The organism is Rhizobium sp. LjRoot254, from assembly GCF_964254105.1.
Taxonomy (GTDB): Bacteria; Pseudomonadota; Alphaproteobacteria; order Rhizobiales; family Rhizobiaceae; genus Rhizobium_E.
This window is the reverse complement of the sequence record NZ_CAXUSM020000001.1, coordinates 4899911-4945000: the sequence shown is the minus strand read 5'-3', so window position 1 is coordinate 4945000 and position 45090 is coordinate 4899911. Positions and strand designations below refer to the sequence as shown.

Annotated in this window: 38 protein-coding genes, 1 tRNA gene and 2 rRNA genes (2 of these 41 only partly in view); 26 read left to right on the top strand and 15 right to left on the bottom strand. The window is 60.7% G+C overall.

All coding sequences use genetic code 11. The features are described from left to right. The 3 genes from ACSQ26_RS24390 to ACSQ26_RS24380 form a co-directional block, all read left to right on the top strand. A 23S ribosomal RNA gene (locus tag ACSQ26_RS24390) occupies positions 1-2220 on the top strand; it begins 579 nt to the left of the window's first position. 255 nt (positions 2221-2475) lie between these two features. Continuing rightward, a 5S ribosomal RNA gene (rrf, locus tag ACSQ26_RS24385) occupies positions 2476-2590 on the top strand. 158 nt (positions 2591-2748) lie between these two features. After that, positions 2749-2825 (top strand) — tRNA-Met (locus tag ACSQ26_RS24380). Positions 2826-3108: 283 nt separating this feature from the next. On the opposite strand, the gene ACSQ26_RS24375 is transcribed toward ACSQ26_RS24380, so the two are convergent. Next, complete coding sequence (locus ACSQ26_RS24375; RefSeq protein ID WP_436013522.1) at positions 3109-3414, bottom strand: hypothetical protein; 306 nt, start codon at positions 3412-3414, stop codon at positions 3109-3111. A 361-nt stretch (positions 3415-3775) separates the two neighbouring features. Between ACSQ26_RS24375 and ACSQ26_RS24370 the strand changes: the two genes are divergently transcribed. From ACSQ26_RS24370 to ACSQ26_RS24320, 11 genes are all read left to right on the top strand, one after another. After that, the gene (locus tag ACSQ26_RS24370; RefSeq protein WP_436013520.1) at positions 3776-4072 is read left to right on the top strand and encodes a non-heme iron oxygenase ferredoxin subunit; all 297 of its coding nucleotides are present in this window, start codon (positions 3776-3778) and stop codon (positions 4070-4072) included. Between the two features lie 85 nt (positions 4073-4157). Continuing rightward, positions 4158-5453, top strand: a complete 1296-nt coding sequence (locus tag ACSQ26_RS24365; protein ID WP_436013518.1) for a sugar ABC transporter substrate-binding protein — start codon at positions 4158-4160, stop codon at positions 5451-5453. A gap of 84 nt (positions 5454-5537) precedes the next feature. Continuing rightward, positions 5538-6527, top strand: coding sequence for an ABC transporter permease (locus ACSQ26_RS24360; RefSeq protein WP_436013516.1), 990 nt, complete (start codon positions 5538-5540; stop codon positions 6525-6527). Further along, positions 6524-7540, top strand: a complete 1017-nt coding sequence (locus ACSQ26_RS24355) for an ABC transporter permease (protein ID WP_436013514.1) — start codon at positions 6524-6526, stop codon at positions 7538-7540. Before ACSQ26_RS24360 ends, ACSQ26_RS24355 begins: the two co-directional genes overlap by 4 nt. 32 nt (positions 7541-7572) lie before the next feature. Further along, positions 7573-9123: a xylulokinase gene (locus tag ACSQ26_RS24350; RefSeq protein WP_436013512.1), complete on the top strand. Its 1551-nt coding sequence runs from the start codon at positions 7573-7575 to the stop codon at positions 9121-9123. Between the two features lie 7 nt (positions 9124-9130). After that, entirely contained in the window at positions 9131-10624 is a 1494-nt protein-coding gene (locus ACSQ26_RS24345) for a sugar ABC transporter ATP-binding protein (protein WP_436013510.1), read from the top strand. 164 nt (positions 10625-10788) lie between these two features. Beyond that, the gene (locus tag ACSQ26_RS24340) at positions 10789-11778 is read left to right on the top strand and encodes a fatty acid desaturase (RefSeq protein WP_436013508.1); all 990 of its coding nucleotides are present in this window, start codon (positions 10789-10791) and stop codon (positions 11776-11778) included. Beyond that, a complete protein-coding gene (locus tag ACSQ26_RS24335) occupies positions 11775-13001 on the top strand; it encodes an NAD(P)/FAD-dependent oxidoreductase (RefSeq protein ID WP_436013506.1) in 1227 nt (408 codons plus the stop codon). Before ACSQ26_RS24340 ends, ACSQ26_RS24335 begins: the two co-directional genes overlap by 4 nt. Positions 13002-13016: 15 nt before the next feature. Beyond that, a complete protein-coding gene (locus tag ACSQ26_RS24330) occupies positions 13017-14123 on the top strand; it encodes a zinc-binding dehydrogenase (protein ID WP_436015449.1) in 1107 nt (368 codons plus the stop codon). 10 nt (positions 14124-14133) lie between these two features. Beyond that, positions 14134-14991 carry an alpha/beta hydrolase gene (locus ACSQ26_RS24325; protein ID WP_436013504.1) on the top strand — a complete coding sequence of 286 codons (858 nt, stop codon included), beginning with the start codon at positions 14134-14136 and terminating at the stop codon, positions 14989-14991. Continuing rightward, complete coding sequence (locus ACSQ26_RS24320; RefSeq protein WP_436013502.1) at positions 14970-15902, top strand: LysR substrate-binding domain-containing protein; 933 nt, start codon at positions 14970-14972, stop codon at positions 15900-15902. The genes ACSQ26_RS24325 and ACSQ26_RS24320 overlap by 22 nt, the downstream gene beginning before the upstream one ends. Before the next feature lie 324 nt (positions 15903-16226). Here ACSQ26_RS24320 and ACSQ26_RS24315 read toward each other — a convergent pair whose 3' ends face one another. Beyond that, entirely contained in the window at positions 16227-17279 is a 1053-nt protein-coding gene (locus ACSQ26_RS24315; RefSeq protein WP_436015447.1) for a calcium:proton antiporter, read from the bottom strand. Between the two features lie 319 nt (positions 17280-17598). After that, positions 17599-17748: a hypothetical protein gene (locus ACSQ26_RS24310; RefSeq protein ID WP_239369110.1), complete on the bottom strand. Its 150-nt coding sequence runs from the start codon at positions 17746-17748 to the stop codon at positions 17599-17601. Positions 17749-17909: 161 nt separating this feature from the next. On the opposite strand from ACSQ26_RS24310, the gene ACSQ26_RS24305 reads away from it, so the two are divergent. The 3 genes from ACSQ26_RS24305 to ACSQ26_RS24295 all read left to right on the top strand — a co-directional run bounded on the left by ACSQ26_RS24305 (position 17910) and on the right by ACSQ26_RS24295 (position 18811). Continuing rightward, positions 17910-18218, top strand: coding sequence for a hypothetical protein (locus tag ACSQ26_RS24305; RefSeq protein ID WP_436013500.1), 309 nt, complete (start codon positions 17910-17912; stop codon positions 18216-18218). Between the two features lie 160 nt (positions 18219-18378). Then, the gene (locus ACSQ26_RS24300) at positions 18379-18600 is read left to right on the top strand and encodes a hypothetical protein (protein WP_436013498.1); all 222 of its coding nucleotides are present in this window, start codon (positions 18379-18381) and stop codon (positions 18598-18600) included. Between the two features lie 55 nt (positions 18601-18655). Continuing rightward, positions 18656-18811 (top strand): hypothetical protein, encoded by a 156-nt coding sequence (locus tag ACSQ26_RS24295; protein WP_436013496.1) that lies wholly within the window; start codon positions 18656-18658, stop codon positions 18809-18811. Between the two features lie 48 nt (positions 18812-18859). Here ACSQ26_RS24295 and ACSQ26_RS24290 read toward each other — a convergent pair whose 3' ends face one another. The 6 genes from ACSQ26_RS24290 to ACSQ26_RS24265 form a co-directional block, all read right to left on the bottom strand. Beyond that, a complete protein-coding gene (locus ACSQ26_RS24290; RefSeq protein ID WP_436013494.1) occupies positions 18860-20836 on the bottom strand; it encodes a protein-L-isoaspartate(D-aspartate) O-methyltransferase in 1977 nt (658 codons plus the stop codon). A 21-nt stretch (positions 20837-20857) separates the two neighbouring features. After that, complete coding sequence (locus ACSQ26_RS24285; RefSeq protein WP_436013492.1) at positions 20858-21163, bottom strand: hypothetical protein; 306 nt, start codon at positions 21161-21163, stop codon at positions 20858-20860. A 132-nt stretch (positions 21164-21295) separates the two neighbouring features. Continuing rightward, a complete protein-coding gene (locus ACSQ26_RS24280; protein ID WP_436013490.1) occupies positions 21296-21616 on the bottom strand; it encodes a plasmid stabilization protein in 321 nt (106 codons plus the stop codon). Between the two features lie 137 nt (positions 21617-21753). Continuing rightward, complete coding sequence (locus tag ACSQ26_RS24275; RefSeq protein WP_436013488.1) at positions 21754-22896, bottom strand: GNAT family N-acetyltransferase; 1143 nt, start codon at positions 22894-22896, stop codon at positions 21754-21756. Next, positions 22893-23888, bottom strand: a complete 996-nt coding sequence (locus tag ACSQ26_RS24270; protein WP_436013486.1) for a sterol desaturase family protein — start codon at positions 23886-23888, stop codon at positions 22893-22895. Before ACSQ26_RS24270 ends, ACSQ26_RS24275 begins: the two co-directional genes overlap by 4 nt. Before the next feature lie 211 nt (positions 23889-24099). Next, entirely contained in the window at positions 24100-26001 is a 1902-nt protein-coding gene (locus tag ACSQ26_RS24265) for a heparinase II/III family protein (protein ID WP_436013484.1), read from the bottom strand. A 128-nt stretch (positions 26002-26129) separates the two neighbouring features. Between ACSQ26_RS24265 and ACSQ26_RS24260 the strand changes: the two genes are divergently transcribed. Then, on the top strand, positions 26130-27374 hold the full coding sequence (locus tag ACSQ26_RS24260) for a glycoside hydrolase family 5 protein (protein WP_436013482.1): 1245 nt from the start codon (positions 26130-26132) through the stop codon (positions 27372-27374). A gap of 17 nt (positions 27375-27391) precedes the next feature. On the opposite strand, the gene ACSQ26_RS24255 is transcribed toward ACSQ26_RS24260, so the two are convergent. Further along, entirely contained in the window at positions 27392-28495 is a 1104-nt protein-coding gene (locus ACSQ26_RS24255; RefSeq protein ID WP_436013480.1) for a glycosyltransferase family 4 protein, read from the bottom strand. Between the two features lie 158 nt (positions 28496-28653). Here ACSQ26_RS24255 and ACSQ26_RS24250 point away from each other — a divergent pair, with 158 nt between their 5' ends. After that, a complete protein-coding gene (locus ACSQ26_RS24250; RefSeq protein WP_436013478.1) occupies positions 28654-30090 on the top strand; it encodes a lipopolysaccharide biosynthesis protein in 1437 nt (478 codons plus the stop codon). Positions 30091-30098: 8 nt separating this feature from the next. Here the strand turns inward: ACSQ26_RS24250 and ACSQ26_RS24245 are convergent, their stop codons facing one another. The 3 genes from ACSQ26_RS24245 to wecB are packed head-to-tail and all read right to left on the bottom strand — an operon-like array spanning position 30099 to position 33368. Next, the gene (locus ACSQ26_RS24245; protein WP_436013476.1) at positions 30099-30890 is read right to left on the bottom strand and encodes a WecB/TagA/CpsF family glycosyltransferase; all 792 of its coding nucleotides are present in this window, start codon (positions 30888-30890) and stop codon (positions 30099-30101) included. Continuing rightward, positions 30887-32221, bottom strand: coding sequence for a UDP-N-acetyl-D-mannosamine dehydrogenase (wecC, locus tag ACSQ26_RS24240; RefSeq protein ID WP_436013474.1), 1335 nt, complete (start codon positions 32219-32221; stop codon positions 30887-30889). Before wecC ends, ACSQ26_RS24245 begins: the two co-directional genes overlap by 4 nt. Beyond that, the gene (gene wecB / locus ACSQ26_RS24235) at positions 32214-33368 is read right to left on the bottom strand and encodes a non-hydrolyzing UDP-N-acetylglucosamine 2-epimerase (protein ID WP_436013472.1); all 1155 of its coding nucleotides are present in this window, start codon (positions 33366-33368) and stop codon (positions 32214-32216) included. The genes wecC and wecB overlap by 8 nt, the downstream gene beginning before the upstream one ends. A 492-nt stretch (positions 33369-33860) precedes the next feature. Here wecB and ACSQ26_RS24230 point away from each other — a divergent pair, with 492 nt between their 5' ends. Continuing rightward, on the top strand, positions 33861-34991 hold the full coding sequence (locus tag ACSQ26_RS24230) for a glucosamine inositolphosphorylceramide transferase family protein (protein ID WP_436013470.1): 1131 nt from the start codon (positions 33861-33863) through the stop codon (positions 34989-34991). 4 nt (positions 34992-34995) lie between these two features. Here ACSQ26_RS24230 and ACSQ26_RS24225 read toward each other — a convergent pair whose 3' ends face one another. After that, positions 34996-36192, bottom strand: a complete 1197-nt coding sequence (locus tag ACSQ26_RS24225; RefSeq protein ID WP_436013468.1) for a VpsF family polysaccharide biosynthesis protein — start codon at positions 36190-36192, stop codon at positions 34996-34998. Between the two features lie 605 nt (positions 36193-36797). On the opposite strand from ACSQ26_RS24225, the gene ACSQ26_RS24220 reads away from it, so the two are divergent. Then, positions 36798-38324 (top strand): GumC family protein, encoded by a 1527-nt coding sequence (locus ACSQ26_RS24220; protein ID WP_436013466.1) that lies wholly within the window; start codon positions 36798-36800, stop codon positions 38322-38324. Between the two features lie 4 nt (positions 38325-38328). Further along, a complete protein-coding gene (locus ACSQ26_RS24215; RefSeq protein WP_436013464.1) occupies positions 38329-39456 on the top strand; it encodes a glycosyltransferase in 1128 nt (375 codons plus the stop codon). Here ACSQ26_RS24215 and ACSQ26_RS24210 read toward each other — a convergent pair. After that, positions 39439-40413 carry a GlxA family transcriptional regulator gene (locus ACSQ26_RS24210; protein ID WP_436013462.1) on the bottom strand — a complete coding sequence of 325 codons (975 nt, stop codon included), beginning with the start codon at positions 40411-40413 and terminating at the stop codon, positions 39439-39441. The genes ACSQ26_RS24215 and ACSQ26_RS24210 overlap by 18 nt on opposite strands. Before the next feature lie 89 nt (positions 40414-40502). Here ACSQ26_RS24210 and ACSQ26_RS24205 point away from each other — a divergent pair, with 89 nt between their 5' ends. The 4 genes in view from ACSQ26_RS24205 to ACSQ26_RS24190 are tightly spaced (at most 27 nt apart) and all read left to right on the top strand, a layout consistent with a single transcriptional unit that may run on beyond the window. Then, complete coding sequence (locus ACSQ26_RS24205) at positions 40503-41753, top strand: sarcosine oxidase subunit beta family protein (protein ID WP_436013460.1); 1251 nt, start codon at positions 40503-40505, stop codon at positions 41751-41753. A 27-nt stretch (positions 41754-41780) separates the two neighbouring features. Beyond that, the gene (locus ACSQ26_RS24200; protein WP_436013458.1) at positions 41781-42059 is read left to right on the top strand and encodes a sarcosine oxidase subunit delta; all 279 of its coding nucleotides are present in this window, start codon (positions 41781-41783) and stop codon (positions 42057-42059) included. Continuing rightward, positions 42056-45019, top strand: a complete 2964-nt coding sequence (locus tag ACSQ26_RS24195; RefSeq protein WP_436013456.1) for a sarcosine oxidase subunit alpha — start codon at positions 42056-42058, stop codon at positions 45017-45019. Before ACSQ26_RS24200 ends, ACSQ26_RS24195 begins: the two co-directional genes overlap by 4 nt. Beyond that, a protein-coding gene (locus tag ACSQ26_RS24190) for a sarcosine oxidase subunit gamma (protein WP_436013454.1) crosses the window boundary here: on the top strand, positions 45012-45090 show its 5' end (the start). 449 nt of this gene lie beyond the right edge of the window; 79 of the gene's 528 nt are visible here — the first part of the coding sequence; its start codon is at positions 45012-45014; the stop codon falls past the right edge of the window. The genes ACSQ26_RS24195 and ACSQ26_RS24190 overlap by 8 nt, the downstream gene beginning before the upstream one ends.

Genomic DNA, 45090 nt, shown 5'->3' with positions numbered 1-45090 from the left:
CCCGCAAGGGTGACTGCGTACCTTTTGTATAATGGGTCAACGACTTAGTGTAACAAGCAAGCTTAAGCCGGTAGGTGTAGGCGCAGCGAAAGCGAGTGTTAATAGCGCGATTGAGTTTGTTGCATTAGACCCGAAACCAGGTGATCTAGCCATGAGCAGGTTGAAGGTTGGGTAACACCAACTGGAGGACCGAACCCGCATCTGTTGCAATAGATTGGGATGACTTGTGGTTAGGGGTGAAAGGCCAATCAAACCTGGAGATAGCTGGTTCTCCGCGAAATCTATTTAGGTAGAGCGTCGATCGAATACCCCCGGGGGTAGAGCACTGGATGGGCTATGGGGACTCACCGTCTTACTGATCCTAACCAAACTCCGAATACCGGGGAGTACTAATCGGCAGACACACGGCGGGTGCTAACGTCCGTCGTGAAAAGGGCAACAACCCTAACCTCCAGCTAAGGTCCCCAAGTCATGGCTAAGTGGGAAAGGATGTGAGACTCCCAAAACAACCAGGATGTTGGCTTAGAAGCAGCCATCATTTAAAGAAAGCGTAACAGCTCACTGGTCTAATTAAGGGGTTTTGCGCCGAAAATGTAACGGGGCTAAAGCCATGCACCGAAGCTGAGGATGTGCACGCAAGTGTACGTGGTAGCGGAGCGTTCCGTAAGCCTGTGAAGGAGGACCCGTGAGGGCCTCTGGAGGTATCGGAAGTGCGAATGTTGACATGAGTAACGATAAAGGGAGTGAGAGACTCCCTCGCCGAAAGACCAAGGGTTCCTGCTTAAAGTTAATCTGAGCAGGGTTAGCCGGCCCCTAAGGCGAGGCAGAAATGCGTAGTCGATGGGAACCACGTTAATATTCGTGGGCCTGGTGGTAGTGACGGATTGCGTAACTTGTTCAGTCTTATTGGATTGATTGGGCAGGGAAGCGGTTCCAGGAAATAGCTCCACCGTATAGACCGTACCCGAAACCGACACAGGTGGTCAGGTAGAGTATACCAAGGCGCTTGAGAGAACTATGTTGAAGGAACTCGGCAAATTGCACGCGTAACTTCGGAAGAAGCGTGACCCTATTGTACGCAAGTGCAGTAGGGTGGCACAGACCAGGGGGTAGCGACTGTTTATCAAAAACACAGGGCTCTGCGAAGTAGCAATACGACGTATAGGGTCTGACGCCTGCCCGGTGCTGGAAGGTTAAGAGGAGAGGTGCAAGCTTTGAATCGAAGCCCCAGTAAACGGCGGCCGTAACTATAACGGTCCTAAGGTAGCGAAATTCCTTGTCGGGTAAGTTCCGACCTGCACGAATGGCGTAACGACTTCCCCGCTGTCTCCAACATAGACTCAGTGAAATTGAATTCCCCGTGAAGATGCGGGGTTCCTGCGGTCAGACGGAAAGACCCCGTGCACCTTTACTATAGCTTTACACTGGCATTCGCCAAGGCATGTGTAGGATAGGTGGTAGGCTTTGAAGCGAGGGCGCCAGCTCTCGTGGAGCCATCCTTGAAATACCACCCTTATCTTCGTGGATGTCTAACCGCGGTCCGTCATCCGGGTCCGGGACAGTGTATGGTGGGTAGTTTGACTGGGGCGGTCGCCTCCGAAAGAGTAACGGAGGCGCGCGATGGTGGGCTCAGAACGGTCGGAAATCGTTCGTCGAGTGCAATGGCATAAGCCCGCCTGACTGCGAGACTGACAAGTCGAGCAGAGACGAAAGTCGGTCATAGTGATCCGGTGGTCCCGCGTGGAAGGGCCATCGCTCAACGGATAAAAGGTACGCCGGGGATAACAGGCTGATGACCCCCAAGAGTCCATATCGACGGGGTTGTTTGGCACCTCGATGTCGACTCATCGCATCCTGGGGCTGGAGCAGGTCCCAAGGGTATGGCTGTTCGCCATTTAAAGCGGTACGTGAGTTGGGTTCAGAACGTCGTGAGACAGTTCGGTCCCTATCTGCCGTGGGTGTAGGAATATTGACAGGATCTGTCCCTAGTACGAGAGGACCGGGATGGACGTATCTCTGGTGGATCTGTTGTCCTGCCAAGGGCATAGCAGAGTAGCTATATACGGAATGGATAACCGCTGAAGGCATCTAAGCGGGAAACCAACCTGAAAACGAGTGTTCCCTGAGAGCCGTGGAAGACGACCACGTTGATAGGACGGGTGTGGAAGCATGGCAACATGTGAAGCTTACCGTTACTAATAGCTCGATAGACTTCATCGTTCTCATTGCTTGTGCTCATCACGCGGCGAAGGCAAAGCCTTCGTCCGCTATGAGACAAGCAATGGATTCTCTTGTCCTGACGCACGAAAGAGTGCTCCGGACGGGCTCCGCCGAAAAGTCGGCGACGGCCTATCGGCCTGTATGGGTAATCCCATCCGGGCCTGAGAGAGTTCAATGTGAAAACACTGCATTCATTCAAATAAAAACGAGGCATCGCCTCACCAGCTTCTCATGATTAGCTTTGCGCTTTGCCGACCTGGTGGTTCTGGCGGGGTGGCCGCACCCGTTCCCATTCCGAACACGGCCGTGAAACGCCCCAGCGCCGATGGTACTTTGTCTTAAGGCACGGGAGAGTAGGTCGCTGCCAGGTCTGCAAAACGCAAATCTAATCAGTCTCAACAAGGCGACGTCTTCGTCGTCCGAAAAACGATCACATCCGGCAACGACCGGACACAACGGGCCGCCCTCAAAGCGGCCCATTGTCGTTGTACAATACACAAATAACCGGACCCGATGTCCGAAGACTTACGCGGGGTGGAGCAGCCCGGTAGCTCGTCAGGCTCATAACCTGAAGGCCGCAGGTTCAAATCCTGCCCCCGCAACCAAATCAAAGCCCGTCAGCAGAAATGCGGCGGGCTTTTTTGTTGCCGGCAGCCCGGTAGCTCGTCAGGCTCATAACCTGAAGGGTGAGCGGTCGTTCGAACGTAGTGAGACAAAACAGTCCAGTGGACTGTTTTGAGACCCGAACGGTTCAAATCCTGCCCCCGCAACCAAATCAAAAGCCCGTCAGCAGAAATGCGGCGGGCTTTTTGCGTTGGCTAAATGGGCACGGACTTGATGCACTCGCCAGCTTCGGCAAGAAGACATCATGCCCTCTCCGGGAGGCTCTCAAATCCCGGACCCGTCGAGCTCCGGGGCGTCTTTGCCCTCCCAGGGCGAGGGAAATGAGGTGCGAGACAGGTTGGCTGAAGGCATCGGCATCCAGCACTTCAATTCCGGCTCCGCATATTCGACAATGCGACCCGGCGAGGAATCAGAGGAGCGCCATCCTTCTCCGCCGAACTGATCACCATTCGACCAATAGGCGAGATCGACTTCCGCTGGCCCCTGCTCGGACTGGCGGATCGTTACAAGGATGCGATTGCCGTCTTTCGGTGCGCTTGACATATGTCGCCAGAGTTCTGGTTCGTCCATTATTTCCTCCTGTCCGCCCGCAGCTCGGAGTGTCGCCTTGCGAATAAGAACGGTCAACCCAAACTTTGCAAAGTAAGGTCATCCCACCAGCCGATTTGAACGACGGGGCCCGAAGTAAGGCTCCCATCACCTCCAAAAAGTCGCGATGTCCGACCGGAGGGGACGGTTCGCAGGTGCCATGGGATTGTGCGTGACATTTCGAGGCGAACCAGGCGCGCCAATGACCCTATCTAAAGAATGAATTTGAGCACCCGGGAGGCATAACTAAGATCAGAACGAACCTGATCAGCAATGAAACAAACAAAACTGAAAGAATATCATGGGTGAGGAGAGCTCCAACGTAACCGCGTCGGAATGGGTCATGGCAGTGGAGGCCGGGGTGCTCGCATCGGAGGATGCGATGCGGTTCAATCACAATGGACAGTGCATTGCCGTCTATAATCTGTCCGGAAAGTTTTTTGCAACTGCCGGAATCTGTACGCACGAGCATGCTTTCATGTCCGAGGGATATATCGACGGCGAGACCATCGAATGTCCGCTGCATCAGGGGCTGTTCAACATTCGCACGGGTGCTGCGCTTTCGCCGCCCGTCACGAAGAATCTGAAGACTTTCAAGACCAAGGTCGAGAATGGGCAGGTGTACGTGCTGGTCGAGTGACCGGGTGGGTACGGAGGAATGCTGGCGCGCCCGGAGGAGCGGCGCGATCAGATGGGACAATATCGTCCAGTTTAGGGAGGAAACCATGTTGAGAATTACACGGCGCGCCGTCATCGGCGGCGCAATGAGCCTCGTTGCCTTTGCGGTTGCCCAGGGCTGTCTGACCGTTCAGGCACATGCCGAGGGCGTTCATGACGTGCTGAATGGCCTGATCGCATCCTATTCGAAGAGTGCGCAGGCGGGCATCTCCAACAAAAGTGTCGGCGAACTGTTCGAAAAAGACGGATTCCGCGACTACCTCGATGCCTATCCGGTCGGCGGACTGGCCGAGGGCTTCGTATGGAAGCCGGGCATGGGCGCGACATTCACCGGCCCTTACAGCAAGCTCGAGATCAAGGCACCGTTCACCGACTACATTCCGTTGCCCGAAGGGGCGGTGCTCGATCCCAAGAAGACCTACAAGATCGGCTTCGTCTTCCATGGCTTCAACCATCCATGGCTGATCAGCCTCGCCGATACCGCCGCTTGGGAGGCTGCCCGCCATCCGAACATCCAGATCGAGGTCATCGACGCCGAGTTCGACGACAACAAGATGGGACAGGTCATCGATACCTGGGTCGCCAAGCAATATGACGGCATCGTGCTCTGGCCGTCGCGCGAAGCGCCGATGGGCCCGCCGGTCGATCGCGCGATCGACGCCGGTATTCCGGTCGTCAGCGTCGACCGCCGCACCTCGTCGGAGAAGATCAGTTCCGAAGTCCTCGGCAATTTCTACGCCAATGGACTGCAGGAAGGCCTCTATCTCAAGGAAGTGATGAAGGAGGGCAATATCGTCCTCAACCGCAAGGATCTCGGCAGCACCGCCGACTCGATCCGCACCGGCGCCTTCCTCGAAGCGATCGGCAATGTCGATGGCTTCAACATCCAGGGCAACTATCACACCAACAGCCAGCGCACGCTTGCCTTCCAATCGACCGCAGATGCGCTCCAAGCCTATAGCGATATCGCCGTGAGCTTCAATACAGGCGGCGAGGAAGCGATGGGCGCGCTCGATGCCATCCGCGAGGCGAAGCGCCTGAACTCCGCGCCGGGCGGCAAGAAGATCGTGATCCTCGCCAACGACGACGCGAAGGAAGTCCTGAAGGAGATCACCGACGGCAATATCGACATGGTATCGCCCTACACGCCGTTGATCGGCGACATCGGCATCCGCGCGGTCATCAAGCATATCGGTGCCAAGGAAGGTCTCAACGAGGCTCCGCCAAAACTCATCATGACGCCGAACCTGCCGATGATCACCAAGACCAAGATGACCATCGAAGGCGTCGAGACCATGACGCCGGATGAGTGGCCCTATGCCTACGGGCCGGCTGTCAACTAAAGGGACAAACCTCCCAAGACGTGCGCCGCGGCCCGTTCTCCGGCTGCGGCGCTAGACCATAAGTTATTCCGGCGGACCCGTCATATGACCATCATCGAAGAGAAGCCTTCGTTCAAAACAGCCGGGTGGCAGGCGCAGGTGCGATTCCTGCCCGAGATCGGCGATCTCAGCCGTGTCGCGGTGCTGATCGCGCTGGTCGCCGTGGGTCAGGTTCTCTATCCCGGCTTCCTGTCGTCGGAGAACCTTCGCGTCATCTTCACCGCGGTGGCCGGAATAGGCATCCTCGCCTTCGGCATGACGATGGTCGTCATAACCGGCGAAATCGACCTCTCCGTGGCCGGAGTCGCTGTGCTCTCAACCGTTATCGGCGGGCTGCTGCTGCCTACCGGATCGCCGGTGCTGATCCTCGGAGCAACCTTGCTCTGCGGGCTCTGTCTTGGGATCGCCAATGGTGTGCTCGTCGCGAAGGTTGGCATTTCCTCGCTGATCTCGACGCTCGCGATGCTGGGCATTGCCGGCGCGCTCGCCAACATCTTCTCCGCCGGTCAGGCGACCTATCCGGAAAAGATCGCGGAATATATGTGGTTCGGACGCGGCGCCCTTCTCGGTGTGCCGGTGCCGATCGTCCTGCTGGCGGTGCTGGCGCTCATCTGCGTCTTCATCACGAGAAGTTCGACCTTCGGGCGCAAGCTCTACGCCACGGGCGGCAATGCGCGCGCCGCACTTTTGTCCGGCATCAGGATCGACCGCGTGAAGATCGCTGTCTTCGCATTCTGCGGCCTCTGCGCCGCACTCACCGGCCTCATCGAGAGCGCCCGGCTCGGCTATATCAATCCCGCCGCCTTTCCCGGCCTCGAACTCAAGGTGCTGGCGGTGACGGTGCTTGGCGGTGCCGCACTTGCCGGCGGCACCGGCTCGGTGTTCGGCACGCTCACCGCAACCCTCATCATCGGAGTGATCAACAACCTGCTGAACCAGATGGGCGTCAGCTTCTACATGCAGCAGGTGGTTACCGCGCTCGTCATTCTCGTCGTCGTCATGCCGGGCATGAAGAACCGGAGGTTCGTGAAATGATCATCGCCGAAACCACGCCCGTGCCGGCCGTTCGACCGCCCTGGGTCGGAAACGTCGCCAAAGAACCGATCCTTTGGATCATCCTGGCAATCCTGATTGTCGGAGCGGCAACGTCGCCTCACTATCTCTCGGCGCTCAACATCCAGAATCTGCTGCGCAACGCAGCCCTCGTCGGATTGCTCGCCAGCGGCATGACAATAGTTCTGATCACCGGCAGGATCGACCTGTCGGTGGCCGCCAACATGGTCTTCTCGATCATCATCGGCGTCGTCATCACCGCCTGGATCGGCCGCGAACTGGGCCTGAGGTGGATTGTCAAGGGCAACACATTCGCGGGCTCGCCGCTGCTGTTCATCGCCATCTCGCTGCTGACGGGAATTGCCGTCGGCGCCATCAACGGGATCGGTGTCGCCTATTTCAAGGTGGCGTCCTTCATCATGACGCTGGTGTCGCTGACAGCTTTGCGCGGCCTGAGCTATCTCGCCACCAACGGCGCGCCTTTCTATCTCAAGGGTGCACTCTTCAACTGGCTGAGCGACGCGCTCTGGCTCGGCATACCGGTCAGCTTCGTGCTGCTCCTGGTCCTCGTCCTGTTCGCACAGAGTTTTCTTTCCCGAACCGTAGCGGGCAACCGGCTCTACGCGATCGGCGGCAACGAGACCGCGACGCTCTATTCCGGCATCAAGACCAACAGGTATATCGTCGCGGCATTCGCGCTGAGCGGGCTGTTCGCGACGATGGGGGGATTGGTTTTTACCGCCCGGCTCAAATCGGTCGAGGCGGCGCTGGCGCAGGGCTATGAGCTGACGGCCATCGCCATCGCGGTCATCGGAGGCGTGGCGCTTGCGGGAGGGACCGGATCTCTGTGGCGTGTGCTTCTGGCGGCGGTAGCCTTCTCGGCGGGGCTGAACCTGCTCGCCATGTGGGGCGTCCCGACCTGGTACCAGAATCTCACGATCGGAGCCGTGCTGATCCTGGCCGTGAGCTTGGCCCGCCTTCAGCGCAAGACCTAAACACTCAATCGACTCGCATGGGAGGAACTCGCTTGGCTGGACATCTTACAATCGGAATCGACATTGGAACCACGAATGTGAAGGCCTGCGTGCTCGACACGCAGACTGGAAAGATCGTCGCCTTCGGCTCGCAGGAGCACCCGCTCTTTCATCCACGGCCGGGCTGGGCGGAGCAGGAGGCCGACAATTATTGGCAGGCCGTTACCTCTTCGATCCGGCAATGTCTCGAGCAGGGCAACTTCGCCGACCAGATCGCCGGCGTTGCGATTTCGGGCCTCGTCGGCGTCACGCTTCCGGTCAACGACAAGGGCAAACCGCTCCGCTCCGCCATGATCTGGATGGATTCCCGCTCCGAGGAGGAGTGCACGGATATCCGCAACACGATCGGGGAGAAGGAGATCAACCGCAACAACGGCAATCGCGTCGCGCCGTGGTTCATCGATCCCAAGGCGCTATGGATCGCCAAGCATGAACCGCATGTCTTTGCCGCGACCCACAAGTTCCTGTCGCCCGCGGGCTATTGCACCTATCGCATGTGCGGCAACTTCACGATGAACACGGGCGATGCCGGCCTGGCCTATGCCTACGAATACCAGAAGGAAGCCTGGAACCCTGCGGTCGCCAATGCCATCGGCATTCCGATCGAGAAATTCCCCAGGCTCTACAGATCGCACGAGGTCGTCGGCGAGATCACCACCAAGGCGGCCGAGGAGACCGGCCTGCGCCCTGGCACGATCGTCGCGGCCGGCGGCACGGACATCAGTTCCGCCGCCCTCGGCGTCGGCGTCACGAAGGCGGGCGAAGCCTTCTATTCCATGGGCACGGGATCGAATCTCGGGATCATGATCCCGACCGAGCAGGTGCTCGAAGAATACCGTATCCTGAAATGGCCGCACGTCCTGCCGGGCCTGACCATGTTCGACGCACCCATGGCTTTCACCGGCGCTTCGCTCAAGTGGTTCCGTGATCAGTTCGGTGACTCCGAATTCCGTCTTGCCGAGCGCATGGGCCAGAATGTGTTCGATCTCTTCACCGAGCAGGCGAAGCACGTGCCCGCTTGCTCGAACGGCCTGCTCTATCTGCCCTATCTCGGCAATTCTCTGGCGCCCAACTGGAATAGCAACGCGACCGGCGTCTTCTTCGGTGTACAGCCGACGACCACGCGTGCGACGATGATCCGTTCGCTGATCGAGGGCGTCGCATTCGACCTGCTCTCCAACTTCCGCATCGCGGAAGAGGCCGGCGCGAAGATCGATACGCTCGTCCTCAATGGCGGCCCGACCAAGAGCCGGTTCTGGAACCAGATCACCGCAAACGTCGTCAACCGGCCGCTCAAAGTTCCCGATATCGGCGAGGCGGCCCCGATCGGGGACGCCGTGCTCGCAGCCGTCGCGGCCGGGATCTATCCCGATCCGGTCACGCCGCTCGCCGACATCATCCGGATCAAGGAGACGATCGACCCCGATCCCGCCGCCAACCGTCGTTACGTCGATTTCTTCGAGGAATGGCGGGCGATCTATCAGAGCCTCATGCCTTCGATGGACCGGCACCGGGGCCTGCTCGAAAAATACGCGGTGAATTGAGGGCGCCATGGAAAAGCAAACGCCGCTTCTCGAACTTCGCAATATCAGCAAGACCTTTCCGGGAGTCCGGGCGCTCGCTGATGTGTCCTTCGATCTGAAGGCAGGTGAAGTTCACGCACTTGTCGGTGAGAACGGCGCGGGCAAATCGACGCTGCTCTCCTGCATGAACGGCCTGCAGCAGCCGAACGAAGGCCAGATCCTGATCGGCGGCGAGCAGGTGACACTTGCCACGCCGACGATCGCGATCGAGCACAGGCTGGCGATGGTGCACCAGGAACTCGTGCTCTGCCCCAATCTCAGCGTGGCACAGAACATGTTCCTGGGCCGAGAGCCTCGAAGCAGTTTCGGCCGGATCGACCGGGCGACGATGAACCGCAAGGCGGCCGAGTTGCTCGAAACAATCGGCGTGCGCATCGATCCCAACCGGGAACTCAGGACGCTGAGCCTCAACGAACAGCAGATCGTCGAGATATGCCGTGCGCTCGCCACCGATCCCAAGGTGATCGTTCTCGACGAACCGACCGCGTCGCTGAACGACGATCAGGTCGCCCACCTGCTCAGTGTCGTAAAGATGCTGAAATCCAGAGGGCTCGGGATCGTCTATGTTTCCCATCGCCTCAACGAGGTACTCGAGATCTCCGACCGGATCACCGTGCTCAGGGATGGCAGGGTCGTGACGACGCTTGACGCGACCGGTGTGACCGAGCCGCTGCTCGTGTCTCACATGGTCGGAAAGGCGAAGGCCGATTTGCAAAGCGTCTATCGCCCTCGTGCTCAGGGCGAAGTCAGGCTCAAGGTCGATCGGCTCGCCAAGACGGGGAAGTTCAGGGACATTTCCTTCGAGCTCAGGAAAGGCGAGATACTTGGTGTCGCCGGTTTGCTCGGCTGCAATCGTGAAGCCCTGGCACAGGCACTGTTCGGCGCAATCGCGACCGACGAGGGCCGGATCGTCATCGACAATTCGGTGGTCAGGCTGAGATCGCCGCATGATGCCATACGGCTGGGCGTCGCCTATATGCCGGCGGATCGCAAGCACGAGGGCCTGGTTTTCGGAATGAATGTCGCGGACAATGCGTCGATGACGACGCTCAGGGTCGTGGGCAAATGGGGCGTGCTGCGTCATGGACGTGTCCGCCGCCTGGCAGCCGACCTCGTCAAGCGGCTTTCGATCAAGGTCAGCACGATTACGCAGAAGGCCTCCCAATTGTCGGGCGGCAATCAGCAGAAGATCGTCATCGGCAAATGGATAGCAAGAAAGAGCGGGATCGTCATTGCCGAGGATCCCACTCGCGGTGTGGACGTCGGCGCAAAGGCCGAGATCTGGGATGCCCTGCAGACTTTGGCAGAAGAAGGCCGGGCGCTGATCCTCATGACCACGGAGCTGCAGGAAATGCTGCACGTCTGCGACCGCATCATCGTAATGAGTCGCGGCAGAATCACCGGAGAGTTCCAACGATCCGAATTTTCGGCCGAAGCCATAACGCAGCGGTTCTTCGCGTGAGCGAAACCGCAGTTCCGGGCGGGATTTCCTCCCCGGGGCCCGCCCGGCCCACGCTTTTGAACGTCACCTCGCGCCAGCAATGACCCTATCGGAACAATGAATTTTTCGGGCGTCGGGGCAGTCGCTAGAGTTGCGACGGTCACAACTTTGAGGTGGAGGACACCATGGAAGGCAACAATTCGGCAAGCTATGCCGGCATAGGCGGTGTTGGCAGCAACATATGGCCGCTCACCGGTCCGGAGGTCGTTTCGCGCGACAAGCTCAAGGAATTGCGCGTGCGGACGAACGGGCCGGGACTCTATAACCTGGCGGTCCATATCCTCGCGCTGGCAGTCACCGCCTCGCTTATCTACCTCTCCTCTGGAAATCTCTGGCTGCAGATTCCCGCGATGCTGCTCTACGGCACCGTCATCGTACTGATGTTTGCGCCGCTGCATGAATGCTCGCATGGCACGGCGTTCCGGTCCCGCTGGCTCAACCATCTGGTCGGCTTCACGATCGGCGCGATCACGATGCGGCCTTTCCTCTATTTCAAGTACCGGCACGCCGCGCACCACACCTACACCCAGCATGACGAGCGTGACCCTGACATCGTGCCGTTCCCGACAAGCCTGAGGGAATATTTCTCGATGATCCTCGGCGCCTCGTTCTGGCCCAAGCTCATCGGAACATTGGTTCGCGGATCGGCAGGCCGCTACACCGAGGAAGAGCAGACCTTCCTGCCGGACTCGGTGCGGGGCCAGGTCTCGCTCGAGATCAGGCTGCTCGTCTTGCTCTATGTCGCCATTGCCGCCGCCTCGATCTATTTCGGCAGCATGATCGCACTCACCTATTGGTTCATCCCACGGGTGATCGGCGAACCGGTGCTGCGCGCGATCCGCATGGCCGAACATACCGGTGCCGACGAAAGCCCCGATCTGCTTGCCAATACGCGGACGACCCTGGTCAATCCCGTCCTCCGCCAGCTCTACTGGAACATGCCCTTCCACGCCGAGCATCATCTGGCCTCGTCCGTTCCCTTCCATGCGCTGGGCCGCCTGCATGATCATGTCGAGCCGCATCTCAAGCATGTCAGCAAGGGCTATATTCAGGTCCATCGCGAGATCCTCGGCGAAGTCTTGCGGCTGCGTCGCGAGGCGAGACCTGCGGCATGAGCGAAATTGGTCTCCCCATCGTCATCGTCGGCGCCGGCCATGCCGGTGGCCGCTGCGCCGAACGGCTCAGGCATTTCGGCTGGCAGGGCGGCATCGTGCTTGTCGGCGACGAGCCCTGCCTTCCCTATGAACGGCCTCCGCTTTCCAAGGCCATGCTGATCGATGAAGTCGAACCGCGCCCTTCCTTCGTGATCGATCTCGACATGCTCGCGGGCCTCGACATCGAACATGTTGCCGGACAGGTCGTGCAGTCGATCGACATCAGGAACCGGAAGGTACGGCTCGGCGACAACAGGCAGATCGGCTACGGCAAGCTGGTGCTCGCGACGGGGTTGACGCCGCGCCGGCTGCCGATGCTCGATGTGCTGGGCTCGCGTGTCTGTTATCTGCACAAGCTGGAACAGGCACGTGCGCTGAGAGGAGCGATCAAGCCGGGTGTGAAACTGCTGATCGTCGGCGCCGGCTTCATCGGCCTCGAAGTGGCTGCAAGCGCCAGCAAGCTCGGCGCCGAGGTGACCGTCATCGAAGCCGCGTCGCGGCCGCTCGGGCGCGTCATGCCGGCGCGGATCGCAGATCTGATTACGGCCCGCCACAAAGCCGCTGGCGTTCGCATCCTGTGCAATCAAGGCTTCGAGGAGATCATCCAGACGCCGCAGCGCATTTCCATGAGATTGCATGGCGGCGAGATGGTTCATCCCGATCTCGTTCTCGTCGGCATCGGCGGCTCGCCGAACGATGCGCTCGCCCGCTCGGCCGGATTGATGGTCGATAATGGCATCGAGGTCGATGAATATTGTCGCACCAGCGACCCACATGTCCATGCCATCGGCGACGCCGCCTCGCAGCGGAATGCGCGCTACGACCGGCGCTGGCGGCTCGAATCCTGGATGAATGCCGAGGAAATGGCGGCCAATGCCGCGAGCGCGATCTGCGGCCAATCCCCGAAAGAGGCCTCTGTGCCCTACTTCTGGACCGACCAGTTCGACCACCGCTACCAGATCGCCGGATTGCTCGAGCCGGACGCGGATGTTTACGAACAGGGTATCGCTGGTGAAAGCGGCTATCTCGCCTGCTTCGTCGTCGACGGCATGATGCGTGGTCTCTTCGGCATCGATGCCGGCAAGGCCTTCCGCAAGGCGCAGAATATGATCCGCAACGGCCATGTCAGCCGCGAAGACCTGCGTGCCACGGGCTTTGTGCCCATTCACGAAGCCGCGGCCTGAAGGGAGCTTGCGATGATCCTGTCTCCCGCAGCCATCTGCGTGGCGCCCAACCAATTGCTCGAAATCGATGACGTCACGGTCGATGGCCCCCAGGCGGGCGAGGTACTCGTCGAGATCGTAGCAAGCGGCCTCTGTCACACCGACCTGACCGCCCTCGAGGGTGTCAATGCGAGCAGCGTCTACCCGCTGATTCCGGGGCATGAGGGTGCGGGCCGCGTGGTCGAGGTCGGCGCCGGCGTCACGGCGCTGGCGTGCGGCGACCACGTCATCCCGCTCTATGGTCCCGAATGCGGCGAATGCAGCATGTGCCGCTCGAAACGCACCAATCTCTGTTGGACCATCAAGCCGACGCGTGATCGCGGCGTGATGCCTGATGGTTCGTCGCGGTTCCGGCGCGGGAACGAGCCGGTTCACCATTTCATGGGAACTTCGACGCTGTCACGCTACACGGTGGTGCCGGAAATCGCGCTCGCGAAAATCCGCAAGGATGCGCCGCTCGACAAGGTCTGCCTGTTCGGCTGCGGCGTCACGACCGGCGTCGGCGCCGCACTCACCCATATCAGGCCGGGAGACAATGTCGCAGTTTTCGGGCTCGGCGGCATCGGTGTCAACATCATTCAGGGCGCGCGGATCGCTGGCGCGGCACGCATAATCGGTATCGATATCAGCCGTAGCAAGACCGAACTCGCCCGTAGCTACGGTATGACCGACTTTCTTGTTCCGGGCGAAGACGTCCCAGATCCAGTCACCGCCATCCGCGACCTGACGGGTGGCGGTGTCGACGTCGCATTCGAATGCACCGGCGTGCTCAAGGTCATGCGGCAGTCGCTGGACTGTTGCATCCCGGCCTGGGGCAAGAGTGTCCTGCTCGGCGTCGAACCGGCCGGTAGCGAATTGTCGTTCCCGCCGGTCCAGGTGCGCTACGGAAAATCGATTCTCGGCAGCTATTTCGGCGGCGTCAAAGGCCGAAGCGAACTGCCCGCGCTCATCGATCGCTTCATGGCGGGCGAGATCGATGTCGACAGGCAGATTACTCACCGATTGACGCTCGCCCAGGTCAACGAGGGCTTCGAACTCATGCGCTCCGGCCGTTCGGTTCGCAGCGTCGTGATGCTCGAATAAGGCAATCAGCGTGGCACGATCCGATGAACCCGACTACGTCTTCCGCGACCGGCATCCGGAGCGCCACGACGTCTACGCCCTCTATGATCTGGAGAGCGAACGGACGCGCAGGGAAGTCCAATGTCTGCTCGATCTGCCATACGGGACACACCCCCGCATGACCTTCGATCTGTTTCCGGGTGGAAGACACGCACCTTTGGCGATCTTCTTTCACGGTGGCTATTGGCAGAGTCTCGACAAACGGCGCTTCAGCTTCGTTGCCAAGTCGCTTTTGGCAAAGGGATTTTCTGTCGCCCTGCCGAACTATCCGCTGGCACCGGAGCTGCGGCTAGAACAGATCACCGAAGCGGCGACCGCCAGCATCCCGGCGATAATCGATGTTGTCAGCGAGCACACGGGACCGCCGTCGTCGTGGTTGACCACCGGCCATTCCGCGGGCGGTCATCACGCGGTCTGGGCGGGCCTTCACGCCCGGCCTCATCCGACTGTCTCCGCCATTCCCTTTGCCGGCACCGCACCGATCAGCGGGATATTCGATGTCCGGCCACTGGTCGGCACCAGCCTCAACCGCGCCCTCGGGCTGACCATCCAGCGGGCCGCGAGGCTGAGTCCCCTCGATTGCGACTTGCCACCGCTTCGCTACCGCATATTGGTCGGAGCTGGGGAAACATCCGGCTTTCTCGATCAGGCCGCGGGATTTGCTGGCCGTCTGAGGTCTGCTGGTCGTGATGCGGAGTCGCGCGTCCTCGCTGGACTGAATCATTATACAATTCTAAAGGATCTTCTTTTGCCGGGTTCGATCATTACAGGCGTATTGAAGGAGATGGCTGACATGGAGGAGAAGCCGTGCCGGGAGGCGAAACGATAGCAAGAAACAAGATCACGTATGTCAATTTCAATCAGCTGCGGTCGTTTTATGCCGTGGCGCGCGAGTTGAGTTTCACCAAGGCCGCCGACTTGCTTTGTATCGGCCAGCCGACAGTGACCACGCAGGTCAAGGCGCTGGAGGAGACCTATAATCTCCAGCTCTTCGTGCGGGGCCCGAACGATCTTACCCTCACTGATGCCGGCGAGGCGTTGCTCGCGGTGGCGCGGCAGATATTCTCGCTCGAGGAGCGGGCGCATTCGCTGCTGAATACCGTTGGCAACCAGTTTGCGGGCCGGCTCCATATCGGCACGGTCGGGCCGTTTTTCGTGATGAAACAACTGTCGAAATATATCGACCGCTATCCGCTGATGCATGTGACGCTGGAAAGCGCCAATTCCGACTCCATCTATCAGAAGCTTCTCAATTACGAGGTGGATGTCGGCATCATCGGCAGCGACTACAAGGATCCGCGTCTGGATCTGGTCTGTCTCGGCAAGCATGAAGTGGTGATCGCCGTGCCGGCTACCCATCCCTGGGCGCATCGCACGCAGCTGAATATCGAGGAACTCGACGGTCAGCGGATCATCATGCGGGAGAAGGGGTCGATGACCCGGCGAGCACTGGAAGAAGTGCTCGCCTCAAACAATATCCGACCGAACATCGTCATGGAACTGCCGCGCGATTCCGTGCTCGAGGCGACAGCCGCCGGATTGGGACTCGGCATCGTCTCCGACTTCGAATTCTCGCGCGATGACAGGCTACGCACACTTTCGATCGCTCAACACAGACCATTCACGCGTTCTTTTGCGGCCTGCCTCAAGGAGCGGCGGTCTCTTCCGTCGATCGACGCCTTCATGAAGATGTCGCGAGAAATGGTGGTCGAGACGGCCGAGGCGCTCTGTTCGTCATAGAGACCTTTGAGGAACCGCTCGCGCAATGCGATTCTTGCCGCTCGGGCTCGAACTCATCCAATCCTTTCGATTCCCTCCACACTCGGCGAGCGGATATCGCCGAAACGCGCTAGCACAAAGCTGACCGTATCGTTGGTTATCGGTCCGGCTATCGACCGACGTTACTTCGTCGAGTTGCGCATTGAGTGGTTCGAAGGCTGGGTCCTCGAATTGCTTGAGATAGCGTTTCCGAAATTCGGCTTCACTTAGCCGTGGACTTGGCATTCCCTTGTGGGAGCCCGGAAGAGCCACAAGTGCAGACTTGGCTGTCAGGAACCTTCCGAACTAAGTCGCCAGGATCGTGAGCATGACGAACGCGCCGAAGAGCACGAAATGGGTCATCCCTTCGATTGCGTTTGTTTCTCCGTCGTTGAGATTTATCGCCGCGACGATGAGCGTAAGCGCCACCATCACGGTCTGCAGCGGCGTCATCGCCATTAGGAGAGGTTGGCCGGTGTACATCGCGAGCGCCTCCATCGCCGGCACAGTCAGGATGACAGTGGAAAGCGAAGCGCCCATCGCAATGTTGATGACGGCCTGCATGCGGTTTTTCAACGCTGCCCTGAGAGCCGTCAGAATTTCCGGCGCCGCCGAGATCGCTGCGACAACAACGGCAACGAGGGCTGGGGAAATCCCGGTCGCCCGAATGCCGGCATTTAGAAACGTGGACATCACCTCCGCAAGGAAGCCTATAATCGCAATGCCGACGACGATCATTGCGATTGAAAAGACAAGTGGCGGCGGCGGTCTCTTTCCGTCACTGTCAGCCTGTTGTTTGGCCAGGGCGTAGCTATATCGGAAGAAGCCGGAATGGCGCCCGACCTGCATGCGCACGAAGAGGGCATACAGGGTCAGCATCGCGAAGATCGTGAAAATCGAGTAAAGGTGCAATCTGGCCTGCGGCACAAACTCGGGCACCATCATCGATAGGCCCATCGCCGTCATGATCATGACGCTGTAAGTGCGCCCCGAATCGTCATTGTAGGGTTGTTCGCCATGCTTCAGGCCGCCGATGAGTGCTGAAAGCCCGATGATGCCGTTGATGTCGAGCATGACCGCCGCATAAATCGTATCGCGAACAAGGGTCGGCGAGCTCTCGGAACTCATGATGATCGCCAGTATGACGACCTCAATGAGGACCGCGGACAAGGTCAGGATCATCGTACCGTAGGGGTCGCCGATTCTCTGCGCCAGCGCTTCGGCGTGACGCGCCACGCGAACTGAGACCGTCACGATCGCCACCAGCAGGATCGCGAAGATCACGAAGGCAGCACCGGATCCCCCAGCAAGGAGCTTGTCTTCACTCGACAGGATTGCGAGCCCTGCGAACAGGGCCAGGGCTGATCGACTCTCCGGCCAAAATCGGCTCACTTCAAACCCCGTACAGGAGAACTGCAAGGATCACGATCACCACCACGATCGCAGAAGCGATGATCGCCATTCTCTTCAATCGGGTCATCATCGCGCTCCGGTTGTTCAACCCTTATAATGGAAGAAGTGTTTTGTCAGAATTTCTCTCGGGTTTTTTCCTCCGGAAGCCCGGGACCGATATCCGCCCAGGCAGGTCTGCTGTAGCCATAATGTCCCGTGGGTGTTATCCGTTCCGGATGATCCAGCGAGCCGGCCGTCAGCCTGATAAGGTCGTCGTCATAAGCGGCTAGTGCCGCTTGAAATATTGCACTTCGCGCTCATGTTTCTCGGCGGCTTCGCGGGATTTAAAGGTTCCGAGGTTCCGGCGTTTGTGAGTCTTTGGGTCGACCTTTCGGGAATAGAGGCGATACTCGCCGGATTTCAGCTTGCGGATCATGGGGCTTTCTCCTTCGGAGACCAATCGTCAATTGCCGCCAATGTTCCCTGTGACCTCGATCCGGACTCGAGGTTGGCCGCCAATTGTCAAAAACAGACCAAGCGTTGACCACGCCCGTACCGCTTTCCATAATCGCCAGGCTGCGTGTCTAGGAGGTAGAGATGACTCAGAAAGCCAGCCCGGCCAAGGCGGCCGGGCATATTCTTCACGCTTTTGGCAGCCAGGCTCGGGTGGGCCTGGAAGTGTCCTATGTTCGACTTGAAGAGTATTTCAAGCGTCATCACTACCCCTTGCAGGAAACCGCGTCGGGACTTCGCTACGCCCAGAATGCGGGATGGATTCGGATAGACACGTTCCACTCCATCGCGCTTCTTGAGGCTGGATTCCAGGCTCTCGCCGCAATGCAGGAGAAGCTCGCAAAACGCGGGGAGGGCTCGCGGCATTCCGAGGGCATATCAAGTCCGGGTTAGCCGCGCCAACTCGCTGGAGCCCTGCAGATCCAGCTTCCCCCGCGCCTTCGTCGGTGCACATGGTAATGTGCTAAACCGTACAAAATAGCGAATTCCGGCAACCGTTTGCGTCGGTTAGGAGTTGGATTCCGTCAATCCGATCCTACGAGGAGGAATTATCATGAAGATGTTGGTCGCGACTTCGCTGGCTGCCGCGTTACTGGCCGGCTCGTCCATGGGCATGGCCGTGGAGAAGGGCAAGAAAGACAGCGCCACCCAGAACATGAATCAGGACCAGACAAACAGTGTCACGAGGGACACGAAGCTTAGTCCCGAACAAATCGAAAAGTGCAAGACCGCACCCCCGGATGACCCGACCTGCGTTGGTGCTCCGAAACAGTAACCTGGCATGAGGGGGCTTTGGCCCCCTTTTTTGCCATCTGAGGCAGGAGAATGACATGAGCAACTTTTTCTGGATTCTGGTGGTCGTCGGTGGACCTATCATTCTCGGCGCGGCAATTGCGTTCGCACTGATGTCCCGCCGCCCGCTTACGCCCATTGAGGAAGAAAAACGCGAAGACGCCATCAAGGACATGTATCAAAAACCGCATTAAATGCCCGCGGGATTCTTCGCGGGCGCGGTTTCGGATGATCCGGCGCTGCTATTGGCCGAACGGAAACGTATCCGGATCGAGGTGAGCGTTGTCGAGGCCGAGCGCGGATACTGGATTTGTCTCGTCGAACCATACATAGGCATCGAACTGTTTCGAGATTGATGCCTCCGAATAATGGCTGCCGCGCTCCGTCTCGGGGCGATAGATGACGCCGATGAAGCGTTCCAGCAAGGGCGCCGCGAGCCGTTCCCTCAGTACCGGGTCGCGGCCGAAGTCGAGCAGATGGCGCTCGATCCCGGCTTCATGGAACAGTTGTTCATAGCTGTTGGGAAGGCCGGGGCGCACTTGCTTGATCTCCATGTCGCTATCCCAGTCGCTCGCCGCTGCCACTCGACCGCCATGCGTTCCGAATCCGATCAGCGCGACGTCGGCATCGAAGCGCTCCCGGCAACGCTGGCCGAGATTGATTTCGTCGCGGCCGTAGGACATGGCCGTGTGGCGGGCATCGCCGATATGCGAGTTATGCGCCCATACCACGGCCTTGCAGTTTGGCCCTTTTGCTTCAAGAAGTGCGGAGAGCGTGTCGAACATATGATCGTCGCGCAGGTTCCACGCTGCGGGACCGCCGTAATACATGACGCGGTAATAGCGTTCGGCGGACGCGATGAGGCGCGCGCTCTGCGCCGCATCCAGGAAGTCGTCGCCATCACCTTTGCGCAGTCCGAGGCCGCGTGACAGCAGGTCCCGGCACTGGGCAACGACTTCAGCCTCGCAACCCTCATATTTGGCGGTGACGACCGCTCGGCCATAGGTGGCCGGATCGTTCTGCCAGGGGGTGAGGCAGCCATAGCGTTCCCGCGCTACCGCAGCGGCCTCGGGATCGGTCTTGTCGAGAAAGCCGAGGACCGCCGCGATGGATGCACTGAGATTGTAGATGTCCAGGCCATAGAAGCCCGCCTTGGCCTGCCCCGAGACTTCGGCATTGTGCCCGCGAAGCCATTCCACAAAGGCCGTGAATTCGCGATTGCGCCACATCCATGTCGGAAAGCGCTGGAAAGGCGCTTCGCGGCTCTGGCTGGCCGCTTGTGGTCTGTCGCGCACATACCTGTCGACGGAAGCAGCGTCCGGCCAGTCCGCTTCGACGGCGACGATGTTGAAGCCGTGTCGCTCGATCAGCCTGCGGGTAATGGCATCGCGTGCGCGATAGAATTCCGACGTGCCGTGGGAGGCTTCGCCCAACAAGATGATGCGCTTGTCGGCAAAGCGATCGAAGGCGGCCGCGAAACCCGGATCGCCCAGCTCGGGCAAAGCTTCCGCCCGGGAAGCTATGAGCTTTGGCAATGTCAGTGTCTTGTCGATCGCAACCGGCTTGCCAGCATCATTATCTGATGTCTCTCCTCCGACCAGCGGAACGAAAATGACTGCGCCCAGATCCTCTTCCTGGAACGTCGTGGCGCTCGAGCGGGTGATCTTGATGAGGCGTTGGCCGCCGGCTTCGCCGACCGGCAGGATCAGCCGCCCGCCTATGTCGAGTTGATCGGTCAGTGCGACCGGAATTTCGGCACCTGCCGCGGCGACGAGGATGGCGTTGAAAGGACCCGGCGTTGCCCATCCAAGCGTGCCATCGCCAGTCCTCACATGGATGTTGTCATATCCGAGTTCCTCGAAGCGCTGTTCGGCTCGCTTGGCGAGGCTGTCGTGGCGCTCGATGGTAAAGACCTGGTCGGCAATGCGGCTGATCACGGCGGCGGCGTATCCCGAACCCGTTCCCACTTCCAAAACCGTGTCTCCGGACAAAATGCCGGCCTGCTCAAGCATGAGGGCCACGATATAGGGCTGGGAAATGGTCTGGCTTTCCTGGATCGGAAGCGGAGAATCTTCATAGGCGAATTCCTCGAAGCCGGGTTCGACGAAGAATTCGCGCGGCACTTCCTGCATGGCGCGCAGCACTGCCTCGTCCTTGATGCCGCGACGTCGAAGATGGGTTTCGATCATCCGCCGGCGGACGGAAACATAATCGCGCATGATAGCCTCCCTGGCTTGTGGTTAGGCCGCAACGATAATCAGATTTTGCGACCCTGGCTGGTCATCAAGTAAAATCCCGATGCCTCGATAGGTCTCATCCTCTTGCCAGCCCGCAGTGTCACGCAGGCTTTCGATCATGCCGGATGAGGCTGCGATGCTCTTCGCGTCAAAGCCCTTGTCGCGGAGCCCGTCGAGAACGCCGTCGAGCCAGTTCTTGGCGGAGGCGAAGTCCATGATGCTCACATCGACATTCGCCGCCGTGCCGCCGGTGTCGGCAAGCTCGCGACCAACAGTCAGGCCGGCATCGTACCAATCTACTGACGCCATTTTACACTCTCTCCCGCGCGATCAGGCATGACGACTGTCTCTGTCGATGGTGCCCGGGGCAGCATTCCTCGGTCGTGCGTCCTTCCTGATTTCAAATTTGCTCATCAGAGCCTCTGATGAATGCGTAGGCGGCTAATGAGACGAGTGCTGTTCATTCTCGTGGCGCTTGCGGGTCGCGGCGGCCTTCTTCGCGGAGGCCGAGCGCTCTTCCTTCGGCCGGTTCGCCGAAGCCTCGCCGCCGATTCTGCCGCCCTTCTTCGACGAAACGTGGGTATCCTTCTTGCCGCGGCCCGAGCCGGACTTGTTGCCGCCGCCGCTTTCCTTGTTGACAGTGGCCCAGGCTCTGCGCTCGGCTTCCTTCTCGGAAACGCCCTGATCCTCATAGCCTTCGGCGATGTGATCGGCCTTGCGTTCCTGCTTGTCGGTGTATTTCGATTTGTCTCCACGGGGCATGGCGAGGTCCTCCTTGACTGGGAAGAGGTACAACAGCGCTTGCGGGCAATCGTTCCCCGCACTGATCTGTTATCTCAAGGAGCGAAGGGTACCATTGTCGTGGATCCGGTGGACGACACCCGTCACCGTTCAATCGATCAAGCCTCCTGCGGGAGGCTTTCCGCGTTTGACCGGACATCATCCCTGCGAAGAGCGCGCCTGATGCGGTCCATCCGTTCCGCCAGCATCCCCCGCAGCGTACGCGTCCCGATGACCGAATTGAGCGTCACGGATTCGGTTGCGAAACGTTCCTTGAAAGCCTCGCCACCGCAGAGGAAATCCACCGTCTGCAACCCGTTGTCGAAAGACCAGCGCGTGTAATCCATGATCAGGATCGTACCGGGCGATGCCAAGCCGAATTCCGGATCATAGGTCGTCACCCAGCACATCAACGTGCCCTTCTGGACGAAGTTGACGGAAGCGGCGATGACGACGCCGTCGCATTCCAGCACGAAAAGACGCAGCACACCCCGGCGCGCGAGTGCTGCGACAAGCTTATGGAGTGTCAGCTTCTCCTGGTCGAACAACGAGGATCGGCGATCGCGTTCGACCAGCCACTTGCGCTTGAGATCAGCAATCCGGTCGAGCACCGGCTCCAACGGCTCATCGGGCGCCAGAAGGCGGAATTGCAGCTTGCCTGACTTCTCGAGCGTGTTGCAGCCATGCCGGTAGTTCTTCCGCGTCTTCTTCGACAGGCCGTCGTACCACGCCGCGCCGTTCTGCCATGTGCCGGTAATGCGATGGCTAACCTCGGTGCGGTGATTGGGCCGAAGCCTGATGCCGCCTGGTACATCAGATGCAAGCATGCCGAGCGCATCCGCATGCGGCCGCAGGCGATTAAGGAAGGCTAGGTCGAAACCGCCGGACGCCGACAGCCGCGACCAGATACGCAATAGCGCCGATGGCGGGCAGTCCGGCGCCATGAGGATGTCGCCATAGTCCGACACGCTGACGGCCGCCCATTCCAGGAAGCGCAGGCCCTTGCGGCGGCCGATCGCCAGGGGCACGACGGCGGCGAGCCGGTCGCCATGCCATACAAGGCCGATCCGGAGGCTGCGCGGCGCCTGGATGGATGCGGTCTCCCACCACGCCGATATCCAGTCGTGGCTCTGGAAAATCAAACCATCGACGTTCGTCCAGAGCTCGGTCCAGGCCGGCCCGATTTCTCTTAGCCGTTCGGATGTCCGAACGATCTCCAACTGCTCGGCGCCGGCGGCGCTGATCGGCACAACCTGGTTCATGGTTGGCCGCCGCTTTCTGTCTGGACAACCTCGTCCTGCCGCTTGCCGAACAGCTTGGCCACATGACCCCACATCCTCGTGAGCGGCATGATATAGAGGCCGAACAGCGACTGATAGCTGCGGACATCGTGGTCCATGAGGCCGAATTTGAAATCCTCGTCCGGATGCGGCACGCATTGCGTCCCGAAAAGCCGGTCCCAGAATGCAAACAGCAGTCCGAAATTCTTGTCGTAATGGCGCGGATCGACGCTGTGATGCAGCTGGTGCCAATGCGGGCAGATGATGAGGTGATTGAGCGGGCCGAACGAGATCTTGTAATGCGTATGACGGACGAAATCCATCATCAGCAGATTTCGCACGACATAGACATTGACGCCGAAGAGGGTGATTTCCACCGGGTCGAGCGCGATCAGGCTCCATACGCCGAAGCACAGGCCGACAATGACGCCATCCCATGCGCGGTTCATCAGGTCGTCGAGCGGATGCACCCGATCCTTGGTGATGCCGACCAGAACTTCCGCCGAATGATGGACCTTGTGCAGTTCCCAGAGGAAGGGGAAGCGATGCTGTGCGTAGTGATAGAGATAATAGGAAAGATCATAGGCCACCAGCATCGTGGCGGTGAAAAGGACAATCGTCACCGGGCCGGCAGGTCCGCCCAGCAACGGTCCGGTCAGGCCAAACAGCCAGCCTACCGATTGGTTTGTCACATAGCCGACGGCGGCGATGAAAGTGATGCCGGCCGGGATCAGCAGGAACGGCATGATCAGCCTTTTGGCGATCCAGAACAGCAGGTCGGCGCGGGCCGAGGGATGCATGATCACTTCCTTCGGCAGCGCGAACTCGAAGAAGTCGGTGAGCGATTTGTGCTCAACCACGCGCCAATAGGCAATCACCGCGCATACGAACGCCGTCAGCAGGATGACGCCCGGCGTCATCAGGTCGACATTCGCGATTTTCTGCGACACGGCGGTCACGAATTCGGACAGCATGGTACGTCTTACTCCTCGGTCGCGCATCGCGGCCTCAGGTGATCTTCAATTGTGTCTGTCGCGCTCGAACCAAGCGCAACGGATATCGACATGCCCCGTGCCATTTATACCGGATGGGTAGCGGCGGAAGTTGCTGAATATCAAAACGTGTTTAACGCCGGAAGGCGGAATGTTGCGGCGCAATATCGGCGATGTGGCAGGCGTGTCGAGGCTATTCCATCCGCCCGGCAGGCAGGAACCGGGTGATCACGCCATTTTCTCCGACTTTGCCGTGCCAAACGACACGATCGGCCGGGTTTTTGACACCGAACCGTGACGATACCCAGCCTTCGCCGGGACTCTTGTCGCCGCGCGAGATCGTTATTTCATCGCTGGGGAGCAGGATTTTCATCAGGGACCGGTTATCGGCATAGATCGTCACTACGGCACCCTCCTGACGGGTGGCCAGTTCCGGGGCAAGCTGGAACACGATTTCGGACATATGTGTGCCACCCAGCAGCCGGTCGGTAACCTCGATACCGTTGGCATGCCGGGCGACCGTACGGTCATGCACCACGCCGAAGCGGCGACGATAGCCGTCATGCCTGGCACGAAGGCTCCAGTTCGGGGGCGGGTCGCTCGCGACAAGCGTCGTGCTCGCCTTGTGCGACCAGTTGAATTTGCTGGACATGATGCTCTGGCTTTCGCCTTTGATGTTCAGCGTATTGTGCGCCGGCGTCGAACGGAACCAGTCGCGCCAGATACCGCCGGAGCCATAGAGATAAGTGCCCGGATCGACCAGCACCGGCCGGCCGTCCACGGAGAGCGTCAGCGAAAGCGCATCGGCATGCCCGTGTGCGGCGATCGAGAGATAGCCGAGCGGCCCATGATCGAAGGTCAGGTCGATCTGGCGCTCCCCAATCTCCCCGTGCCAGACGGAAAGCCCACCCTCGGCAAAGGTTTTCAGGCCACGCGGCGGGTCGGCGGGTTCTGAAGGCCATCCGAAGAACAAGGAACGAAAATCGTCTGGAAGCGCAGGGTTTCGCGGTTGTCTAAGAAAGCCGCGAATGGCCGAGCCAACGGATTGGGCATAGTGCGGCTCGTCGCCTGATGTGAGCACGCGCCCCTCGTCATCGTCGCCGAAGCCGGTTTCCGGACCGAGCCAGTCGATGAAATCGGCAAAGGCAGAGAGGCGCTCATAAGCCGCCAGCGGGAACGGCTCATCCGCCATTCGTGCCGCGAGAGCCGAGAGAAGAATCATTTCGGCTATGAAGGCGGCATAGGTGGGGCTCTGCTCGGCACCCGAGCCATCGGCAAGAATCTGTTTCCGCACTTCCGCGACAAGGTCGTCTCTGGCAGAGCGGCCATCGGTTCCTAACGCAACACCCACGAGATATTCCCCAGCGAGTTCCGCGACCCGGTGATTGTTGGCCGAGGAATGCAGCGATGGAAAGCGCGGCAGCCAATGGGCGCTCGCCGCGAGGATTTCGCCCGCTTGTTGAATTGTCTTGTCGCTCAGGCGATCGGACACAAGATCGAGTGCGACAATCAGGCTGACGGCCCTAAGCGCCACTTCGATGCCGGATGCCCAGCCGACACCGCGGAAGGGTGGATTGGCGCCGTGCCAGCTGTCGATCGCCGCCTCGATGGCGATACGGCTGCGGTCGTCGCCCTCCAGCAGCAGATGCGCGGCGAGCGGCGGCAGAAATTGCAGCCGGTTGATCTCCCAGACATATTTCACGTCGCCGAGACTGCCATCGTGGCGAAAGTCGATGTCGAAGGCATAGGTCTTGGGTCCGGGCCAGGATTGCCCGGTGACCGGATCCAGGCGCCATAGATCAGGTGGAAACAGGTTCGCGGGATCGCGTTTCGGCCATGCCCGGCCAAGGGCGGCGAAGTGTCCCGCCAATGTTTTCCCGGCAGCGTCGGCAATCGCGGCCCGTGCCGCCGGCCTCGCGGCGTTCACGACCGCGCGGAGACCTGGAAAGACGGGGCGCAGTGCGGAAGCAGGATAGCGTTCCCAACCCTCGTCCCGCCCGCGAGAGACGATCTTGCGGCGCTTCTCATCGAGCCGGTGCAGCAGTTCCGCCGGTCCCATGCTGCGCAGGCGCGCTATGTACCACCCTAGTTTCATCGCGGTCCCGCCGGAATTTCATCCCTGTTATACTATGCCGGCGTAAAACCGTTGAACTCCGGCCGGATTTTTCGTTACTGCGGTTAACGGGCAAGCGGCCTGGGTCCTGACCCCCGGGGAGAACGGCGATGAAGAGATTGCTTTGCGCATGTGCCATGCTCCTCGCAATCGCCACATCGGGCGAAGCAGCTACGCTCAAGCTGTCGCGCGGCGTCGGCGTTCATGAATGGCTCAACTGGTCGCCGCTCGCCGAGGATGGAAGTTACCGGTGGCCGCCCTATCGCTCGGTCGAGGATTGGCTGTCCGGCGGCCGCCCGCTTCGGGATTGGCCGCCGGGCAATCAGTTTGCGCGTATTCGCTCCATGGGTTTCGATTTCATCCGGCTGAGCGTCGATCCGGGACCGTTGCTCGCCAGCAAAGGCAAGCGCCGCAAGCAGGCGCTCAAGATTCTCCAGAAGGCAATCAAGCACGTCACGGCCGCCGATCTCAAAGTGGTGCTGGATCTGCATAGCGTCAGCCAGGTGCCGGCCAACGGTATCGATCTGGTCAATGGCGACGCCGATAGCGAAGGCGTCGCCCAATATCGCTCCATGGTTAGGGATGTGGCCGCCATTCTGGCCGATATCGGCACCGGCAAGGTGGCGCTCGAACCATATAATGAGCCGGCTCACTATCCCTGCGATGCGAGCGGCACCGACGATTGGCAGAGGATCATATCGGGCACGGTTGCCGATATCCGTGCCGTGAGCCGCAACCTGCCGATCGTCGTCACCGGCGGTTGCGGCGGCAGCATAACGGGCCTGACCGATATCGATCCGATTTTCGACGATCCCAATATCTACTACAGTTTCCACATGTATGAGCCGCACAGCTTCACGCATCAGCGGCTTGATGATCCCAAAGGTTTCAGTTCCGGCCTTCCCTGGCCGGCGGACAGGGGCACGCCCGAGGGTGTCGTTGCCCAGCTCACGTTCCGCATGACGGCCGCGGGGCTGGACGAGGCACAGCAGGTTCTGAACATGGCCTTGATCAGCGGCGATATCGACAAATATTTCATCGAGAATTGGGGCCCGCCGCAACTGCAGGCGCGGATGGGCGAGGCGGTGGCCTGGGCGAAAGAACACAACATTCCGACGGATCGCCTGTTCATGGGCGAATTCGGTGCCATGCTGATGTCCGCCGACGGACGGTCAGGCGCCAATAATGCCGACCGGCTGCGTTACATCGCGGCGGTCCGGCGGGAATCGGAGCGGTTCCAAATTCCGTGGTCGATCTGGGAATATTCCAATCCACACGGCATGTCGGTCATCCAGCCCAGAGGCCCGGCCGTGCCGGATCGAGGTTTGCTGAAAGCGCTGGGACTGCAGGAGTAATTACCGGCATGCCGCCTTCAGCGCCGAGCGGACGCTTTCCATATATTGCAAATGGTTTCCGCGAATGGCGCGAGTTCCAGGCATTCGCGATGCACCGCCTGAGCGGCCGACCCCAGGCGTGCCCTCAAGGCTGGATCGTTGACGAGCCGCAGAAGCGCGTCGGTGAGAGCCGGAACATCGCCTGGCGGGACAAGAAACCCGGTCTCTCCGTCCTTGATGATATCCTCGACCGCGCCGACCGGCGTCGCCACCACGGCGAGCCCGGCCGCCATGCCTTCGATGACCGAGACCGGCAGGTTCTCCGCAAAAGACGGCAGGACCAGAATGTCTGCTGAAGCGATCAATGACGCCACGGCCGCGGGTCCGACCCAACCGGGAAATGCGATGCGATCGCCAAGACCAAGCGCTGTTGACCTGGACTTTGACGCCTCCACGTCACCATCGCCGGCGATCGTCGCCCGCCAGCCCGGATGGTCGTGCATCTCGTGCAGTGCGTCGATCAGTTGCGGTACGCCCTTGCGCTCCCCGACACGTCCGAGAAACAGGATATGGACGCTCTCACCGTCACCGACATGTGCGAGGGTTGGTATTTCGGTCGCGTTCGGCACGATGGCGATATGCTCCGTCGCACCCGGCGCGCGGCCGGCAATGAAATCGCGCCATGTTCGGCCGAGAACCACCACGCGGGCCGCACGCTCGAACATCGAGCGGATGCGCCCGCTCAGAAAACTGGTGTCGTCCTTCCAGAACAGCCGGTATTCCGAGCCATGCAGGTGCAATATGTAGGGAATGCCGAGCAACCGCGTGAATGCCGCGATCAGCAGCTTGCGATACGTGCTGCCATAGCTCGATATGTTGATGTGCACGACATCGGCGCGGCCGGCAACGCGCGCAGCCAGCATCCGCAGGCAGAACCCGATCACATAGAGGCCCGAGAGAGCCACATGGCCCGAACCGCGGCTGACGAGAAAACGGACGTCGATATCGGCGCGCTGCTCCCGATCGAGCTCTTTCTTCAGCGATGCCATGATACGGTCGATACCGCCTTGCCCGGTGGGTCCGGACGGAATCGAGACCAGAACATGAAGCGGCTTTGCCGAGGATACACCATTTGCCATCATCGACCGGATATCACGGCGACGAATGTGCGGCAAAGCAAAGCTGCAGTTAAGCTTTACAGCACGCGTAACGAACTCGAATCCTTCGATCTTTGGAAATTTCGCTAGGCATCGCGGCGGTCTGAAGCTATTCCAAAAAGGGACACTTCAAGGACGATCCCTTGCTACTGCGTTCGACGCTCATCTATGCCCCGGCGATCCTGCTGACGCGCGTCTCGGCGCTGCTGCTGCTCGTCATCGCAACGCGGCTGATCGACCAGACGGAATACGGCCTGTTCACGCTGGTGGTGACGATTGGCGAAATGACCGATATCGCCGTCACCAACTGGCTGCGCATCGCGCTGCTGAGGCTCGGCGGCAAGGGCGAGATCAGTCGCGGCAGCGTGATGATCGCAGGCCGGCTCCTGCTCGGCACGACAACGCTTGCGCTCGGAATATCGGTGATCGCGGCGATTGCAGTAGTCCCCGAGCGCTGGAACGAATTCGCTCTCGCCGTATGCGCCTATCTCGTCGCAGGCGCGGTGGGCCGCTTCGCACTCACCGTGTTGCAGATGCAGCAGCGGCATTCCGCCTATTCCTCGCTCGAGTTCCTGCGGGCGGTGCTGCAACTCGCGCTGCCGATCGCCGCGATCGCTTTCTTCCCGAATTCATTTCTCGGCATGTCGCTCGGTTCGAGCCTGGGCGTGCTGCTCGCCGGTCTCGTCGCGAGCGCCATGGCTTTCGGCCATCTCGTTGCTGGTCCGCCGCGATTCACGGCGAGGGAATTCGCGGTGATCGGCGTGCCGCTGGTCATCATGGCGCTGGTCGGTTTTGGTCTCAACAGCGCCGAGCGGCTGATCCTCAAGCTCTATCACGATGCCGGTGCGGTGGCGATCTTCGCTGCGGCCTATGCGCTGGCGCGGCAGCCGATCGACATGGTCGCCAATGCCATCAATATGGGCGGCTTCCCTGAAGTGGTCAGCCGCTTCGATAGCGAAGGACCGGCCGCTGCCGGAGAATTCCTGACCGGATTGATGGCGCTGATGTTCAGGCTATGCCTGCCCGTCGCAGCCTTGCTCGTTGCGCTGAGCGGCGACATCACCGGGCTCGCCCTGCCTGCGGACTATCACGGCCAGACCGCGCGGCTCTTCCCTGTTATCGCCTTCAGCGTGCTCTGCGCCAACCTGACCAGTTTCGTCTATGGCAGTGTCGTGCACGCGCACAAGCGGCAATGGCTGCTGATCATCGCCAATGCCATCGGCTCGGTCGCGGCCATCGCGCTGTCCATGATCCTGATCCCTGCCATGGCCGAGTTTGGCGCGGCACTGGCGCTGGCCGGCGGGTCGGTCTCGGCGCTTGTCGCCTGTTTCATCATCAGCGAAAGATTGACGCCGGTGCCTGTGCCCTGGCGCGACATCGGCCTGTCATTCGTCATTTCGATCAGCACCGGTCTTGCCGCGTGGCTTGTGACCTGGCTTCTTGGCGATGCGCATGCCGTCGTCAGGCTCTTCGCGGGAGGTGCCATCGGCGGGCTGGTTTTCCTGGCCTTGAATGCCAGGTTTCATCGCGAGGCGACAATGCGGATCGTCACCAGGGCGCTCGCGAAAGTCAGAGGCTGACGCAATAACTACCGGCGTATCGGGCGGCTGCGAAGCTCGCGCCACAGCAGGCTCGCATAGGCGATATTCGTTTCATAATAGCGCGGCCAGAGCCGGCTCGGTTCCTGTGCAACACGGAACAGCCATTCGGCTCCGAGCGCCTGCACCAGTTGCGGCGCCCGCGCCACCTTGCCGCCATAAACGTCGAAGCTGCCGCCGACGCCCATGACGAAATTCGGCACCAGCACGTCGCGGTATCGCTTGAGAAACCGCTCCTTGCGCGGCGTCGGCATCGCGACAAACAGGCAATCGGCGTCCGAAGCGTTGATCGCCTCGACGATCGCATCCTCATCCGCCGGATCGAAATAGCCATCGTGCATTCCGGCAACCACCAGCGAGGGGTGGTCCCTGCGCAGCCGCAGGACGACCTTGTCGAGAACCTGTTGCTCCGCACCCAACAGATACGGGCGAAAACCCCGCGCTGCGCAAAGGTCGAAGAGATTGATCATGATGTCGACGCCGGCCACACGCTCCGGCACTTTCACGCCGCACAGCCGTGCGCCCCAGAGAACGCCCATGCCGTCGACGCTGATCACGTCGGCGCCGGTGACATCCTCGTAGAGTTCCGGATTCTTGCCCATATTCACCAGCTTGGCGACATTGATGACCGTATGCAGCAGCGGCCGCCGGAAGGCCATCGCCTCCTCGGCGATGCCGAGTGTCTCCGTCATGGTCAAGGCATGCATCGGCGCGCCCATGAATTCGAGCCGTCGCGATGCCAGCAGCCGATGCTGCGCCCATCCGGATTGGCTTCCGCTCACGCCACGCGCCCCACGATCTTTGGCATCGATGTGACCGTCATCGGCCTTTCCTCCTGCATGCGCCGATCCGGCTTGTGAGCCTTGCGCCATGTCCACAACCCTCTCGTATCGACCAGCGCCTTGCTTTTGAGCGCCTCCGCATCGATCAGCTTGAACTGCCGATGATCGACCAGCAGGACGACGATATCGGCACAATCGATGGCCGAGAGCGCATCCATCATGACGACGCCCTTGCCCTCGAGTTCGTACGGCAGCGTCCGGGCATTGGGTTCAGCGACGATGATAGTCAGATCCGGCTTTTCCGCCAGCAGCTTGACGACCTCGACGGCCGGGCTCTCGCGCATGTCGTCGATGTCGGGCTTGAAGCTCAGGCCCAGGCAGGCGACAGTCTGGTTGCGGCGTCCGTCCAGCAGGGCCTCGATGTCCCGCACCACAGCATGCGGACGTTCGCTGTTGATCGTCCGCGCGGCGCGGATCAGCCGCGTGCTGTTGGGTGCCGCATCGATGATGAAATGCGGATCGACCGCGATGCAATGGCCGCCCACGCCCGGGCCTGGTTGTAATATGTTGACCCGAGGATGCCGGTTGGCAAGCTCGATCACTTCCCAAACATTCAGCGACAGTTCCTGGCATACAGCCGCAAGCTCGTTGGCAAAGGCGATGTTGACGTCGCGGAATGCGTTTTCCGTCAGCTTGACCAGTTCGGCGATTTCCGGCTGGGTGATGAACAGTTTGCCGGTTACGAAGCTGGAATAGAGTTCCGCAGCCCGCTCGGACGATTTCTGCGACAGGCCGCCGATCGACCGGTCATTGTTGACCAGTTCGGTGAGGATCTTGCCCGGCAGCACGCGTTCCGGGGAGTAGGCGACGAGAATGTCGGCCTCCTCGCCATAGGTATCCGGGAACCTGAGTTCGGGGCGCAATTCGGCGAGCAATCTGGTGATGGCGCGGGTGGTGCCGACGGGCGATGTCGATTCCAGCATCACCAGGTCGCCCGTCTTCAACATCGGGGCAATGCTGCGCGCGGCTGATATGACGTAATCGATGTCGGGCTTCTTGTCCTCGGTGATCGGCGTCGGCACGGTGATGATGAAGACATCGGCCGGCTGCGGCCTGGTGAACGCCTTCAATTTGCCGTTCGCAACCACCTTCTGGATCAGTCCGTCGAGATCCGGCTCGACGATGTGGATCTGGCCGTGATTGACTTTGTCGACGACAGCTTCGTTGACATCGACGCCGATCACATCGAAGCCCCGGCTGGCAAAGATGGCGCAGGTCGGCAGGCCGATATATCCCATGCCGATGACGGACACGGTGCGGATGTTAGACATGACGCAGCAACTCCTCGATGATGCGGTTACTCGCCCTGCCGTCCCCATAGGGATTGTGCCGGCCGGCCATGCCGCGATAGGCGAGCTGGTCGTCGAGCAGGGCATTGGCATTGGAAAGAATCTTGTCGATATCGGTGCCGACGAGGCGGGCTGTGCCGGCGGCGACACCTTCCGGGCGTTCGGTATTGTCGCGCATGACAAGCACCGGCTTGCCGAGCGACGGCACTTCCTCTTGCACGCCGCCGCTATCGGTCAATACGAGGTAGCTCTGCTTCATCAGGTAGACGAAGGGCAGGTATTCCTGCGGCGTGATGAGATGGATGTTCGGCACATTGCCGAGCTCGGCATCGACCACCCCGCGCACATTGGGATTGGGGTGGACGGGAAAGATGATCTGGACGTCGCCGCGCGCGGCCAGTACCCTCAGTGCATGACAGATGCGGTCGATGCCGCCATCGAAATTCTCCCGCCGGTGGCCGGTCACCAGGATCATCTTCTTCGTGGGGTCGAGATAGGGAAAGCGCGAAGACAGCTCGGCATTCATCATCGCGTCGGCATCGATCGTCGCCGAGAAATGCAGCAGTGTATCGATCACCGTGTTGCCGGTGACGAATATGTTGGCCGGATCGGTTCCCTCGGCGACGAGGTTGTCGCGGGCAAGCGCGGTGGGTGCGAAATGCCAGGTCGCGATATTGGCGGCGACCTTGCGGTTCAGCTCCTCGGGAAAGGGTGAATTGATATTGTGACTGCGCAGGCCGGCCTCGACATGCGCCACGGATATGCGCTTGTAGAAGGCCGCAAGCGCTGCAGCCATCGCAGTCGTCGTGTCGCCCTGCACCATCACGATATCAGGCTTGAATTCGTCGAGAACTTCGGCCATGCCGGTCAGCACGCGGGCCGTAACGTCGAACAGGGTCTGGCCTGGCTGCATGATATCGAGGTCGTAATGCACCGGCAGGCTCGTCAACTGGATCACCTGATCCAGCAATTCGCGATGCTGGCCGGTGACGCAGATCCGGGTCATGAAACCGGAATGGTCGAGCGCGGCGCGCGCAACCGGAAAGCACTTGAGCGCCTCCGGCCGGGTACCGAACACGATCAGTAACCTGCGCTTGGCCGGAAGATCGGAATGAGACATAACGTTCATTTTGGGACACTTGGCAAAATTACTTTATGAACTCATTAACTAAGCCATGGGCGGTAGCGTGTTAAGCATTAGATGCCGGAGTGCATTTAATCCCTCGGTTATGATTAATATGGGAGTGGGGATGTACTATAATGAGAAGAAGTCATTACGTTTCTGGCACGGAACTGGATTGAAAGAAACTTGAGTAATATTCTGATCTTTAGTTATTCCAAGATGTCGCGCCGCTGGGAACACGCTCTGCTGGCGCGACTGAAAGCACTTGGTCACACGGTCTCGGTTCGGCACATCGAAGCCGCGCCGCCAGCAGCGAGCGCGCTGGACGGGGTGTTTGGTATGGAAAGCCGGCGGTTCGGGCAGAGTCTGGCGAGCCGTGCCGAGCCTCTGCCACCTAGTGCGGACACGCCCGCCGATTTGGTGATTGACCTCACGAACGAACCAAATGTGTCTCAACGCGGGAATGTATTGACGATCCGGTTTTGCGGTCACCGGAATATGGCCGAAGGTATAGCCGCGCTGCTCGCAAGTGGAGAGGCGCAGGTGGAAACCTGCCTCGACGGCGCGGTCGTCGGCCGCGCGCGGCCCATGCTCGGCGATCGGCTCTGGCTTTCGCGCATTGGCAATGATCTGCTCGCGGGAGCGATATCTCTCCTCGCCCAGAGCGTCGTCCGCCATTTTGCGGGTCGTCTCACGCCCCTTGAGGACGGCACGAAGGCGGAACCGCGTCGTGTCGCCTTTCTGCAGTCCTATGTGCCACATATGGTCAAGGGTCTCGCGCAACGTGCAGCGCGAAAGCTTGCGTTGGGACAGCGGCCTTTCTACTGGCAGGTCGCCTATCGGCTGATCGACGGACCCGGCATCGCCGAGACCGGCCGCCTCGATGGAGCGCCATTCACGGTGCTCCCGGACGACGGCCAGCGCTTCTATGCCGACCCTTTTGTCATCGAACGTGACGGCAAGCATTTTCTCTTCGTCGAGGAATTCGAATACGCGAAGGGCCGCGGCACGATTTCGGTGGCCGAACTCGGCCTGGATGGCGGACTCAGTGTGCCGCGCGTCGTGCTGGAAGAGCCGCATCATCTCTCCTACCCGCAGGTCTTTGCCATGGATGGCGAGATATTCATGCTGCCGGAAAGCAGCGCCGCCCGCGAACTGGTGCTCTATCGCGCCGAGAGCTTTCCGGAGCGATGGGTACGCGACACCGTGCTGATGGCGGATCGCGATTTCAACGATGCGACCCTGCTCCAATCCGGCGGACGTTTCTGGCTGTTCGGCAGCGAGCGTTTCGGCCATGGCAGTGCGTCCGACACGATGACGGTCCATTCCGCGCCCTCGCTGCGTGGACCGTGGGTGCCGCATGCGCTCAACCCGATTGCGATCGATCACTCCGCCGCGCGGCCGGGCGGTGCATTCATCCACCAGGGCGACAAAACAGTGCTGCCGGTACAAGACGGCTCGCGCGCCTATGGCGGCGGATTGGGGTTGATGGATCTTGTCCATGTCGATGAGAGCGATGTCACTTTCGGTTCCGTACGACCCGTTGCGACCGGCCCCGCCTGGGCGCGCAGGGGCATTCACACACTCAACCGCGCTGGTCGGCTCGAAGTCATCGACAGCGCCGGTTGAGCGATCACGCCGCATCGGGCCGGAGCCTCGCGCGCCCGCCATAGGCCGCCAGCAGGACCAGGAGAATCGCGATCTCCGGGTTCTTCGAGGACAAGGCATTGTTCGACAGCGCCGTCAGCACATAGGTAAGGGCGCCGATCCAGACGGCACCCGCCGCGCCGCGCAACATCCTGAACCACATCCATACGAGCAGCCATGCGAAGAACAGCGCGATCGGCAGGCCGAACAGCAGCGTGATGACCACCGGCGCGCTTTCGATATAGGGCAGGTGGAGCTTCTGGTTGACGATCTCGAGCAACTCCTTGACGTTGATGCCGAACATGATGTCGCCCCAGCTGACATAGTCGAACACCCTGTAGATCGTCACGCGGGCCATGAAGTTCTCATCGAACAGCGACCCGCCGAAACGGTTCAGCAGGCCACCGGCATACATGGCGGTGATCAGGGCCGCGGCGAGCACCACGGTTATGATGAACACCACGAGCTTGGCCTTGAACGCACGCCGTGGCGTCAGCCCCTGCCAGCGTGTGAACAGCACCAGCGCCATGACCTCGACACCGCCGAGCAGAAGCGCGAACCGCGCGCCCGACGCGGCGCAGCCGACGAACAGGATGAACACCGCGAGAAGCCGCATCCAGACCGGCCAGCGCGCCAGCACCACGAAGCCGATGGCCGTGGCGCAAAGCGAACCGAGCGCCAGCGGATGGTTGGCAAGCCCGATCGGCCGGAACTGCAACTCGTTCAGGTCATAGGGCAGGACGCGAATGTGGGTGACGGCTTCCATGATGCCGATCACGGCGCTCAGGATCAGCATCCCGAGCACGATGTCGCCGAGCGCGTGGCGAGCGCGATCGTCGAAGGTCAGCATGATCAGGCCGGCGGCACTCGCGACTAGATAGGTATCGATGATGAAGCCCGAGGAGCCGGCGCGTCCCGTGAGGAACAGATAGGGCACCAGCGCCGCCATCAGGATCGAGAAGCGAAGAAGCACCCTGAACTTGCCGATCTCTTCGCCACGCAAGGTGAATGGCCGGGCGAAAAACGCCACCGGCAGCAGCAGGAACATCGCATAGGTGCCGACATGCAGCTTCTCGATGAACGATCCGCCGTCATCGGTATAATTGACGACCCGGTTCATGATCTGCGGCGAGATGTTGAAGCGGATGAGGAAGGTGAAGGCCACCGCGAGGAAAAGCAGCATCGAGACGACCTGCAAACCCTCACGGTTCGCTGGCGCCGATCGTCCAGGGCTGGCAGCCGAATAGCTCATCTCTCACCGATGCGTGTCTCGGAAACCCTGGCCGGAACCATGGGCTGAATGCACCAGATAGAGCGCCTGACGCCGGGTGGACAAGGAATGTCGGAAAATCGGGTTAATTTAACTGAACTCGCTCAATGCTCAGCTAGATTGTAAGGATGCGTGCCTTATATTGAGACACTCTAGAGAAACACTTTGTGCCAAATCGAGGCAAGCGCCGTCGCTTGTTCTGGCTATGCCTCTCAAATGCAAACAAGCAACCATAATTTCGTAATGTTTTCATAGAAGAACTCTAATGAGATGCGAATCTCGTGAAAGTCACTCATCAAAAGTAACCGGTTCGAGCGCATAGTACGACGCGTGCAATGGCTTTGAATGTATTAGGTTTTCACCAGAAATTAATCGAGAATCATCGAAGTGAAAAGCATTGCAGCGACAATTTCATTGCGGAGCAAGATTAACCAAGAACATCGGTTTTGCGGGCAGGCGCCGAGGCTTGGTGTATGAAACGTTAACACTCCCATGGGGTTTACGAGGCCTTAACCATAATGTCCCTGTTTTCCGATACCTCAAAATCATCTGGCGCGAACCCGGCGGCCCGTCCGTTCAGCCGGAGCGACTATGAGACGAGCCCACGCATCGGCGGTCAGGTCAGAGCCGTGCGCGAAGTGGAGGAGGCCGTGACGATCGAGAAGATCGGCGATTTCCTCGAACTGGATTTCCGCCGCCTCTTCGCCTGGCTGCGTTCGGGACTGATGCTGGCCGTGGTCCTGGCGGTCGTCGGCGCGATCGGCGGCGTGGTCTATGCCATGATGGCAACCCCGCGCTACACGGTCGGCACGGATATCCTGATCAATCCCGCCAACCTTCAGGTCGTCTCCAACGATCTCTATTCGCAGCCGGGTCAGGTCGATGGTCAGGTCCTCAACACCCGCAGCAAGCTGCGCGTGCTGACATCGCGCAATGTGCTGGCGCAGGTCGTGGATGAACTCGACCTCGCGAGCGACCCGGAATTCTACGATCCGACGCCGCGCTTCAGCGTATCCGCGCTGCTCGGCCTGAAGAAGGAAGTCTCCAAGCCGGATCCAAAACTGGCGGCGCTGGAAAGCCTTCAGAAGCGGGTCGATTCGAAAGCCGACGAAACATCTTTCGTTTCGACTCTTCTGGTCTCTGCGGAATCGGCCGGCAAGGCGATCGAAATCTCGCAATCCATGGTCAATGCCTTTCAGAACGAGCTCGCCAAGGCCGATGCCGAGGGTGCTAATCGCGCCGCCAAATCGCTTGACGAGCGGCTGGGCCAGTTGAAATCGGATGCTACGGCGGCCGAGGAAAAGGTCGAGGCCTACAAGCGCGCGCATAAGCTCTCGGCCAGCGATGGCCAACTCGTGAGCTCGCAGACCATGACCCAGCTCAATACCCAGATCATCGCGGCGCAGTCGCGTGTGATCGCCGCCCAATCCACCTATGACTCGTTGCTGGCCGCGAGCAGCAATGCCGATCTGTCGGATTCGGTCGCATCGGCGACGATCGTCGCGCTTCGCGAAAAGGCAAACAATCTGCAGCGCCAGATCGACGCCCAATCCATGACCTTCGGCCCGCGCTATCCGGCGATCATGCGGCTGCAGGCCGAACTGGATGGCGCCAATTCCCAGCTCAAGGTGGAGCTCACCCGCACGATCGAGAACGCCAAGACGACGCTGGACAAGAGCCAGGCGTCGCTCGCCGCCCTGACAACCCAGATGGATTCGCTCAAGGGCAACGTCTTCAGCGACAACGAATCGCAGGTGGCGCTGCGCGAACTGGAGCGCGATGCATCCGCGAAATCGACGATCTACGAGAGCTTCATGTCCCGCGCGCGCCAGATCACCGAACGCGAACAGATCAACACGACCGACGTGCGTGTGATCTCGACGGCGGTGCCGCCATCCTCGCGCTCATGGCCCCCGCCGGCCACATTGATGATCGCTCTCGGCTTGTTTGCCGGCTTCATGCTGGGCATGATGCTCGCCGTGATGCGCGGAATGTCGCGCGATCTGAGGCAACCGGGCCAGATGAGCAGTGCCGCATACAGATGATGACGTGAGCGCCAAGCGTATCGTCTTCCATAGCGCGAGCCTCCGGGGCGGCGGCGCCGAGCGCGTCTTCGTCCTGATGGCCAACGAGCTTGCCGCGCGCGGTCATGATGTGACGCTGTTCACCTGGAATGGGGAAGGTCCGAACGCAGCGCTTCTCTCGCCGCGCGTGAAGCTCCTCGATCTCGGCCTGACCATCCATGGCGAAAGTTATGGCAAGCCGGCAACGTTGCGTGGGCTCTGGCGGAGCGTACAGGTCTTGCGTCGCCTCGATCCGGATGCGGTATTCAGCGCTCCCGAATTCGCCAACCTGATCATCGCGCTCGCGCTCATATTTTCCCGCAGCCGCGCAAAGTTCTTCCCGAGTTTTCACGCCGCAAAGTCGCTGCCATCTAGTGGTATCGGCGCACGTCTGGCAATCTGGCTTTCGAAATTGGTGGCTTGGCGTGCGACGCAAGCGATTGCCGTGTCGCAGGGCATCGGTCGGGATCTTGCCGAGCGCGGGTTTCCGGCATCCCGGATTGCGGTCATCAACAACCCGCTTCCGCCTCGTGCCAAAACAACGGTCTCCTATCCATGGCATGAGCAACTTGCCGCCATGGGGGATGGTCTGGTCCTGGCGTCGGTCGGCCGGTTGGTTCCGGTCAAGGATCACAAGACCCTGTTCGACGCTTGCGCCTTGCTGGGCGCCGACCGGCCCTGGCGGCTGGCAATCTTCGGCGAAGGCCCGCTGGATGCGGAATTGAAAACCTACGCGTTGAAACTCGGCATCGCCGACCGCGTGCTCTTTGCCGGCTATGTCGATGATCCCATGGCCTGCTATGCCGCAGCCGATCTTGTGGTCTTGTCCTCGCTGAGTGAGGGCTTCGGCAATGTCCTCATCGAAGCCATGGCATCCGGTGTGCCAGTCGTATCGACCGATGCGCCCCATGGTCCGCGCGAAATTCTAGCCGACGGTCGTTTCGGACCGCTTGTTCCGGTCGGCGATGCCAAGGCACTCGCGGCGGCGATCATCCGCACACTGGAGCACCCGACTCCGGCTAACTTTCTCAAGGAGAGGGCTGCGGATTTTAACGTGGTCCGGATCGGGGATCGATACGAGCAACTGCTCCGAAGTTCACTGGGGGATGCGTGACGCTCGCTCCTGGCTCGGCGTCTTTGCAAACATCGCCTTGTATGCCGTCGAAAAATGGCCCGGGCTTGAAAAGCCCGTCGCCATGGCGATCTCCGAAATCGACAGCGGACTTTGCTCCACCAGCCGCCGACCGTGCATAAGCCGTATCTCGCGATATTTGTCGAGAAAGCCACGTCCCAGCTGCTCGCTGAAAAGCCGGTCAAGATGGCGCGGGCTGACACCCACGAATCGCGCCATGGCTGACCGATCGAGCGGCTGCTCGACAGTTGCTTCCATCTTTTCCAGCGCGGCCACCAGCGCCGGATGATGCGTGCCGAAGCGCTCCGCGGCGGAGCCGCGCTGCGGGGCGGTTGGCTCGGCGATCGCCGTGTGCAGATACCAGTCGCTGACCCGGCGGGCGAAATGCGAGCCCATCCGCTCGGAAATCAAGGCATGCATCATATCGAGCGGCGCAACGCCACCGCCACAGGTCACGCGGTCGCCATCGAGCACATAGCGCGCCTGTCGCAATCTCAGTCGCGGGAAGGCTTCCCTGAAGGCCGGCGCATGCTCCCAATGAATGGTAAAATCCCGATTCTCGAGCAAGCCAGCGGCGGCCAGCACGAAGGCACCGCTTGAGATGCCACCGATCCTCACGCCGAGGCGCGACAGCCGCCGCAGCGGGGCATAGAGGTTTTCTCCGGTTGCCCAGTCCGCCGGGCCTCCACCGGCGCAGACGAATATCGTGTGCATATCACTGCCGCATGCGGTGATGTCCTCGCACTGGATCGTCACGCCACCGGAACTCCTGACCGGAAGCCCGCCGAGTGAAAGCGGCACGATATGATAAAGATCGCGGCCGGCCAGCAGATTGGCCGCGCGCAGCGGTTCTGATGCCGACGCATAGGACATCAGTGCGAAGTTCGGCAGCAGCACGAATCCGAAAATCTGGGCATTTCTGTTGTTGGTGGCGATCATGGCCCGTTTCTATATCATTACGGCTCTTTTCTGCAATAAGAGGAGACCGATGCGCGCTATGTCTAGGTCGATCGACGTAAGGGGTTTCCATGCGCTATTCGGCACTCTCCATCCTGCTCAACGGCCTCAGGGGCAACAAGCATTGGGCGCCGGCATGGCGCGATCCCCAGCCCAAGCCGCATTATGATGTGATCATAGTCGGCGGTGGCGGTCACGGTCTTGCGACGGCATACTATCTCGCCAGCCGCTTCGGCATCACCAATGTCGCGGTGCTCGAAAAGGGCTATATCGGCTCCGGCAATGTCGGCCGCAACACGACGATCATCCGGTCGAACTACCTGCTGCCGGGCAACAATCCCTTCTACGAACTCTCGATGAAGCTGTGGGAAGGGCTGGAGCAGGATTTCAATTTCAACGCCATGGTTTCCCAGCGCGGCGTGCTCAATCTCTTCCATTCCGATGCCCAGCGCGATGCCTATGTCAGGCGTGGCAACGCCATGCGGCTGCATGGAGTGGATGCCGAACTGCTGGATCGCGCCGCAGTACAGTCGATGCTGCCCTTCTTCGATTACGACAATGCCCGCTTCCCGATCAAGGGCGGCCTGCTGCAACGGCGCGGCGGCACGGTCCGCCACGATGCCGTTGCCTGGGGCTATGCGCGCGGCGCCGATAGCCGTGGTGTCGATATCATCCAGAACTGCGAAGTGACCGGCATCCGCCGCGAAAACGGCAAGGTCACCGCCGTCGAGACGTCGCGAGGCTTTATAGGCTGCGGCAAGCTGGCCCTCGCCGCCGCCGGCAATTCGTCGCGCGTCGCCGAAATGGCCGACCTGAAATTGCCGCTCGAAAGCCATGTCCTGCAGGCTTTCGTCTCGGAGGGATTGAAGCCCTTCATCGATGGCGTTGTGACGTTCGGTGCTGGGCACTTCTACGTTTCCCAGTCCGACAAGGGCGGCCTCGTGTTCGGCGGCGATATCGATGGTTACAATTCCTATGCCCAGCGCGGCAATCTGGCGACAGTCGAACATGTCGCCGAGGCCGGCAAGGCAATGATCCCGTCGATCTCGCGCATCCGCGTGCTGCGCTCCTGGGGAGGCATCATGGATATGAGCATGGATGGCACGCCGATCATCGATCGCACCCATATCGATAATCTCTACCTCAATGCCGGCTGGTGCTATGGCGGCTTCAAGGCGACGCCCGCCTCCGGCTTCTGCTTCGCCCATCTTCTGGCGAACGGCACGCCGCATGAGACGGCCAGGGCTTTCCGGCTCGATCGCTTCGCGCGCGGCTACCCGATCGACGAAAAGGGCCAAGGCGCCCAGCCCAACCTTCACTGATATCGCTCGCCAAGGACATTTTGAGATATGGCAAGTCTGGTTCCCTGCCCGCATTGCGGGTCTCGCCCGAAAGAAGAATTCACCATCAAGGGTGCGGCACTCCCGCGTCCGGCGCCCGACGCGGGCGAGCAGGCATGGATGGACTACGTCTATCTGCGCGACAATCCGCGCGGCAGGTATGAGGAATTCTGGCACCACACATCCGGTTGCCGGCGGTGGCTGGTCGTGACGCGCGATACCGCAACCCACGAGATCGAAGCCAGCCGCGATGTCGCGCTTGCAGCAAGCCCGGAGGCGCGCGCATGACCTCCTATCGTCTGCCGAATGGCGGCTTGATCGACCGCCGGGCACCGCTTTCCTTCACCTTCGACGGCGCGCCATTGCAAGGCCTTGCGGGAGACAGCCTCGCGTCGGCGCTGCTCGCCAATGGCCGCCAGCTGGTCGGTCGCAGCTTCAAGTACCATCGCCCGCGCGGCATCCTCACCGCAGGCGCGGCCGAGCCCAACGCACTGATGACCATCGGCTCGGGCGGCCGGACCGAAGCCAATACCCGCGCCACGATGCAGGAACTTTATGCTGGGCTCGAAGCGCGGAGCCAGAACCGCTGGCCGTCGCTCGATTTCGACATCGGCGCGGTCAACAGCCTGCTGTCGCCGTTTCTCAGCGCCGGCTTCTACTACAAGACCTTCATGTGGCCGGCTGGTCTGTGGGAAAAGCTCTACGAACCCTTCATCCGCAAGGCTGCCGGCCTTGGCAAGGCGACGTACGAAGCAGATCCGGACCATTACGAAAAGTGCTGGGCGCATTGTGACCTGCTGGTGATTGGCGCCGGCCCAACCGGCTTGGCAGCGGCGCTAACGGCTGGGCGTGCTGGCGCGCGCGTCATCATCGTTGATGAACACACGATTGCCGGTGGCTCGCTGCTACATGAGACCGCGACGATCGGTGGCGAGGATGCACCGGCATTCGCGGCCCGCATCGTGGCGGAACTGCAATCGCTGCCGAATGTCCGTGTCATGACCCGCACCACCGCCTTCGGCTGGTATGACGGCAATGTCTTCGGCGCCATCGAACGGGTGCAGAAACATGTCCGCGATCCCGACCCCAATCGTCCCGTCGAGCGCCTCTGGCGCATCGCCGCAAAACAGGCGCTGCTGGCCACAGGTGCCGAGGAACGCCCGCTGGTGTTCGGCGGCAACGACATTCCAGGCGTGATGATGGCGGGCGCCATGCGCAGCTATCTCAACCGCTACGGCGTGGCGCCGGGCAAAAGCACGGCGATCTTCACCACCAATGATGCCGGCTATGCGCTCGCCCGCGACATGGAGAATGTCGGCCTGACTGTCGCGGCGATCATCGACAGCCGAGCGGATGCTTCATTCGCGTATCAAGGCAAGGCGCGATTGATCCGGGGTGGTGTCGTCACCGATGCCAGCGGCGGCAAATCCCTCAAGTCGATCGCCATCTCGGCAGGCGGCAAGACTGAAACCCTCACCGTTGATGCGCTCGCCATGTCGGGCGGCTTCAGCCCGATCATCAACCTTGCCTGCCATCGCGGCGGCAAGCCGCAATGGTCCGATACGCACGCCGCCTTTTTGGCTCCCTCCGGCCTGAAGGGAATCGAGATCGCAGGTGCCGCGGCGGGAACGGCAAGCCTCTCCGATTGCCTCGCAGGCGGTGCCGAACGTGGCGCGGCACTCGCCAATGCTTTCGGCTTCAAGGCGGAACCACTCGCCATCGGCGCAGTCGAGGGCGATATCGCGACCTCCGCTGGCAAGCCGCTCTGGTCCATTCCAGGCATCAAGGGCAAGGCCTTCGTCGATTACCAGAACGATGTCCACCGCAAGGATCTCGATCTGGCGGTGCAGGAAGGCTACGGCCATGTCGAACTCGCCAAGCGCTACACGACATCAGGCATGGCGACCGACCAGGGCAAGCTCGGCAATGTCAACGCCATCGGCCTGCTCGCCGAGGCGCGCGGCGTTTCGCCCGCCGAGATCGGCACCACAACGTTCCGGCCATTCTATACGCCGATCTCGTTCGGCGCTCTGACCGGCGCCCATGCCGGCCCGCATTTCCAACCGGTGCGCAAATCGCCGCTGCATGATTGGGCCGCAAAGCGGTGCGCGATCTTCGTCGAGACCGGCCTCTGGTATCGTTCCTCCTGGTTCCCGCGCGACGGCGAGACGCACTGGCGCGAAAGTGTTGACCGCGAAGTGCTGAACGTCCGTAGGAATGCCGGTCTCTGCGATGTCTCGATGCTCGGCAAGATCGAAGTCTGCGGCAAGGATGCGGCGGAATTCCTCAACCGCGTCTATTCCAACGCCTTCCTGAAACTCCCCGTCGGCAAGGCGCGCTACGGGCTGATGCTGCGCGAGGACGGCTTCATCTATGATGACGGCACGACAAGCCGGCTGGAGGAAAACAGGTTCTTCATGACCACCACAACCGCCTATGCGGCCGGTGTGATGACCCATCTGGAATTCTGCGCGCAGGCCCTGTGGCCCGATCTTGATGTCCGCCTCGCCTCGGTCACCGACCAATGGGCGCAGATGTCGATCGTCGGCCCGAAATCGCGGCTGATCCTGCAGGCGATCGTCGATGACGACATATCCGATTCGGCCTTCCCCTTCCTCGGCGCGCGCGAAGTGTCGCTCCTCAGTGGCCGGCTGCACGGGCGGCTGTTCCGTATCTCCTTCTCCGGCGAACTGGCTTTCGAGCTTGCCGTGCCCGCCGGTTACGGCGAGAGCGTCGCCGATGCGCTGATGGAGGCTGGCGAGCTCCACGGCATCCAACCCTATGGCGTCGAAGCACTCGGCGTCATGCGCATCGAGAAGGGCCACGTGACCCACAACGAGATCAACGGCACCGTCATCCCAGCTGATCTCGGCTTTGCCAAAATGGTCTCGGCGGTGAAACCGGACTTCATCGGCAAGGCCATGTTGAACCGTGAAGGTCTGCTGGCGGACGATCGGCCGAGTCTTGTCGGCGTCGTGCCGCTCGACCCCAAGACATCGTTCCGCACCGGCTCGCATATTCTTGCAAAGGGCGCGGATGCGACGCTCGAGAACGACCAGGGCTACGTCTCCTCCAGCGCCTATTCCCCGCATGTTGGCTCCACCATCGGTCTGGCTCTCGTCACACGCGGCCCCGCGCGCCACGGCGAGGAAGTGGTTGTGTGGAACGGGCTGCTGAATGAATTCACGCCGGCGCGCCTGTGCGATCCGGTCTTTGTCGATCCAGCGAATGAGAAGCTGCATGGCTGATTTCCAACTCATCCACCGCCCCGCAGTCCACGAGGCCTTCGCTTCGAGCGCGGGCGCCGTCACGCTTCAGC

What these genes read in the sequence shown, in the direction of transcription:
- ACSQ26_RS24375 (WP_436013522.1), bottom strand. Translation starts at nt 3,414, where the DNA reads ATGGACGAACCAGAACTCTGGCGACATATGTCAAGCGCACCGAAAGAC.
- ACSQ26_RS24370 (WP_436013520.1), top strand. Translation starts at nt 3,776, where the DNA reads ATGGCAGTGGAGGCCGGGGTGCTCGCATCGGAGGATGCGATGCGGTTC.
- ACSQ26_RS24365 (WP_436013518.1), top strand. Translation starts at nt 4,158, where the DNA reads ATGTTGAGAATTACACGGCGCGCCGTCATCGGCGGCGCAATGAGCCTC.
- ACSQ26_RS24360 (WP_436013516.1), top strand. Translation starts at nt 5,538, where the DNA reads ATGACCATCATCGAAGAGAAGCCTTCGTTCAAAACAGCCGGGTGGCAG.
- ACSQ26_RS24355 (WP_436013514.1), top strand. Translation starts at nt 6,524, where the DNA reads ATGATCATCGCCGAAACCACGCCCGTGCCGGCCGTTCGACCGCCCTGG.
- ACSQ26_RS24345 (WP_436013510.1), top strand. Translation starts at nt 9,131, where the DNA reads ATGGAAAAGCAAACGCCGCTTCTCGAACTTCGCAATATCAGCAAGACC.
- ACSQ26_RS24340 (WP_436013508.1), top strand. Translation starts at nt 10,789, where the DNA reads ATGGAAGGCAACAATTCGGCAAGCTATGCCGGCATAGGCGGTGTTGGC.
- ACSQ26_RS24335 (WP_436013506.1), top strand. Translation starts at nt 11,775, where the DNA reads ATGAGCGAAATTGGTCTCCCCATCGTCATCGTCGGCGCCGGCCATGCC.
- ACSQ26_RS24310 (WP_239369110.1), bottom strand. Translation starts at nt 17,748, where the DNA reads ATGATCCGCAAGCTGAAATCCGGCGAGTATCGCCTCTATTCCCGAAAG.
- ACSQ26_RS24305 (WP_436013500.1), top strand. Translation starts at nt 17,910, where the DNA reads ATGACTCAGAAAGCCAGCCCGGCCAAGGCGGCCGGGCATATTCTTCAC.
- ACSQ26_RS24300 (WP_436013498.1), top strand. Translation starts at nt 18,379, where the DNA reads ATGAAGATGTTGGTCGCGACTTCGCTGGCTGCCGCGTTACTGGCCGGC.
- ACSQ26_RS24295 (WP_436013496.1), top strand. Translation starts at nt 18,656, where the DNA reads ATGAGCAACTTTTTCTGGATTCTGGTGGTCGTCGGTGGACCTATCATT.
- ACSQ26_RS24290 (WP_436013494.1), bottom strand. Translation starts at nt 20,836, where the DNA reads ATGCGCGATTATGTTTCCGTCCGCCGGCGGATGATCGAAACCCATCTT.
- ACSQ26_RS24285 (WP_436013492.1), bottom strand. Translation starts at nt 21,163, where the DNA reads ATGGCGTCAGTAGATTGGTACGATGCCGGCCTGACTGTTGGTCGCGAG.
- ACSQ26_RS24280 (WP_436013490.1), bottom strand. Translation starts at nt 21,616, where the DNA reads ATGCCCCGTGGAGACAAATCGAAATACACCGACAAGCAGGAACGCAAG.
- ACSQ26_RS24275 (WP_436013488.1), bottom strand. Translation starts at nt 22,896, where the DNA reads ATGAACCAGGTTGTGCCGATCAGCGCCGCCGGCGCCGAGCAGTTGGAG.
- ACSQ26_RS24270 (WP_436013486.1), bottom strand. Translation starts at nt 23,888, where the DNA reads ATGCTGTCCGAATTCGTGACCGCCGTGTCGCAGAAAATCGCGAATGTC.
- ACSQ26_RS24265 (WP_436013484.1), bottom strand. Translation starts at nt 26,001, where the DNA reads ATGAAACTAGGGTGGTACATAGCGCGCCTGCGCAGCATGGGACCGGCG.
- ACSQ26_RS24260 (WP_436013482.1), top strand. Translation starts at nt 26,130, where the DNA reads ATGAAGAGATTGCTTTGCGCATGTGCCATGCTCCTCGCAATCGCCACA.
- ACSQ26_RS24255 (WP_436013480.1), bottom strand. Translation starts at nt 28,495, where the DNA reads ATGATGGCAAATGGTGTATCCTCGGCAAAGCCGCTTCATGTTCTGGTC.
- wecC (WP_436013474.1), bottom strand. Translation starts at nt 32,221, where the DNA reads ATGTCTAACATCCGCACCGTGTCCGTCATCGGCATGGGATATATCGGC.
- wecB (WP_436013472.1), bottom strand. Translation starts at nt 33,368, where the DNA reads ATGAACGTTATGTCTCATTCCGATCTTCCGGCCAAGCGCAGGTTACTG.
- ACSQ26_RS24230 (WP_436013470.1), top strand. Translation starts at nt 33,861, where the DNA reads ATGGCCGAAGGTATAGCCGCGCTGCTCGCAAGTGGAGAGGCGCAGGTG.
- ACSQ26_RS24225 (WP_436013468.1), bottom strand. Translation starts at nt 36,192, where the DNA reads ATGCTGCTTTTCCTCGCGGTGGCCTTCACCTTCCTCATCCGCTTCAAC.
- ACSQ26_RS24220 (WP_436013466.1), top strand. Translation starts at nt 36,798, where the DNA reads ATGTCCCTGTTTTCCGATACCTCAAAATCATCTGGCGCGAACCCGGCG.
- ACSQ26_RS24210 (WP_436013462.1), bottom strand. Translation starts at nt 40,413, where the DNA reads ATGATCGCCACCAACAACAGAAATGCCCAGATTTTCGGATTCGTGCTG.
- ACSQ26_RS24205 (WP_436013460.1), top strand. Translation starts at nt 40,503, where the DNA reads ATGCGCTATTCGGCACTCTCCATCCTGCTCAACGGCCTCAGGGGCAAC.
- ACSQ26_RS24200 (WP_436013458.1), top strand. Translation starts at nt 41,781, where the DNA reads ATGGCAAGTCTGGTTCCCTGCCCGCATTGCGGGTCTCGCCCGAAAGAA.
- ACSQ26_RS24195 (WP_436013456.1), top strand. Translation starts at nt 42,056, where the DNA reads ATGACCTCCTATCGTCTGCCGAATGGCGGCTTGATCGACCGCCGGGCA.